Raw genomic sequence first — 57,427 nt, forward strand, 5'->3', positions numbered from 1 at the left:
GATCCGAGCACATCGACGAGGCTGCACTGGCGACCCGCTACGAGAGCCTCTGCGATCCTCGCCTCAACCACATGCAGTCGCTGGAACTGGCGTTCCTCGTGGCGGAAGAGCTCGAGAAGCGCTGACCGACGAGCCTCACAGAGAGACGGCACCCTCCGCACACGGAGAGGGCCGTCTCTCTGTCAGCGGTGAGCACGCACCACAGGGAAGCGGAAGAGTGGGGTTCGGACGGGTTTCGCCCTAGAACGCGCTGCTGCGGATCTGCAGGGTGATCTCCGTGCCCTTGGCGCGCTGAGAACCTGCGCCCGGATCCGACCCGGTGACCTCTGTGAAGTCGTTGGGGAACGCGTTCCAGATGCCGTTCCACGTCGGTTCGAAGCCGGCATCGCGGATCGTCCTGGCCGCCTCATCCCGGCTCATTCCCTCGACATCCGGCACCGGGAACAGCTCGGGTCCTTTGGAGACGATCAGCTGGACGGTGTCTCCCGGGCGCCGATTTCCCTCCTCAGCACGGTCGGTGACCCCGATGACGATGTCCTTCGCGACAGAATCGCTGAAGACGAACTGCGAATCGGGGTTGACCTCGACGCCCTTGTCGCGGAGCGTGTTCGTCGCCTGGTCCACGCTCATCCCCGCGACATCCGGGAAGGCGCCGGCCGAGACGTAGAGTTCGACGGTGTCGTCCTCGAGCAGCTCGCAGCCCTCGGCGCACGCGTACACCTCGCCACCTGCGCGAGGCGTCACGAAGGCGTTGATCACCCGACCCGCTTCGGCATCGGAGAAGAGCAGCAGGGGAGTCTCGGTGACGTTGACCTTGATGTCCGCGAGGTAATCGCGGGCCTCCTGCTCGGTCTTGCCGTTGAGGGTCTCCGCCGTGTGAGCCGCGGGACCCGAGGAGACGAAGACGGTGACCTCCGTGCCCTTGTCGAGTCGCTCGCCCTCATCGGGGTCCGACCGGATGGTCTCGCCGGCTGGGACATCTATGGAGCTCTCCTCGCCGCGCACGGGCACGAAGCCCTCGGCGGTCAACGCCGAGGCGGCATCGTCGTACGACAGCCCGGCGACTCCGGGGACGGCGACGAGGGACCCTGGGCCGGATCCGAACCACCACCCGACACCGCCGGCCACCGTCGCGAGAAGCAGCACCAGCGTCAGCAGAAACGCGCCACGGGCGCGGCGTCGAGACGAACGACGCCGCAGGAGGGTCGCGTTGTCGACGGCGGCCTGCACCGGGGCGGTGGGGTCGGCGATGACCATCGTGCTCGGCATGACCTTGGTGAGGTCAGCGGAGTCCGCCTGCGAGCGCTGAGAGGCCGTTGCAGCGGCGACCGCGGGAGCGATGCCCAGACCACGCTCGATCTCACGCAGACGCTCCAGCATCTGACCGGCGTCGTCAGGACGCTCGTCCGGCGACTTCTCCGTCGCCCAGAGCACGAGCTCATCGAGCTGCTCGGGCACGCCGGGGTTTCGAACGCTCGGCCGAGGCACCGACTCGGTGGCGTGCTGGAACGCGATCTGCATGGGCTGCTCGCCCTTGTAGGGCTGTTCGCCGACGAGCATCTCGTAGAGCATGATGCCGAGCGCGTAGATGTCGCTCCTGGCGTCTGCCGTGCCGCGGGTGACGAGCTCGGGTGCCAGGTAGGCGATGGTGCCGAGCAGCTGCTGGCCGGTGGCCGTGTTCGCGGTCGTCGCACGGGCGAGACCGAAGTCGCCGATCTTGATGCGGCCGTCTTCGGCCAGCAGCACGTTCTCGGGCTTCACATCGCGGTGGACGATCCCGGCCCGATGCGCTGCCGAGAGTCCGGCGAGGACGGCATCCATGATCGTGATCGTCTGCGGGATCGTGAGCCGCTTCTGCTCGCGCAGCAGCTCGCGCAGCGTGATGCCCGGGAGGTACTCCATCACCAGGTAGGCGAGTTCGCCGTCCTGGCCCTGATCGAACACGTTGACGACATGCGGGTCGGCCAGCCGTGCCGCTGCGCGCGCCTCTTGGATGAACCTGCTCTGGAAGGCGGAATCGTCGCTGAGATGCGCATGCATGACCTTCAGAGCGATGCGTCGCTCGAGTCGGAGATCGGTGGCGACATAGACAGTGGCCATGCCTCCACGCGCGATCCGGGCCCGCACACGGTATCGACCGTCGACAAGCCGCCCGATGAGGGGGTCGGCCTGCTGATTGGTCGTCACGTCAAGATTCTATGGAGAACTGCCTGAAAGCCCGGGGAGCGGCTCGCCCCTTGCACCTGCGGGTTTGCTCGGAGGGCGGTCAGCCGTGGATGCCGAGCCACTGATATGCCTGGGTCTCCCACTGGCCGTATCGCTCGGGATATGCCGAGATCTGCACGGTCTGCGCGGCATCCGTGAAGCGCAGGGCTTCCCAGCCGGGGATGTCGAGAAGTCCGCGGGAGGCCTGTCCGTTCGGGTCTGCGGAGCCGCCGTAGAACACCCGCGTGCTGCGGTCGGGGTCGACCGCCTGCTCGGGGGTGCCCCAGCCCATGCTGGGGCGCTGCTGGAAGAGGCCGAGCGAGTCGCGGTCGCCCGACGGCAGATTGCGCATGCTCGACTCGACCATCGCAGTGGCGAGGGCGATCGCGATGGCACGGTCGGGCACGCCGAGCTCGCGCCCGACGCGGATGATGGTCGAGGCGTTGCCGGCCTGTTCGGCATCGAGGGTCGCGAACAGCTGCGCCGGGGGCGTGGTGGCGACCGCAGCAGGCGCAGGCGACGGAGCGGCGACCGGCGCGGCGGCGACGGTCAGGCTCTGACCGGGGTAGATGATCGCCCCAGAGCTCAAGCCGTTCAGTGCATAGAGCTGTGCAACGGTCGTGCCGTACTTCTTCGCGATCGCGAACAGCGTGTCGCCTGCCGCAACGGCGTGCGTCTGGCCGCCGGCCGCCACGGGAGCGGGAGCGGGTGCGGTCGTCGGGACCGGGGCCGGAGCGGGCGCCGGAGCGCCGGTGAGCGCGAGCTGCTGGCCGGGATAGATGACGGATTCCCTGGTGAGGCCGTTCGCGGCGAGCACGGCGTCGACGCTCGTGCCGTGCCGCTGCGCGATGCTGAACACGGTGTCGCCGGCAGCGACGGTGTGGGTCGCAGTCGAGCCCGTCTGGGCGGGCGCCGTGGGCGCCGCGGGGGTGGCTCCCGCGGTCAACGACAGGGTCTGCCCCGGGTAGATGACCGAGCGCCAGCCGAGTCCGTTCCAGCCGAGCACGTCGACTGTCCGCAGCCCGAAGCGGTTCGCGATGGAGGAGATCGTGTCACCCGGCTGCACGGTATACGAGGCGGGCGGCGCTTCGGCCGACGCGATGCGCGTCGGTGCGGACTGGAGCCGTTCGATCGGCGAGGAGACGGCATCCGCAGAGACGGGTGTGGCGGCGATCGCCGCCGACAGGGTGCCCAGCACGGCTGCAGGTACCCCGAGCTGGATATAGCGCGTCCGTCGCGCGACAGCATGCGTTGTCAAGGTGCTCTCCCTTGTTCGACGTCCGCCCACGGTGACACGTATGTATACGGAAGTCAACAGAAGTGACTGATGATGCTGGCGATGCGAATGTGACTCAAGGCCGCGATCCTGCCGGAAATGCGGTCGGCTCTCAGAGGTGAGATAGTTGCAAGGTGTCTGTGTCGTCTGAAAGCAACCCCTCCGAAACCCCGCAGTCCGGGGCCGCGTCCGAGAACGCTGTGAGCACCTCCGGCGTCACTGCCACCGAGTGGCTGACCATGCCGGACCTCGTCGATGTGCTCGATGAGACGCTGGGCCGCGTGCGTCGGCTGATCGATGAGCATTACCTCATCGGATCGCGTCGCTCCGGCGTGTTCGCGGTTCCGTCGGTGTTCATCGTCGACGACCACCCGCTGTCTTCGCTGCGCGGCACCATCATCGTCCTGCAGGACGCAGGCTTCACCGATGACGAGGTCATCGACTGGCTTCTCGCTCCCGACGACGAACTGGGTCGCTCGCCGATCGACGCGCTTCTCGCCGGGCACAAGAGCGCCGTCCGCAGGGTCGCCCGAACCCTCGCCTGAACCGAGCGGACGCCACCGCTCGCTGTCGGCCCCCGATCTCAGGCCGATCGCACCGTCGCCGCGCGTGCGAGATCCCGGAGGTCGCCGACAGCCGCATTGTCGAGTCGCGCTCCGGAGAGCGCCCGATCGGCTTCCCGTGCGTAATCCTCGATCATCCGCTCCACACGCTCGAGAGCGCCGGATGCCGTGATGGTCGCCTGCAGGAACGCGACCTGCTCTGCCGTGAGCTCGGGATCGCCGAGCATCTCATCGAACAGGTTGCGGGCCGACGTGTCGAGCGTCTGCCTCGTGAGGGCGACGAGCACCGTCCGCTTGCCCTCGCGCAGGTCGTCGCCCGCCGGCTTGCCTGTGACCGCGGCATCGCCGTAGACGCCGAGCAGGTCGTCGCGAAGCTGAAACGCCATCCCGACCGGATGACCGAACCGGCGGAGGGCCAGGAGCTGATCGTCGTCGGCATCTGCGATCGCCGCGCCGAGAACCAGCGGCTGCTCGATGCTGTACCGCGCGGACTTGAACGAGACCACCCGCAGGGCGCGCTCGACGTGCGAGTCGGTGGCGTGGACGCTCCAGGCGGACTCCTCGGCGATGTCGAGGAACTGGCCGACGGTGACATCTCGGCGCATGCGGCCGTACTCTCGTCGAACCGCCGCGGCATGGGGGAGCGGTTCGATCGCGTCCTCGAGAAGGTCGTCGCTCCAGGCCACCAGCAGGTCGCCGAGGAGGATCGCCGACGAGCGACCGAACGCCGCCGGGTCCCCGCGCCACCCTGCGCCGACATGGGCGCTCTCCAGGGCGCGGTGAGCGGCCGGCCGGCCGCGCCGAGTATCGGAGTTGTCGATCAGGTCGTCGTGCACGAGCGCCGCGGACTGGAAGATCTCCAGAGCTGCGCAGACATCCCAGAGGGCCGCGGACTCGTCGGCGTCGCGATCGCCGAAGCGTGCGACGGCCTGCCAGCCTGCATGACAGAAACGGGCGCGCAGTCGCTTGCCGCCCACGAGAGTGTCGGCGGCCGAATCGATCAGACCCTCGGCATCAGCGCCGTAGTCGGCGGACTCGCCCCGCATCCGGTCGAGGAACAGCCGCAGGCGTGCGGCGACGGCGTCGGAGACGAAGGAGGGGGTCGGCACGACTCCCAGCATACGTAAAGCCAACGGAGGCCCTTACTGCTAGCCCGCAGCGGCATACCGCGCGTAGAATGGACGGACGAATACCCGAGGGGGACGAAATGCCACTCTCCGAACAGGAGCAGCGTCTGCTCGATGAGATGGAACGCCATCTCCTCCACAACGACGCCGATGTCGTCAGTGCGCCGTCAGGCGATCGAGCTCTCAGCTACCGCAACCTCGTCTACGGAGCTCTTCTGCTCCTCGCCGGGGTAGGCGGACTGATCGTCGGAGTCGTGCTCGGAGACGTCTGGGGCGTCGTGGTTGGCGTCATCGGATTCGCCGCCATGCTCGGGGGCGTCATGATCGCCGTGACCCCCGTTCGCAAGCCCCTCTCTGCAGTACCTCGCGAGCGCGCACCCAAGCAGCGCAGTTCGGCATCCTTCATGGATCGCATGAACGATCGATGGGATCGCCGCCAAGACGGCAACTGACCCCACCACTTCCTCGAAGGCCCGGATGCTCTGAGCATCCGGGCCTTCGTCGTGTTCGGGCGCTGAATCCACGGTGAGCTGTGGGGTTGGACATCGGCGCACCGACCCTGGGCTGGTCCTCCACTGGCGCTCCACCTCCCTCCACTCTGAGAAGCCGCGTGATCTCGCGGTTTTTTTTCGCGCACTGACGCTCTCGCAGCGCTTGGTTGCGGATTGACCGTAGGTTTGTGGAGGAAAGTGGAGTAAAGTGGGGCGCACCTCGAGTTGGCCGGACGGAGAGGGGGTGATGGCTGATGTTGCTGGGAACGCATTCTCCGAAGTTGGACGACAAGGGACGGGTCATCCTTCCCGCGAAGTTCCGCGAAGACCTCGGTGGCGGCATCGTCGTCACCAGAGGGCAGGAGCGCTGCCTCTACGTCTTCAGCACGGCCGAGTTCGAGGCGATGCACGAACGGATCCGTCAGGCGCCGCTCGCGAACAAGCAGGCGCGTGACTTCATGCGCCTGTTCCTCTCCGGTGCGAGTGCGGAGATGCCAGACAGCCAGAACCGCATCACCATCCCCGTGCACCTCCGTCAGTACGCGGGCTTGCAGAAGGAACTCATCGTCACCGGAGTCGGCGCCCACGCCGAGATCTGGGATGCCGAGAGCTGGAACAACTACCTCGCAGCCGGCGAGGAGACCTACTCCGATCTCGAGCAGGAGGTGATTCCGGGACTCTTCTGACCACGGCTGTGATGCCCCGCCGCTCCTGCCCCGACACACTTCCCCGGTGCCGGGTCGTGAAGCGGAGGGGGATCAGGGCCCTGGTCACCGACATACAGAGGTCACCCGAGAGAGATCATGAACCTCCGCGACATCCACACCCCCGTTCTGCTCGACCGCTGCGTCGAGCTCCTCGCTCCCGCCCTTCAGGCCGACGGAGCAGTGCTCGTCGATGCCACCCTCGGCATGGGTGGTCACTCCGAGGCGCTGCTCGAGCGGTTCCCCCACATCCGTCTCGTCGGACTCGACCGTGACACCGACGCCCTGCGCATCGCGGGGGAGCGGCTCGCCCGCTTCAAGGACCGGATCACACTCGTGCACACCGTCTACGACGAGATCGGGCTGCACGCCCAGAGCGCGGCCGGCATCCTCTTCGATCTCGGCGTCTCGTCTCTGCAGCTCGACGAGGCGGAGCGCGGCTTCGCGTACTCCAAGGACGCCCCGCTCGACATGCGCATGGATCAGACGAAGGGCGTCACGGCCGCCGAGGTCATCGCGACCTACAACGAGGGCAACCTGCGTCGCATCTTCGAGCGCTACGGCGAGGAGAAGCTCGCCGGTCGGTACGCGCGGTTCATCATCGCCGCACGCGAGAAGCAGCCGATCACCCGATCCGGTGAACTCGTCGAGATCCTCCAAGCGGCCACGCCCGCGGCGGCTCAGCGTGCCGGGCACCCTGCCAAGCGCGTCTTCCAGGCCCTGCGCATCGAGGTGAACGCCGAGCTCAACGTGCTGGCGGACGCGATCCCGTCTGCCATGGACGCTCTCGCCGTCGGCGGGCGCATCGTGGTCATGTCGTACCAGTCTCTCGAGGATCGACTCGTGAAGCAGGCCTTCGCCGCCGGCGCCGCCTCCACAGCACCCCGGGGTCTGCCCGTCGAACTGCCGGAGCATGCGCCCCGCTTCCGCATCATCACCAAGGGAGCGGAGCTCGCCGACGACGACGAGCGCGCGCGCAACCCCCGCGCGATTCCGGTCAGACTGCGTGCCGCAGAGAAAGTGCGGGAGAGCTCATGAGCCTGAACGTCGCAGTACGGAAGCCCAGCGCACTGCCCGGAGCCCCCGAGCGCGCTCCTCGCCGACGCCTCGAGCCGGTGACCGACACCCCGGTCCGCCGCAAGCCGAAGCTCGCCTACGCGCTCGCGGCACTGGCCGGGGCCATGATCATCGGAGCCGTGCAGATCGGACTCTCACTGGCGATCACGCAGGACTCGTTCGTGCTGGCAGGTCTGTCGGCGCAGCAGCACGAGCTGGACCTGCACGCCAGCGCCCTGCAGGAGGACCTCACCGGGACGAGCTCGCCTCAGTCGCTCGCCACCAGCGCCGCATCCCTCGGCATGGTCGTGGCAGGGGCTCCGTCCTACCTGCGCCTGAGCGATGGCGCCGTGTTCGGTCAGGGAACCGGTGCGACCGGCTCATCGACGATCGATCCGAACGGCGCGGGCGCAGTGAGCAACTCCCTGCTGAACGACGTGCCGGTCAACGCCTCGACGGCAGACGACGCCGTCCCAGAAGGGACGACGGGTCACCCCGCGCAGGAGCTTCCGCCCGCGATCACCGATGGGCTTCCGAGCCCGAGCACCCGCTAGCCGAATCCGCCCACCACCGAGACCTGACGGAGAGAGTCCATGACGACACGAGCAACCCGCACGCCGCGGCGACGCACGGTCGTCGCGCTCGCGGTGATCCTGGCGATCCTGGCTGCGTTCGTCGTGCGCCTCGTCGACATCCAGGTGGTCAAGGCCGACGAGCACGTCGCCCAGTCGCTCGAGTTCATCGCCCACCGCACCTCGATCCCGGGCGAGCGGGGATCAGTGGTCGACAGCGACGGATCGGTGCTCGCCGAGAGCGTCCTGGTCTACGACGCGCAGCTCAGCCCTCAGGTCATCCGGCTGCTGGAGGAGGACGACAAGAACCCTCCGAAGCTGCCGTGGGCCGAGGCGTCGACCCGCATCGCCGAGATCATGGGCCTGGACGCAGACGAGCTGCGGGCAGAGGTCGCGGCGAAGCTCGCGGAGGACCCCGACTCGCAGTACCTGCCGCTGGTCAAGGGCCTCAGCACCGAGAAGTACATCGAGCTGCGGGAACTCAAGGTGTCGTCGTACCTCGTCATGAAGCCGCGCGAGGTCAGGGTCTACCCGAACGGAGCGGTCGCAGGAAACCTCCTCGGGTACCTCGACGGCACCGGCACCGCGCAGGCCGGCGTCGAGAAGATGGACGAGAAGTGCCTCGCTCCCACAGACGGCGAGGAGTCGTATCGCACCGGCAAGAACAACGTCGTCATCCCCGGCAGCGAGAGCAGGGTGGATGCCGTCGACGGCGGCACCGTGCAGCTGACGATCAACAGCGATCTGCAGTGGTACATGCAGCAGATGATCGCCGAGGAGGCGCAGGCCCAGGGCGCCAAGGGCGGCACGGTCACCGTGGTCGAGGTCGGCACCGGAAAGATCCGCGCCGCGGCCGAATGGCCGACCATGGACCCCAACGATCTCGACGCCTCGTCGCCGGAGACCTGGACCAGCAAGCTCTTCACCTACCCGTTCGAGCCGGGGTCGACCTTCAAGGCGGTGACCGCTGCAGCCGTCATGGAGAACGCCGGCGTGACCATGACGAGTCCGACCGTCTCGGCGTCCTCGCACGAGAAGTTCGAGAACGGTGCCGTGATCAACGACGCATTCGTCCACCCCACCTTCCAGTACACCCTCGCCGGCGCACTCATCGACTCCTCGAACGTCGCGCTGTCGAAGTTCGGCACGATGGTGAGCCCGGACATCCGGCACGACTACCTCGAGCGTTTCGGAGTGGGAGAGACCACGGTCGGCTTCCCCAGCGAGACGTCCGGTGAGATCCACCCCACGAGCGAGTGGGACAACCAGTCGCTGTACACGACCACCTTCGGTCAGTACTTCACGGTGACCGCTCCCCAGCTCGCCGGCGCCTACCAGGCGATCGCCAACGGCGGACAGAAGATCGGCCTCTCACTGGTCGAGTCCTGCACGGCACCCGACGGCACGGTGGTAACCCCCCAGGCGCCCGAGCCGGAGCAGATCGTCAAGCCCGAGACCGCCGCCGACCTGACGCGGATGCTCGAGAACGTCGCCGTACAGGGCGGCAACGCCGACCGGATCCAGGTCCCCGGCTACCGCGTGACGAGCAAGACCGGTACCGCACAGATCCCCGACGGCAAGGGCGGATACAAGTCCGGCGTGTACTACACGAGCATGGTGGGCTTCGCTCCGGTCGACGATCCGCAGTACGTCGTGGTGGTGACTCTCGATGAGCCGACTAGAGTTACATCGTCTGCTGCTACCGCCTCGGCCTTCCAGAAGGCGATGACCCAGACCATGAAGACCTACCGCGTGATGCCGTCCTCCAGCCCGATGGACGCACTGCTTCCGAAGTTCGAATAGACGGCGCCCTGCCGCGCCTGGAGACGTCATGATCGCCCTGTCGCTTGCCGAGATCGCCGCTGTCGTCGGGGGTGATCTCCGCCTCGCCGGTTCTTCGACCGCCGACACCGTCGTCGACGGTGTGGTCGACACCGACTCGCGAAACATGGTGCCCGGATCCGTCTTCGTCGCGAAGCCGGGAGCAGAGACCGACGGACATCGATTCGTCGGCTCGGCGCTGGCCGCCGGTGCTGCGCTCGCGATCGTCGAGCACGCAGTCGATGACGAGATCACGCAGATCATCGTTCCCGACGTCATCGTCGCCCTCGCCGACCTCGCACGGGAGGTCGTCGCGCGCGTGCGCGCAGCGGGCGACCTCAAGATCGTCGGGATCACCGGGTCGAACGGCAAGACGACGACCAAGAACTTCCTCGCCCGCATCCTCGCCGACGAGGGCGAGACCGTCGCGCCCATCAACTCGTACAACAACGAGGTCGGCGCGCCGGTCACCATGCTGCGCGTCACATACGACACACGCTTCCTCGTCAGCGAGTTCGGTGCGGATGCGCCGGGGAGCATCGCCCGCCTCGCCGGACTCGTCGAGCCCGACATCGCGGTGGTGCTGATGGTCGGCATGGCTCACGCCGGCGGTTTCGGCGGCATCGAGGCGACGGCCAAGGCCAAGTCCGAGCTCGTGGCCGCTGCGAGGCCCGAAGGCACCGCTGTGCTCAACATCGACGACTCCCGTGTGGCCGCCATGGGCGAGCTCGCGCGGTCGCGGGGAATGCAGGTCGTCAGCTTCGGGCAGAGCACCGCGGCGGACGTGCAGGCCCACGACCTCGAGGTCACCGCGTCCGGCACCTCGTGCATCATCGAAGCGGCGGGGCAGAGCCTGCCCCTTCGCCTGCGGGTGCTCGGCGCGCACCACATCGGCAACGCGCTTGCGGCCATCGCAGCAGCGGGGGTTCTGGGCGTGTCGGCATCTGACGCCATCGCGCGTCTCGAGACGGTCGAGATCGCGGAGCGGTGGCGGATGCAGCCCATGGGCAGCGACCGGGTGCGAATCATCAACGATGCCTACAACGCCAGCCCCGACTCCATGTCGGCGGCGCTGCGCACTCTCGCCCAGATCACCGGCCCGGGGGAGCGGACGGTCGCGGTGCTCGGCGCCATGAGCGAGCTCGGTGAGACCGCCGGCGAGGAGCACGACCGGATCGGACTGCTGGCCGTCCGGCTGAACATCCAGCGGATCGTCGTCGTGGGCCCCGAGGCCCGCAGGCTCTACATCTCGGCCATCGGCGAAGGCTCCTGGGACAGCGAGGCCATCTTCTTCCCCGACCAGGACGCAGCGTTCGACTACCTGCGCACCGAACTCCGAGACGGCGACCGCGTGCTCGTGAAGTCCTCCAATTCCGTGGGCCTCCGGCACCTCGGCGATCGTCTGGGAGAATTGTTCTCGTGAGATCTCTCATCATGGCGGCTGCCATCTCGCTCGCCTTCACACTCTTTCTGACTCCCGTCTTCCTCCGGCTCTTCCGGAAGTGGGGCTGGGGCCAGGTCATCCGCACGCCCGAGGCGATCGAGAACCCGAACCACGAGGCGAAGCGTGGAACGCCCACCATGGGCGGCGTCATCTTCATCGTCGGCACCATGGTCGGCTACTTCACCGGCACGTACGTCGGCGGGGGCACCCCCGCGCTGTCCGCGCTTCTCGTCATCTGGCTGATGGTGGGCTTCGGAGCCGTCGGCTTCATCGACGACTACATGAAGGTGCGCAGCCAGCGCAGCCTCGGACTCTCGGGCTGGCGCAAGATCATCGGTCAGCTCGTCGTGATCATCCCGTTCGGCATCGTCGCCCTGAACTTCCCGAACGCGTTCGATCAGACCCCGGCATCCGGTTCGATCTCGCTCTTCCGCGACATCCCCTGGTTGAACCTCTTCGCCTTCACCGCGATCCTCGGGTGGGCGCTGTATCTGCTGTGGATCTCCGTCATCGGCGTCGCGACGTCGAACAGCGTCAACCTCACGGATGGACTCGACGGTCTCGCCGCGGGCGCCGGGGTCATCGTCGTCGGTGCCTACAGCCTGATCGCGTTCTGGCAGTTCAAGCAGTCGTGCGTCGGCGAGGGAGTCGAGACCGCAGCGCTGGGCGGATGCTACGAGGTCCGCGATCCGTTCAGCCTGGCGATCATCGCCGCGTCGTTCGCAGCGAGCCTGATCGGCTTCCTCTGGTGGAACGCTCCCAAGGCGAAGGTGTTCATGGGCGATGTCGGCTCCATGGCGATCGGAGGCGTCATCACCGCGATGGCGATCCTCACCCGCACCGAGCTTCTGCTTCTCGTGATCGCCGGCGTCTTCGTCCTCGCCTCCGGGTCTGTGATCCTCCAGCGCGCGTACTTCAAGATCACCCGCGGAAAGCGACTGTTCCTGATGAGTCCGTTCCACCATCATCTCGAGATGCGTGGATGGTCAGAGGTGACGATCGTGGTCCGCATGTGGATCATCGCCGGACTCCTCGCCATCTCGGCGGTCGGTCTGTTCTACGTGGAGTGGCTGACGCGTGTCGACTGAGACGAGGCTCGCGACGCTCACGAGCTGGAACGCCGACTGGTCTGACCTGCGCGTCGCCGTGCTCGGGCTCTCGATGACCGGGTTCTCGGTGGCCGACACGCTCACCGAACTCGGCGCGGACGTGCTCGTGCTGGCCGAATCGGCCGAGGAGGAGTACGCCAAGCTCCTGCCGGTGATCGGTGCCCGACTCGAGCTCGGTCCTCTCGATCAGGTTCCCGAGGCGCTGACGGAATTCGCGCCGGAGGTCGTCATCGCGTCTCCCGGGTTCGCTCCGTCGCACCCCGTGATCCGCTGGGCACAGGAATCCGGCATCGCGCTCTGGGGCGACGTCGAGCTCGCCTGGCGCGTGCGTGACAAGGTGCCGCGCCCGGATGGCACTGCGGCCGACTGGGTGCTCATCACGGGCACCAACGGCAAGACCACCACGACGCAACTGACCGCCTCGCTGCTGGTCGAAGGGGGGCTGCGTGCAGCACCCTGCGGCAACATCGGAGTGCCGGTGCTCGATGCGGTGCGCGATCCGGCGGGCTTCGACGCTCTCGTCGTCGAACTCTCGAGTCATCAACTCTGGTACCTCGGGCTGTCCCAGGCCGAAGGCGAGCTGTATCCGCATGCCTCGGTGTGCCTGAACCTCGCGGACGACCATCTGGTGTGGCACGGGACCGCGCAGGCGTACCGGGACGCGAAAGCACTCGTCTACCGCAACACCCGCGTCGCCTGCGTCTACAACAAGGCCGACGAAGCGACCAGGATCATGGTCGAGGAGGCCGAGGTCGTCGATGGGGCGCGCGCGATCGGCTTCGATCTCGGCATCCCCGGTCCGAGCGACATCGGTGTGGTGGAGGGGCTGATCGTCGATCGCGCATTCCTGGACGACCGGGCACGAAGCGCGCTCGAGATCACGACCGTCGCGGACCTCCAGAAAGCGGGTCTCGCCGCGCCGCACATCGTGCAGAACATCCTGGCGGCGAGTGCGCTCGCCCGCTCGTTGGGAGTCGAGCCCGAGGCCATCCACTCCGCTCTGCAGTCCTTCCGACTCGACGAGCATCGGATTCAGATCATCGCCCGGCACCGCGGCGTCACCTGGGTGGACGACTCCAAGGCGACCAACCCCCATGCGGCCGCCTCGTCGCTCCGCGCCTACCCCGGTGCGGTCTGGGTCGTCGGTGGTGACCTCAAGGGCGTCGACATCGCCGACCTGGTCGCGACGGCCGGGGCGACCGCCCGTGCAGCCGTCGTCATCGGAGTGGAGCGCGCCGCCGTCGTCGCGGCATTCGAGCGACACGCGCCGCAGGTTCCGGTGTTCGAGGTGGATGCTGGCGAGACTGGTCAGGTCATGAGTCGCGTGGTGGAGATCGCCGCGGGGATCGTCGAAGACGAGGGCACAGTCCTGCTGGCCCCCGCAGCGGCGTCCTTCGATCAGTTCTCCAGCTATGCGGATCGAGGACACCGCTTCGCCGAAGCGGTGCAGGACTGGATAGACCGGGGGAGCGCCGATGACACAGGTCGAACGCCCCCACCGCTCTGACCCGAGCAGCACCGGCTCGGGCGGCCTCGCCGCCAGAGTGTCGCTCGGTCGTCGTTTCACTCCGGTCTCGACCGAATTCCTGATGATCGCATCGGCCGCGCTGATGCTGACCATCTTCGGTCTCGTGATGGTGCTCTCGGCTACGAGCGCAACCGCCGTGTCCAACGGGGAGAACCCGATGGACGGCGCTCTGCGTCAGGGGATCTTCGCCGTGCTCGGCGTGCCGCTGATGTTCCTGATCTCACGACTTCCGATCGCTTTCCTCAAGCGCATGGCGTGGCCGGCACTGTTCGGCGCCATCGCACTGCAGCTCCTCGTCTTCACGCCGCTCGGCATCGAAGACGGTGGAAACCGCAACTGGATCATGATCGCAGGGTTCACCCTGCAGCCCTCCGAGTTCCTCAAGCTCGCCCTCGCGCTGTGGATCGGCTACGTCCTGCTGCGCAAGCAGACCATGCTCGGCACCTGGCACCAGGTCTTCATCCCGGTGGTGCCCGTCGGTGCGCTGGCGATCGGAACGGTCATCGCGGGCAAGGACCTCGGCACCGCGATGGTGCTCGTCATCATCCTGCTCGGCTGCCTCTTCTTCTCCGGCGTGAAGCTCCGGCTGTTCATCCTGCCGGTGCTTCTCGGAGTCGTCGCCGTCGTCGCCCTCGCCGTCACCAGTCCCGACCGCATGCGGCGCATCACCGCGACGTGCTCCGACATGACGGCCTACACGGGCGACTGCTATCAGTCGATCCACGGGATCTGGGGTATGGCCTCGGGCGGCATCTTCGGGGTGGGCCTCGGCAACTCGCAGGAGAAGTACGGCTGGCTCCCCGCCGCCGGCAACGACTTCATCTTCGCGATCGTCGGTGAGGAACTGGGCCTGATCGGCTGCATCGTCGTGCTGGCCCTGTTCACACTCTTCACCGTCGGCGCCTTCCACATCATCCGCAAGACGGCAGACCCGTTCATCCGCGTCGCGGCCGGCGGCATCACCGTGTGGATCACCGGTCAGGCCGTCTTCAACATCGGTGTCGTGATCGGGCTGTTCCCCGTCATGGGCGTTCCGCTGCCCTTCATGTCGCAGGGCGGCACGGCGTTGCTGGCTGTTCTCATCGCCTGCGGAGTGCTGCTTTCCTTCGCGCGCACCATCCCCGTCGCCGAGGCACGTTCGGCTGGACGAGCCGCTTCAGCAGGGCGGGGTAAGGTCACACGGTGACCACGTACCTTCTCGCCGGCGGTGGAACCGCCGGTCATGTGAACCCCCTGCTCGCCGTCGCTGACGCGCTGCGCGCCCGCGACGCGGAGGCCGCCGTCCTGGTGCTGGGAACGGCCGAGGGGCTCGAGTCCCGTCTCGTCCCGGCCAGGGGCTATGAGCTGCTCGTCGTGGACAAGGTCCCGTTCCCTCGGCGTCCCGACAGGCAGGCCGCCATGTTCCCGGCCCGGTTCCGCCGAGCGATCGCTCAGGTGCGCGATCACATCCGCGCTCATGGCGTCGACGTCGTCGTCGGATTCGGGGGCTACGCCTCCGCCCCCGCCTACGTCGCGGCGCGCCGTGAGGGCGTGCCCTTCGTCGTGCATGAGGCCAACGCGAAGCCGGGCCTCGCGAACGTGCTCGGTGCGCGCCGGGCTGCTGCCACGGGAGTGGCCTTCGCGGGCACACCCCTGCGAGGCGGCGAGGTGGTGGGCATGCCGCTGCGACGAGAGGTCATCGAGCTCGACCGCGCGGCTCTTCGCGACGAAGCCGCCGCGAGCTTCGGGCTCGACCCTGCTCGCCCGGTTCTTCTCGTCTTCGGCGGCTCCCTCGGCGCTCAACGGCTGAACGATGCCATCGCCGACTCGTGGGGCGACATCCTGGCCGCCGGGTGGCAGCTGCTGCACGTCACGGGCGAGCGAAGCGATCTCGCAGACCCCGAGGTGCCCGGTTACGCGATGCGTCGCTATGTCGACCGGATGGATCTCGCGTTCGCCCTGGCCGACCTCATCGTCTCGAGATCCGGCGCCGCCACCGTGAGCGAGATCAGCGCGCTGGGGATTCCTGCGTTGTACGTGCCGTACTCGGTGGGCAACGGCGAGCAGCGACTGAACGCGGCATCGGCCGTGGCCGCCGGGGCTGCCCGTCTCCTCGACGACGCCACCTTCGACGGCGATGCGGTGCGTCGCCTCGTGCTGCCGGTCATGAAGGATCAGCAGCAACTCGCGGCCATGCAGGCGGCCGCGGGGCAGGTCGGCACCCGCAGCGGCACAGAGAATCTCATCGCCCTGGTTGATCGCGCGCTCAGGGCCTCCTGACATCGCCCTGGACACGCTTCCGCGACGCCGCAACGTCATCACCGAAAAGTAGACTGAACCCGACATGATCAGACCTGACCTCTCCCTCCCGATTCCCGAGTCGATCTCCTCTGCGCACTTCATCGGCATCGGCGGGTCCGGCATGAGCGGACTCGCCAAGATGTTCCTCGATGCCGGCATCCGCGTCTCAGGCAGCGACCGCGCCGACAGCAACAACCTCCGCGCACTCGAGGCAGCAGGAGCCGTCGTGCACGTCGGGCACGACGCCGCCCACCTCGGCGACGCGGACACCGTGGTCCACACCGGGGCGATCTGGCCCGAGAACCCCGAGTTCGTCACCGCCAAGGAGCGCGGGCTGCACGTCATCCACCGCTCGCAGGCGCTGCATTGGCTGATCGGCTCGCGGCGGCTCGTCTCCGTCGCCGGCGCCCATGGCAAGACGACGTCGACCGGCATGATCGTGACCGCGCTGCAGGGGCTCGGCGCCGACCCGAACTTCGTCAACGGCGGCGTGATCGAACAGCTCGGCGTGTCCAGCGCGACGGGGTCGGGTGAGCTCTTCGTGATCGAGGCCGACGAGTCCGACGGCACCTTCCTGCTCTACGACACCGCCGTCGCTCTCATCACGAACGTCGACCCCGATCACCTGGACCACTACGGGTCGGACGAGGCGTTCCACGATGCATTCGTGCGCTTCGCCGACGCAGCGACAGAGGCCGTCGTCATCTCGAGTGACGACCCCGGTGCGCTGCGCGTGGGAGCGGGCCTCTCGCACCCGAACGTCATGACCTTCGGGCAGGCGGAGGGTGCGGATGTCCGCGTGACCGACATCGTGACGGACGGGCCCGTCGCGGCCACGGTGAGTCGGGGATCGGAGAGCGTGCGCCTGCAGCTCGCCGTGCCGGGCGTGCACAACGCGATCAACGCGGCAGGCGCCATCGCCGTCCTCCTCTCGGTGGGCTTCGGTCTGGCTGAGTCCGCGCGCGCCGTCGAGGGGTTCGCCGGCACGGTCCGTCGCCTCGAGCAGCACGGCGTCGAGCGCGGTGTCACGGTCTACGACGACTACTCGCACCACCCGACGGAGGTGCGCGCGGCACTCGAGGCGATGCGATCGATCGCCGGCTCAGGCAGGATCATCGCCATCCAGCAGCCGCACACCTACTCGCGCACGCAGCACATGTTCCGCGAGTTCGCAGACGTGCTCGAGACGTTCGCCGACCACACGGTCGTGCTCGACGTCTACGGCGCCCGGGAGGATCCTGTCCCCGGTGTCACCGGCGAGCTGGTGAGCGGCGCGTTCCGCGACCCCTCGCACGTGCACTTCGTGGCCGACTGGCAGCAGGCGGCTGACTACACGGCGACGGTGGCCCGCGAGGGCGATTTCGTCGTCACGCTCGGCTGCGGCAATGTCTACCAGATCATCCCGCAGGTGCTCGAGTCGCTGCGGACCACCGAGGTCTGACAGGTGCGTCGTCCGCCTCCGCTTCCGACGCCTCCCGCGGGTCTCGCGGAGGGCGCGCCTCGGCGACGGGCGCAGGCAGGAACCAAGGGGCGTGCGAGAGACGTCGACCATGACGAACGGGCCGACGGACGAATCGCACCCCTGAGGCCGGCACCCGGGGCCGGGGCGGAGGCGCCTGAGGAGGTCGGGGAGCGGCCGACGTCCACGCGTGACGTATGGCGAGCTGCGAGAGCGCGGCGCAGGGCGCTGCGGGCGGAGATCCGGCGGTTCACGCAGCGGTCGCGTCGGCGACGCATCATCTGGCTGAGCGCCCTCGGCGCCGTCGTGCTCCTGATCGGCGGAACGACCGCGGCCGCGTACAGTCCGCTCTTCGCCGTCGAGAAGATCACGGTGCTGGGCGCGACGACGCTGGACGCCGCCGCAGTCGAGGCGGCGCTGGGGGAGCAGGTCGGCACTCCGCTGGCCCTGGTCGACTCGAGCGAGGTCAAGGCCGCTCTGCTGGCGTTCCCCCTGATCGAGACCTATGCGCTCGAGGCGAAGCCGCCTCACGACCTCACAGTGCGGATCGTCGAGCGCACGCCGGTCGGCGTCATCCGCTCGGACGCCGGCTACACCCTCGTAGACGCCGCGGGCGTCGCTCTCGCCACGACCTCCGATCAGCCGGCAGGGCAGCCTCTGCTCGAGATCGACGGGGGCACGGACTCGGCGGCCTTCGAGAGCGCGGGTCTCGTGGTGCGTTCCGTCCCCGCCGACCTGCGCGCCCTGCTCACCGGGGTGAGCGCGACGACGGCCGATGACGTGACTTTGACGCTGAGCAGCGGCCTGACGGTCGTCTGGGGCAGCTCCGAGGACTCTCCGATGAAGAGCGAAGTGCTCACGAAGACCCTGCTCAGCAACCCTGAGGCGTCGACGATCGACGTCACTTCGCCGCATGCGGTGGTCGTCGGCTGAGGTTTCGACGGCAAACGGGCGACACGCCCGTGTCGCTGCGAGTGCAGGGGTGCGTGACGCTTACCTTCGAACAAGAGAAACCAATACCGGGAAATACTTTACACCTCTAGTTGAGGTTTAAGGTTCAACCCGGCGGAATCTCCCCTAAGACAGGTTCGACTATTCGGAGGCCGGCCATGAGCCAGAACCAGAACTACCTCGCCGTGATCAAGGTCGTCGGCGTCGGCGGTGGCGGCGTCAACGCCGTCAACCGCATGATCGATCTCGGTCTCCGCGGAGTCGAGTTCATCGCCGTGAACACCGACGCCCAGGCGCTGCTGATGAGCGACGCCGACGTCAAGCTCGACGTGGGCCGCGAGCTCACCCGCGGACTCGGCGCCGGTGCAGACCCCGAGGTGGGTCGTCGCGCAGCCGAGGACCACGCCGAAGAGATCGAGCAGGCGCTCACGGGCGCCGACATGGTCTTCGTGACGGCAGGCGAGGGAGGCGGAACCGGAACCGGTGGAGCCCCCGTGGTCGCTCGCATCGCGAAGTCGATCGGCGCGCTGACCATCGGTGTCGTCACCAAGCCGTTCTCGTTCGAGGGTCGTCGTCGTCAGAGCCAGGCCGAAGCCGGTGTGGTGAAGCTCAAGGAAGAGGTCGACACCCTCATCGTGGTGCCGAACGACCGCCTTCTCGAGATCAGCGATCGCGGCATCTCGATGATCGAGGCATTCGCGACCGCAGACCAGGTGCTCCTCGCGGGTGTCCAGGGCATCACCGACCTCATCACCACCCCGGGTCTCATCAACCTCGACTTCGCCGACGTGAAGTCGGTGATGCAGGGCGCGGGTTCCGCTCTCATGGGAATCGGATCCGCCCGCGGCGCCGACCGCGCGATCAAGGCCGCCGAGCTGGCCGTCGAGTCGCCGCTCCTCGAAGCCAGCATCGAGGGCGCTCACGGAGTCCTGCTCTCGATCCAGGGTGGTTCGAACCTCGGGATCTTCGAGATCCACGATGCGGCTGATCTCGTCAAGGAGGCCGCGCACCCCGAGGCGAACATCATCTTCGGTACGGTCATCGACGACACGCTCGGCGACGAGGTGCGCGTCACCGTGATCGCCGCCGGCTTCGACAGCGGCGAGCCCTCGCTGCGTCTGGACCCGATGGTCGTCTCACGTCCGGCCGCGGCCAGCACGCTGCCTGAGGTGGCTCTCTCGAACGACGAGGAGAGCAAGCCCGCAGCCGAGACGCCCGCGCCCGAGAAGGCGCAGCAGCGCGTCGCGGCGACGAGCATCGAGCCGGCTTTCGCGGATGACGACATCGACATCCCCGAATTCCTGAAGTGACTCAGGCGCAGGGCCAGACCGAGTCCGGTCTGGCGGCGCGGCTGTCGGCGATCGATCATCGGATCGCCGACGCCGCGCGCCTGGCCGGCAGGGATCCGGGCGAGATCACCCGGATCGTCGTGACGAAGTTCCACCCCTCGTCGCTCGTCCGCGAACTGCATTCGCTCGGCGTCCGCGACGTGGGGGAGAACCGTCAGCAGGAGCTCTCCTCGAAGACAGCCGAGCTGGACGACCTCGATCTTCGCTGGCACTTCATCGGCCAGGCGCAGACCAATAAGGCGTCCGCGATCCGCCGTAGCGCGGACGCCGTCCACTCGGTCGACCGCGACCGGCTGGCGGATGCCCTGCACAGGGCTGCAGAGGACGACGACATCCTCGACGTCCTCGTCCAGGTGAACCTCACCGATGACGCGGGCAGGGGCGGAGTCGAGCCCGACGACGCCCGGTCGCTCGCCGAGCACATCCTCGCGCTTCCCTCGCTGCGCCTGCGTGGCGTCATGGCGGTCGCTCCACTCGACGAGGAGCCAGCCTCGGCATTCGCGCGCCTGCGCACGATCGCCGAGAGAGTGCGCGAGGTCGAGCCGACCGCCGACTGGATATCCGCAGGAATGACCGGGGACTTCGTCGCGGCCATCGATGCGGGCGCGACACACCTGCGGATCGGGTCCGCAATCACGGGACCCCGCCCCGACCGGGGTTAACCTCTAAAAAGACCACCCGACACGTTCGAACCGGAGGACACGATGGGTAACCCGCTGAAGAAGACCATGGTGTATCTCGGCCTCGCTGACGAGGAAGAGGTCTACGAGGAGGAGCCGGCCCCGGCCCGCTCCCACCGAGAGCGTGATCGCGACCGCGAACGCGAGGAGCCCGCTCCGGCGCCCGTGACCCCGCTACGGCGCCCCGTCGCCGTGCGCCAGCCCGCAGGAGGGGCAGTGAACGAGATCCTCACCGTGCACCCGAAGCAGTACCGCGATGCTCAGCTCATCGCGGAGAGCTTCCGTGAAGGTGTCCCGGTCATCATCAACCTGTCGCAGATGAGCGATGCAGACGCTCGCCGTCTGATCGACTTCGCCTCCGGGCTCTCGCTCGGCCTCTACGGCCGCATCGAGCGGGTCACCTCGAAGGTCTTCCTGCTGTCGCCGGAGAACATCGCGGTCTCTGGACACGGGGGAATCGCGCACGCGGACGCAGAGTCCGCGGGCTTCGACCAGTCGTAGACCGTGGGGTTCGTCGTCTCCATCGTCGCCAGCATCGTGCATCTGGCACTTCTGCTGTACCTGCTGGTGCTGTTCGCTCGTCTCATTCTGAGCTACATCCCGCTGTTCAATCGGGAATGGCGACCCAAGGGCGCCGGACTCGTCGCTGCCGAGCTCGTCTACACGGTGACCGATCCGCCCGTCCGGTTCTTCCGGCGGATCATCCCGCCTCTGCGAATCGGCTCGCTGTCCCTGGATTTCGGGTTCTCGATCACCATCCTGATCGTCCTGATCCTGATGAGCATCGTCCGAAGCTTCATCTGAGTCCTGTGCGACTTCGACACCCTGGGGTGTCGTGGCGTCGCGACTGACAGGCTCGGGGACTATGCTTGGCTCCCAGGTGCGCGCCCCGGGTTCGCGCCGAATCTCGACCACGCCATTCTCCAAAACTGGCAACCGAACTCATCGAAGGAGCCACCATGGCACTTACCCCGGATGACGTCGTCACCAAGCAGTTCCAGCACGTCCGCTTCAAGGACGGCTTCGACCCGGACGAGGTCGACGACTTCCTCGACGAGATCGTCATCGAGTGGCGCAAGGCCCTCGAAGAGAACGTCGAACTCAAGGCCAAGCTGGCCGCGTACGAGTCCGGCGACGCGCCGGCCGCTCCCGCAGCCGCTGCGGAGGCGCCCGCTGCGGCCGTCGAAGAGGCTCCGGCTCCGGCCCAGGCGCCGGCTGAGCCCGCTCCGTCGGGTTCCGCCACCGCGACTGCCGGCATCATCGAGCTCGCGCAGCGTCTGCACGACGAGCACGTCGCCGAGGGTGAGGCCAAGCGCGCTCAGCTCATCGCCGAAGCCGAGGGCGAAGTCAACCGCATCCGCACCGAGGCCGAGGCCAAGCAGCGCGAAGAGTCGGCCCGTCTCGAGCGCGAGCGCAATGCACTCGAGGCCCGGATCACCGAGCTCCGCAACTTCGAGCGCGACTACCGCTCGCAGCTGCGCGGCTACATCGAGGGTCAGCTCCGCGATCTCGACGAGAAGTCGGCATCGACGGACTCGACTCCGGTCTCCGCGATCGGACTGTAGGTCGTCCTTTTGCCAGGACGCCGTCCCCTTCGTCGGTCGGCGGCCGGCGCGATCGTCGCGATTCTCGCGGCGATCGTGCTGGCCGCCGATCAGTTTGTGAAGTACCTCACCACGGAGAACCTGCCACTGCAGGAGCCGGTCCCGGTGCTCGGTGAGTTCCTTCAGCTGTACTACGTGCGCAACCCCGGTGCGGCGTTCTCGCTCGGATCCGACGTCACGTGGATCTTCACCATCGCTCTGGCGGTCGTCGCCGGGGTTATCGTGTGGAAGGCCTTCGGACTCCACTCGCGGCTCTGGGCCGTGGTCCTCGGCTGCCTGCTCGGCGGAGTCCTCGGCAATCTCACCGATCGTCTCTTCCGCGACCCTGGCTTCCCCATGGGGCATGTGGTCGACATGATCTCGATGCCGTGGATGATGCCCGCGATCTTCAACGTCGCCGACATCTTCATCGTCACCGGAATGATCTCGGTCGCACTGCTCGTCGTGCTCGGGCTTCGTTTCGACGGCACCCGCGAACGCGACCATGTGCTCGTCGAGACCGACGAGGAAGCCGAGGCTGCAGCGTTGGCCGAAGAGGCCGGCACGGATCCGCACCCCGACGTGGCCCGCCCGGACGGGGCATCTCCCGATGCGCCGGCTCCGGCGTCGGACGGACGCTGAGCGTGGAGTCCCGCTCCCTGCCGGTTCCTGACGGATTGGAGGGCGCACGCGTCGACGCGGCGCTCGCGAAGCTCATGGGCTTCTCGCGCACCTTCGCCGCCGATGTCGCCTCCGCCGGCGGCGTGCGCCTCGACGGAGTCACTCTCGACAAGTCCGATCGCCTGCGTGGTGGAGGATGGCTCGAGGTGGAGTGGCAGCCGAAGGAGGAGCCGCGGATCATCCCGATCGCGGTTCCCGAACTCGGAATCGTCTACGACGATGACGACATCATCGTGGTCGACAAGCCCACGGGCGTCGCTGCCCACCCTTCGCTCGGGTGGGAGGGGCCGACCGTCGTCGGCGCTCTCGCCGCGGCGGGGTTCCGGGTGGCCACCAGTGGCGCTCCGGAGCGTCAGGGCGTCGTGCATCGTCTGGATGTCGGCACCAGCGGACTCATGGTGGTGGCCAAGAGCGAGACGGCCTACTCGACCTTGAAGCACGCGTTCAAGGAGCGCACGGTCGAGAAGATCTACCACGCGGTCGTTCAAGGGCATCCTGACCCGCTGACGGGAACGATCGATGCCCCGATCGGCCGGCATCCGAACCACTCCTGGAAGTTCGCAGTGGTACCGGACGGCAAGCCGTCGGTGACTCACTACGAGACTCTCGAGGCCTTTCCGGGGGCGTCGCTGCTCGAGATCCACCTCGAGACCGGGCGCACGCATCAGATCCGCGTGCACATGGCGGCTCTCCGGCATCCGTGTGCAGGCGATCCGCTCTACGGCGCGGATCCGACGATGTCGGCGCGACTCGGCCTGACGCGTCAATGGCTGCACGCGCACAAGCTGGCGTTCGCGCACCCGGCGACAGGGGACTGGGTGCAGTTCGAATCGCCCTACCCCGCGGATTTCGAGCACGCCCTGGAGATCCTGCGCGGCGAGTGAATCGCCTGCGGCGGATGTCGGCGGACTGAGCCAGACTGAGCGCATGAGCATCGAGGTGCGACCAGCGACCGACTTCGACGATGTGGCGACTCTCGTCGGCCCGAAGAAGCCGACATCGAACGTGTGCTTCTGCCTGAGCTACCGCATAGGCAGCAAGGAGAACAACGCGCTTCGGGGCGCACAGCGTGCCGACCGCGTGCGCGAGCTCTGCCATCAGGACCCGCCGCCCGGAGTCATCGCCTATCTCGACGACGAGCCGGTGGGCTGGGCAGCGGTGCACCCCCGCAGCGCGACGAGTTTCGCGCGCAATCGGTTGATCCCGCACGTCGATGACCTCGAGGTGTGGTCGTTGTGGTGCATCCGGGTCCGCCCCGGCTATCGGAAGCAGGGAATCTCGCACGCACTGATCGAGGGTGCCGTCGCGCATGCGAAGCGGCAAGGTGCGCCGGCGATCGAGGGCTATCCGGTCGACAATCACGGCGAGAAGGTGAATCCGACCATGGCCTACGTCGGGACCAGACGACTGTTCGAGGACGCGGGGTTCGAGAGGGCCGCTGAGACCGGATCCACTCTCGACGGGTTTCCTCGGGTGCTGATGCGCCTCGATCTGCGGGGATCGCACAGACGGTCGAAGAAAGCCGTGAGCGTGGTGGATTCGCTTCCCTGATGTGGACGACGGGCGGGCGCGGGAGGTCGCGCCGACCTTCGATGTCGCACGCCGAAAGTAGACTCGAACCATGGCATCCGACTCCTTCGTCCACCTGCACGTGCACAGCGAGTACTCGATGCTCGACGGGGCGGCGAAGATCGCGGCGATGACCCAGGCGGCGGCCGACTACGAGATGCCGGCCATCGCGGTGACCGACCACGGGAACACCTTCGCGGCGTTCGAGTTCTACAAGGCGGCCAACGCGGCAGGGGTCAAGCCGATCATCGGACTCGAGGCATACGTCACGCCCGGCACGCATCGCAGTGACAAGACCCGGGTGCAGTGGGGATCCCCGGATCAGAAGAGCGACGACGTCTCGGGGTCCGGTGCTTACACGCACATGACGATGTGGAGCGAGACCACGCAGGGCATGCACAACCTGTTCCGCCTCAGCTCGCTGTCGAGCATGGAGGGCTACTACTTCAAACCCCGCATGGACCGCGAACTTCTGCAGACCTACGGCAAGGGTCTGATCGCCACCACAGGCTGCCCCTCGGGCGAGATCCAGACACGGCTGCGCCTCGGTCAGTACGACGCCGCCCGCGCCGCGGCCGCAGAGTTCCAAGACCTGTTCGGCAAGGAGAACTACTTCGCCGAGATCATGGATCACGGTCTCTCCATCGAGCGCAGGGTCATGACCGATCTGATCCGGCTCGCGAAGGATCTCAGCATCCCGCTCGTCGGCACGAACGATTCGCACTACACGCACCAGCACGAGGCCGACGCGCACGAGGCCCTGCTGTGCGTGCAGTCGGGCTCGACACTCGACGACCCCAACCGCTTCAAGTTCGACGGCGACGGCTACTACATCAAGACCGCCGCCGAGATGCGCCAGCTCTTCCGCGATCACCCCGAGGCGTGCGACAACACGCTGCTCATCGCCGAACGCTGCGAAGTCGAGTTCAACACGGCGGCCAACTACATGCCGCGCTTCCCGGTGCCGGACGGAGAGACCGAAGACAGCTGGCTCGTCAAGGAGGTCGAGGCCGGCCTCCACTACCGGTATCCGAACGGGATCCCCGACAAGGTGCGCAAGCAGGCCGAGTACGAGACCGGCATCATCCTGCAGATGGGGTTCCCCGGCTACTTCCTCGTCGTCGCCGACTTCATCAACTGGGCCAAGGACAACGGCATCCGTGTGGGGCCGGGCCGTGGGTCCGGAGCCGGTTCCATGGTCGCCTACGCCATGAAGATCACCGATCTCGATCCGCTCGAGCACGGCCTCATCTTCGAGCGGTTCCTGAACCCCGACCGCGTCTCGATGCCCGACTTCGACGTCGACTTCGATGACCGGCGCCGCGGCGAGGTCATCGACTACGTGACCAGGAAGTACGGATCCGAGCGGGTCGCCCAGATCGTCACGTACGGCACGATCAAGTCCAAGCAGGCGCTGAAGGATGCCGGCCGCGTGCTCGGCTTCCCGTTCAGCATGGGGGAGCGGCTGACCAAGGCGATGCCGCCGCCCGTGATGGGCAAGGACATGCCCCTCGACGGAATGTTCGACTCGGCGCACCCCCGCTACAAAGAGGCGAGCGAGTTCCGCGCTCTCATCGAGACGGACCCGGAGGCGAAGACGGTCTTCGACCGCGCCCTCGGCCTCGAGGGTCTGAAGCGCCAGTGGGGCGTGCACGCGGCGGGCGTGATCATGTCGTCCGAGCCGTTGATCGACATCATCCCGATCATGCGCCGCGAGCAGGACGGCCAGATCGTCACGCAGTTCGACTACCCGTCGTGCGAGTCGCTCGGCCTGATCAAGATGGACTTCCTCGGGCTCCGCAACCTGACGATCATCTCGGACGCGCTCGACAACATCCGCACCAACCGCGGTGAAGAGCTCGACCTCGAACACCTCGCGCTCGACGACCGCGGGGCCTACGACCTGCTCGGCCGCGGCGAATCGCTCGGAGTCTTCCAGCTCGACGGCGGTCCGATGCGATCGCTCATGCGACTGATGCGCCCGGACAACTTCGGTGACATCTCGGCACTCATCGCGCTCTACCGTCCAGGGCCCATGGGCGCGAACTCGCACACGAACTACGCGCTGCGAAAGAACGGTCAGCAGCCCATCACGCCGATCCATCCGGAGTTCACCGAGTCGCTCGCCGACATCCTCGACGAGTCCTACGGCCTGATCATCTACCAGGAGCAGGTGATGGCCATCGCACAGCGTGTGGCCGGGTTCTCGCTCGGACAGGCCGACATCCTCCGCCGAGCGATGGGCAAGAAGAAGAAGTCGGAGCTCGACAAGCAGTTCGCGGGCTTCCAGGCGGGTATGCACGCGAACGGGTACTCCGACGGAGCCGTCAACGCGATCTGGGAGATCCTGCTTCCGTTCTCGGACTACGCCTTCAACAAAGCGCACTCGGCGGCCTACGGCGTCGTCTCGTACTGGACCGCCTATCTCAAAGCCCACTATCCCGCCGAGTACATGGCCGCGCTGCTCACCAGCGTCGGCGACTCGAAAGACAAGATGGCGCTGTACCTCAACGAGTGCCGTCGAATGGGCATCAAGGTGCTCCCACCCGATGTTTCGGAGTCGATCAAGTACTTCGCCGCCGTCGGCGACGACATCCGCTTCGGGTTGGGTGCCGTCCGCAACGTCGGCAGCAACGTGGTCGAGGGCATCATCGCGGCGCGCAAGGATGAGCGATTCACCTCGTTCCATCACTTCCTCGAGAAGGTGCCGCTGCATGTCTCGAACAAGCGCACGGTCGAATCGCTGATCAAGGCCGGTGCATTCGACTCGATGGGGGACTCCCGCCGAGCCCTTCTCGAGATCCACGAGGATGCCGTCGAGGCGGCTGTGGATCGCAAGCGGAACGAGGCGCAGGGCGCGATCGGCTTCGACTTCGACAGCCTGTACGACGACATGGAAGAGGCGGCGCCTGCCAAGGTCCCGGCGCGACCGGAGTGGATCAAGAAGGACAAACTCGCGTTCGAGCGAGAGATGCTCGGGCTCTACGTCTCCGACCACCCCCTGGCGGGTCTCGAAGTGCCGCTCGCCAAGCACGCGTCGATCTCGATCCACAACCTCATCAACTCCGACGACATGCAGGACGGCGAGCAGGTCACGGTCGCCGGTCTCGTGACGAGCGTCCAGCACCGTGTCGCGAAGGCCAGCGGAAACCCGTACGGCATGATCACGGTCGAGGACTTCAACGGCGAGGTGACGGTCATGTTCATGGGCAAGACCTACACCGAGTTCCAGCACATCCTGCAGCAGGACTCCATCCTCGCGGTGCGCGGACGGGTGTCGAAGCGCGATGACGGACTCAATCTGCATGCGCAGTCGGCCTTTGCGCCGGATGTCGGCTCCTTCGACGCCGCGGGCCCCCTCTCGCTCGTCCTGGCGGAGCAGAGGGCGACCGAGCGGGTGATGACCGAGCTCGCAGAGGTGCTGCGGCGCCACAACGGCGACACCGAAGTGGTGTTGCGCGTGCATCGCGGCGGCACGGCGAAGGTCTTCGACGTGCCGATGCCGGTCAAGGTCTCCGCCGATCTGTTCGGTGATCTCAAATCTCTGCTCGGCCCGACCTGCCTGGGCTGAGCATCAGCGAAGCGCTGCTGCCCGAGGGGTCCTCACGGATGCACCGGGTAGTATCGGGACGCGTTCGGGTGCATGACGCAGAGGCTCTGCACCGTGGCGAAAGGACCCTCCCATGAGCACGGAATCACCCTTCCTGAACAACGACGAGTCGGATGCAGACCGTTCCTCGGCCGCACCCGAAGTGGCCTTCGAGGAGGACTTCTCCGACGATGACGGCGTTCTCTACGATGACGAGGTGACGCCGGAGTACGGCATCCTCGGTTTCACTCTGAGGGAGCTGCTCATCGTCGGCGTGTGGCTCATCGCCTTCATCGCCTCGTTCTTCCCCTACGTCGGCGACGCCTCGATCTGGGGCGCCGGAATCCAGTGGATCCTGCCCATCGGCGTGCCGACGGTCGCCGTGTTCCTGGTGATCCTCCGCCGCTTCTCGCCGGACGGCATCCGCCGCGTCGGATCACTGGGAATCGACCAGTTCGCATCGGTCGCGTTCTCCGTCTCGGCCGTCTTCTGGCTGGGAGCCCTCTGGAACGCGGTCGCCTTCGTGATCGAGTTCGGCGTCTTCGGGCTGCCCTGGAACGGCGTCGTCCAGCTTCTCGCGGCGCTCGCGCTCGTCGTCCTCACCGTGTTCGCTCCGCTGGTGCCCGGCCTCAAGGAGGACTTCCAGGGCCGCCTCGTCACGCTCGCGCACCGCAATGCCAATCCGGTCCGACCGGTCATCGCGCGCCCGCGCCCCGAGCCCGCCCCCGAGGCGAGCGACACGCCCGCCGGCCCAGAGGCAGCCGCTGCGCCGCACGCGGCGGCTGCTGCTCCCCACCTCGCGGCCGATCCGTCGTTCGACGCCGCTCCCGAGCCCCAGGTCGCCCCGGCGTACTCGACAGACCCTGCTCAGGCGTACTCGACAGACTCTGCTCCGACGCACACGACAGACGACACCCCTGCGCCGCACACGATCGAGACTGCCCCTCCGGCGTACACGACCGCGGCCGCTCCGGCTGCCGGTCTCGACGTGGAGCTGTCCGACGCCCAGGCGACCGACGAGGTCGCCCGTCTCGATCTCGCCGAGCAGGTGCCGCTCTCCTCGCACGCCTCCGGCGGGGGGACAGGTACCGAGGAGACGACTTCCGATGAGGACTACGTCCCCGCGTACTCGCGTCGATCGCGCGGTCAGGAGCCCGAGATCGTGTCCGACACCGGCAGCATCGAGTCTCTTCTGGGAACGACCGCTCGTGACGTCTCGTCGGCCGAGACGACCGCATTCCCCGCCGTCGACGACGAGACCGACTTCACCGCGACGAACCCGCAGCACGACTTCGCGGCGCCGCAGCCTTTCTGGATCCTCGCGCCGACCGAGCGTGACGTGCACGACGAGCGCGGCGAGAGCATCTTCCGAGTCGGTCCGAGCGCCTGGGCTCTCGTCATCGAGGACCGTGGTGGTGCATACGTCATCAGACACGACGACGGTCGCATCGGCTACCTGCACGACATCTCAGACATCACGAGAGGCTGACCTTGCGCACGATCGATCTGCGGGGGCGCACGCTCTCGCCGGCTGACATGCTCGCGGCTGTGCCGCGCGCCACCCAGGCACGAGCCGAGGCTCTCGACACCGCGGCTCGAATCGTCGACGATGTGCGCGAGCGGGGCGAAGAGGCTCTGCGCGAGCAGGCCGAGCGTTTCGATCGTGTCTCCGGACACGAGATCCGTGTGCCCGCGCAGCACATCGCCGAGGCCCTCGAGAGCCTCGCGCCCGACGTCCGCCTCGCTCTCGAGGAGGCGATCCGCCGAGTGCGCATCGCCTCGGCGGCGCAGGTCCCCGAGCGTCAGATCACGCGGATCGGGGCCGGCGCGACGATCACCCAGCGCTGGCAGCCCGTCCACCGCGCAGGGGTGTACATCCCCGGAGGCAAAGCGGTCTATCCCTCCAGTGTCATCATGAACGTCGTCCCGGCGCAGGTCGCGGGCGTGCAGCAGATCGCACTCGCCTCACCGCCGCAGGAGGACCAGGGTGGCCGCGTGCACCCCACGATCCTCGCCGCGGCGGGCCTGCTCGGCATCACGGAGGTGTACGCGATCGGCGGAGCAGGCGCGATCGGATCCTTCGCGCACGGCGTCGAGGGAATCGGGCTCGACCCGGTCGACGTCCTGTCGGGGCCGGGGAACAACTACGTCGCCTCCGCCAAGCGGGCTGTGGCGGGCGTCGTCGGCACCGACTCCGAGGCGGGGGCAACCGAGATCCTCGTCGTGGCAGATGCGGCAGCCGACCCACGACTCATCGCGGCCGACCTCGTCAGCCAGGCGGAGCACGATGAGCAGGCATCGGCCGTGCTCGTCACAGACTCCCCGGAGCTGGCCGATCGCGTCGCCGCGGAGGTCGAGCGGCACGCGGGCGCCACGCGTCACGCGACGCGAGTGGCGGCAGCGCTGGACGGGCCGCAGTCGGCCATCGTCCTGGTCGACGACCGTGCGATGGCGACGGCGTTCAGCAACGCGTATGCTCCCGAGCACCTCGAGCTGCACCTCGAAGACGCCGAGGCCGCGGCCGACACCTTCACCAGCGCGGGTGCCGTGTTCGTCGGAGACCACACGCCCGTGAGCCTCGGCGACTACATGGCCGGCAGCAACCACGTCCTGCCGACCGGGGGACAGGCGCGCTACGCGCCCGGACTCGGTGCATACACGTTCCTGCGTCCGCAGCAGGTCATCTCCTACGATCGCGCCGCACTCGCGGACGTGCGCGCGGGAGTCGTCGCCCTCGCCGAAACCGAGGCGCTTCCCGCACACGGTGAGGCGATCGAGGCGCGTTTCACCGCGTAGGATCGGTCAGATGCACTGCCCCTTCTGCCGTCACTCGGACTCTCGGGTCATCGATTCGCGCACCAGTGATGACGGTCTCTCAATCCGTCGTCGACGTCAGTGCCCCGAGTGCGGAGGTCGTTTCACGACGACGGAGACGGCGAGCCTCAACGTGATCAAGAGATCCGGTGTCATGGAGCCGTTCAGCCGAGAGAAGGTGATCTCGGGCGTGCGCAAGGCCTGTCAGGGCCGGCCCGTCACCGAAGCCGATCTGGCGATCCTCGCTCAGCGGGTGGAGGAGGCCGTTCGACAGACGGGTGTCTCCCAGCTCGACACGAACGAGATCGGCTTGGCGATCCTCGGACCTCTCCGCGACCTCGATGAGGTCGCATACCTGCGCTTCGCGAGCGTGTATCAGGCCTTCGACTCGCTCGAGGACTTCGAGAGCGCGATCACCGATCTTCGCGCCGACCACGTCGAGCCGGAGTCCGTCGACCGGTAATCTGGCAGGGATGTATCCGCTGCTCTTTCGCGCTGTCCTGTCGCGCTTCGACCCTGAGTTCGCCCACCACGCCGGGATGGCGGTGATTCGCGTGCTCGGGGCGCCGCCCTTCTCCTGGGCGACCCGTGCTCTGACGAAGCCCGACCCGTCGCTGCAGGTGCAGGCCCTCGGATTGACGTTCTCCTCGCCCTTCGGGATCGCGGCCGGTTTCGACAAGAACGCCGTCGGCGTGCGCGGTCTCGCTGCGCTCGGCTTCGGGCATGTCGAGGTCGGCACCGTCACTGCGATCCCTCAGGACGGAAACCCGAAGCCCCGGCTGTTCCGCCTCATCGCCGATCGAGCGGTCATCAACCGCATGGGGTTCAACAACGAGGGTGCAGATGCCGCAGCCCGGCGTCTCGCGCGACTGCGGCGCGGAGCACCCGACACGGTCATCGGAGTGAACATCGGCAAGAGCCGGGTCGTCGATGTCGAGAACGCCACCGCCGACTATGTGGCGTCGGCGACGAGGCTCGCGCCACTCGCGGACTATCTGGCCGTCAACGTCTCCTCTCCGAACACCCCCGGTCTTCGGGGGCTTCAGGCCGTCGAGACACTGGCTCCGCTGCTCAGAGCGGTGCGCGCAGCATCCGGTGAGACTCCGCTGCTCGTCAAGATCGCCCCCGATCTCTCCGACGAGGAGATCGTCGCCATCGCGAACCTCGCAGTCGACGAAGGGCTGGCCGGCATCATCGCTCACAACACCACCGTGAGCCGCGACGGCCTCACGACGGATGCGGCCACGGTCGCGCAGATCGGAGCGGGCGGACTCTCCGGCGCGCCGCTCAAGGAGCGTTCCCTGCAGGTGCTGCGCCTCGTGCGCTCGGCCGTGCCCGAGGACTTCTGCGTGATCGCCGTCGGGGGAGTGGAGACGCCGTCCGACGTGCAGGAGCGGCTCGAAGCCGGAGCGACGCTCGTGCAGGGCTATACGGCCTTCCTGTACCGCGGTCCCTTCTGGGGGCGCGAGATCAACCGGGGCCTCGTCGCGCGCTGAGTCGCCGCTTGCACGAAAGCGAGAGGCGCCTCGTGCTCTGGGAGCAGGAGACGCCTCTCGGGGAGATCTGAGGATCAGGCGGGGTAGTCGCCGCGCTTCACCTGGGGCTTGGGCAGACGCATGAACCGCATCTGCAGCGACCGCATCGCGGCGTACCAGCCGAGGCCACGCTCCATGCGCTCCTTGCCGAACTTCGCGGCGATCTTGCGCTTGACGCGCATCCCCAGCAGCACCATGCCGCCGATCGCGAGGATCAGGTACGCCATCATGACCAGGTATGCCCAGCCGGCGATGGCGAATCCGCCGATGGCGAGGTTCGCGGGCAGAAGCGAGATCAGGATGACGAGCACCATGACACCCATGACGAATTCGGCCGGGTGCCAGCCGGCGTCGACGTAGTCGCGGACCCACCGGCGCTGTGGCCCCTTGTCGCGAGCCGGGAGGTACTTCTCCTCGCCGGCAGCCAGGCCGGCCTGTGCGCGGTTGCGTCGTTCGTTGAGCTCTGCGCGTGCGGCGGCCTTCGCCTCTTTGGTGTTCGCGACCAGAGGCCGACGGCGCGCCGCCTCCTGCTCGGCCCGGGTCGGCGTCGCGCGTCCCTTGCCCGACGCAGTCGTCTCGGGGGCGTCGTCATTCGTCGAAGGGGGGACAGGGGTAGTGGCCACGAGGTTCCTCGGTTCAGTGAAGGCGGATCACCTTAAGATTACTCGCATGACATCTCCTGCCCAGCCCGGCGACCAGAATCTGTCCAGCGAACGCGAGCCCGCCGTCCTCGAGGCGGTCTCGACGGGGTTTCCCGCGGCGTTGAGCGACCTGGGCGCGCTCGTCCGCATCCCCGGCATGGCATGGCCTGCGTTCGATCAGACGCAGCTCGAACGCAGCTCCGAAGCCGTCGCGGCACTGGCCACGGCCACCGGGGTCTTCGACGACGTGCGCGTTCTCCGTGCCGCGATCCCCGGCACTGACGAGCACGGGCAGCCGGCGGTGCTCGCGACGCGCGCAGCACGCAACGGCAAGCCGACGATCCTGCTCTACGCGCACCACGACGTACAGCCTCCGGGTGACGACGCGCTGTGGGAGACGCCTCCGTTCGAGCCCACCGTCCGCGGCGGACGTCTCTACGGTCGAGGCGCTGCGGACGACAAGGCGGGCATCATGGCGCACATCGCTTCGATCCGTGCGGTCGCCGAGGTCGTCGGCGACGATCTGGAACTGGGCATCGCGATGTTCATCGAGGGCGAAGAGGAGTACGGTTCCCGTTCCTTCGCGCAGTTCCTCTCCGACAATAAGGAGGCGCTCCGCGCGGATGCCATCGTGGTCGCGGACTCGGGAAACTGGGACTCGGTGACTCCCGGCCTCACGGTCTCGCTCCGCGGCAACGCACGATTCACCGTGCGCGTGCGCACGCTCGACCACGCATCGCATTCGGGGATGTTCGGGGGAGCCGTCCCCGACGCGATGATGGCCACGGTCAAGATGCTCTCCACGCTCTGGAACGAAGACGGCTCTGTCGCGGTCGAGGGGATGACCGAGCGCGATGCGCCCACTCCCGAATACACCGAGGAGACGCTTCGGGACGAAGCGGGCCTTCTGCCCGGCACCTCGCCGATCGGCGGCGGCAGCATCCTCAGCCGGATCTGGAACAAGCCCGCGGTGACCGTCATCGGAATCGATGCGACCAGTGTCGCGGCGGCGTCGAACACCCTTCTTCCCGAGGTGACGGTCGTCGTGAGCGCGCGCGTCGCGCCTGGTCAGACCGGTGAGGACGCGTATGCCGCTCTCGAGGCGCATCTGCGAGCGAACGCGCCGTACGGCGCGGAGCTGACGTTCTCGGACGTCGATCTCGGCAACGGCTTTCTCGTCGACACCAGTGGCTGGGCCGTCGCGCTCACCCGCGACGCCATGCGAGACGGCTACGGCGTCGCCCCTGTCGATCTCGGTGTCGGCGGGTCGATCCCGTTCATCGCCGACCTCGTGCGGGAGTTCCCCGATGCGCAGATCCTCGTGACCGGCGTCGAGGACCCGCACTCGCGGGCCCACAGCCCCAACGAATCCCTGCATCTCGACACGTTCCGCCACGCCGTGGCGACCGAGGCTCTGCTGCTCTCGCGGATGAACGACATCATCATCTGAGCCCGATCGTCGAGGCTGAGGGTAAAATCGAGTTACCAGCCGTGCGAGCACGGCCCGTCCGAAGGAGCGACATGAGCGACACCACACTGACCTCAGCAGAGACCACCCAGGCGCACGGCGTGAAGCTGACCGACGCCGCGGCGATCAAGGTGAAGAACCTCCTCGAGCAGGAAGGCCGTGACGACCTGCGTCTGCGCGTCGCCGTCCAGCCCGGCGGATGCTCCGGCCTGATCTACCAGCTGTACTTCGACGAGCGGTTCCTCGAGGGGGACGAGACCGTCGACTTCGACGGCGTCGAGGTCATCATCGACAACATGAGCGTCCCGTACCTCGATGGCGCATCCATCGATTTCAAGGACACGATCTCCGAGCAGGGCTTCACGATCGACAACCCCAACGCCGCGGGCAGCTGCGCCTGCGGAGACAGCTTCCACTGACCCGGACCCCTCCGCCAACCTGCGTGGTTGGCATGAATCAGGTGTGAGGTTGCCCTAGACTTGGGTGTGCCCTGTCCGCAATCTGAAAGGTGCATCGTGCCCTCGAAACGCCGCCTTCGTTGGGCCGCTCTCCCCCTGGGAGTAGCGGCAGCCGTGGCCCTGGCGGGATGTACTGCCACTGAGCTGAACGGTTACCTCCCGGGCTTCGTGGAGGGTGAGCCTGCGGCCACCAACCAGACCGAGCGCGTGTCGTCGCTCTGGGTCAACTCGTGGATCGTCCTGCTCGCCGTCGGCGTGATCACCTGGGGCCTGATGGCCTGGGCCGCGATCGCCTACCGCCGCCGCAAGGGCCAGACGGGTCTGCCCGTGCAGATGCGCTACAACATGCCGATCGAGATCTTCTACACGGTCGTGCCGCTGATCCTCGTGCTGGGAATGTTCTTCTTCACGGCCCGTGACCAGTCGGCGATCGAGGCGAAGTGGGACGAGCCCGACGTCGAGATCACGGCGATCGCCAAGCAGTGGGCGTGGGACTTCCAGTACGACGGCGAAGAGGAAGACAACTCCGACGCCGTCTGGACCATGGGAATCCAGGCTCAGCCCGATGCGGACGGCAACATCGACCAGGCGCAGCTGCCCACCCTGGTGCTGCCGGTCGACCAGAAGGTCACGATCAACCTCCAGTCTCGCGACGTCATCCACTCCTTCTGGATCATCGACTTCCTCTACAAGAAGGACATGTACATCGGGAAGGACAACTCCTGGTCCTTCATCCCGACCCGTGTCGGCGAGTACGCCGGCAAGTGCGCCGAACTGTGCGGCGAGTACCACTCGATGATGCTCTTCAACGTCAAGGTCGTCGAGCAGGACGAGTACGACGCCTACCTCCAGACTCTCGAGGAGGAAGGCAACACCGGAGACATCACGGACGCCTACGACCGTCTGTCGAACTACCCCGGGACCACCGCCCCGACCTCCGAGGAAGGAGAGGAGTAAGCCATGTCGACCACTGAAGCCCCCCGCACCGACGAGGCCCCTCGCTCTCGACCCACCACTCTGCCCGCACGCCAGGCTGCTCTCATGAGCACGTCGCGCGTCGAGCAGAAGGGCAACATCGTCGTCAAGTGGATCACCTCCACCGACCACAAGACGATCGGGTACATGTACCTCATCGCCTCGGTGCTGTTCTTCCTCCTCGGCGGCGTGATGGCCCTCGTCATCCGCGCAGAGCTGTTCGCTCCCGGGATGCAGATCATCCCGACCAAGGAGCAGTACAACCAGCTCTTCACGATGCACGGCACGATCATGCTCCTCATGTTCGCGACGCCGCTCTTCGCCGGCTTCGCGAACGCGATCCTGCCGCTTCAGCTCGGTGCACCGGATGTGGCGTTCCCGCGTCTGAACGCCTTCGCCTTCTGGCTCTTCCTGTTCGGCTCGACCATCGCGGTCGCCGGCTTCCTCACCCCGCAGGGCGCAGCGTCGTTCGGCTGGTTCGCCTACCAGCCGCTCGCCAGCGCGTCGTTCTCGCCGGGTGCAGGTGGAAACCTCTGGATGGTCGGACTCGGAATCTCCGGTTTCGGAACGATCCTCGGCGCGGTGAACTTCATCACCACCGTGATCACGATGCGTGCTCCCGGAATGACGATGTGGCGTATGCCGATCTTCTCGTGGAACACGCTCATCACGAGCCTTCTGATCCTCATGGCGTTCCCCGTCCTCGCAGCGGCGATCTTCGCTGCAGCCGCGGACCGCATCCTCGGCGCTCACATCTACGACCCGGCGAACGGCGGTGTTCTGCTCTGGCAGCACCTCTTCTGGTTCTTCGGTCACCCTGAGGTGTACATCATCGCCCTGCCGTTCTTCGGAATCGTGTCGGAGATCTTCCCGGTCTTCAGCCGCAAGCCGATCTTCGGGTACAAGACGCTCGTCTACGCGACGATCGCCATCGCCGCGCTGTCCGTCGCCGTGTGGGCGCACCACATGTACGTGACCGGCTCGGTCCTGCTGCCGTTCTTCGCCCTGATGACCATGCTCATCGCGGTGCCGACGGGTGTGAAGATCTTCAACTGGATCGGCACCCTCTGGCGTGGGTCCGTGACGTTCGAGACGCCGATGGTGTTCGCGCTCGGCTTCCTGGTGTCGTTCGTCTTCGGTGGTCTGACCGGCGTGATCCTCGCGGCTCCGCCCCTCGACTTCGCACTCTCCGACTCGTACTTCGTCGTCGCGCACTTCCACTACGTCGTCTTCGGCACCGTGGTGTTCGCGATGTTCGCCGGCTTCTACTTCTGGTGGCCGAAGTGGACAGGACGCATGCTCAACGAGCGTCTCGGCTACGTGCACTTCTGGATGCTGTTCATCGGCTTCCACATGACGTTCCTCATCCAGCACTGGCTGGGTGTCGACGGCATGGTGCGTCGCTACGCCGACTACTCGGCGGCTGACGGCTGGACCTGGCAGAACCAGGTCTCGACGATCGGTGCGATCATCCTCGGCGCGTCCATGCTGCCGTTCTTCCTGAACGTCTGGATCACGGCTCGCAAGGCGCCCAAGGTCACGGTCAACGACCCGTGGGGCTATGGAGCTTCGCTCGAGTGGGCGACCTCCTGCCCGCCGCCGCGCCACAACTTCACGTCGATCCCGCGCATCCGCAGCGAGCGTCCTGCATTCGACCTGAACCACCCGGAGGCGGCGGAGTTCACACCGGCCGCACCCGGCGAGCGAGAGGGCCACTGAGCCATGCGCGACAACGTCATCCTCTGGTGGGTCCTGACCGCCTTCTTCGCACTGGTCGGAGTCGTCTACACCGGCTGGCACATCCTTGCCACGCCGTCGGACAACTTCGCCGAGCGCATCGAGTGGGTCGGCACCGTGGCACTGTTCTTCGCCGCGTTCATGGGCGCGATGATCGCCTTCTACCTCGACCGCACGCACAAGGCTCAGAACGGCGAGCTGCCTGAGGACATCCTCACGAGCGACATCGACGACGGCGACCCCGAACTGGGTGAGTTCAGCCCCTGGTCCTGGTGGCCGATCGTGCTCGCCGGATCCGCCGGCGTCTTCGTGGTGGGTCTCGCCGTCGGGCACTTCCTGCTCCCGATCGGCCTGGCGATCTTCGTGGTCGCGATCGTCGGCTGGGTCTACGAGTACTACCGCGGGAACTTCGCCCGCTGACATACAGCGAGAAGGCCCCTGGGATTCCCTCCCGGGGGCCTTCTGCATGTCGGGCTATGCTCGCGAGCGGATCCGGGCGATGCCGGTCAGGGGGTCGACAGGGCGGCGGTGAACGCCGTCGGCATCCTCCACGGGATAGCCCTCCCTGACCCAGTACTCGAACCCGCCGATCATCTCCCGAACGGCATATCCGAGCTTCGCGAACTCGAGAGCGCCCTTCGCGCCCGCGTTGCACCCCGGACTCCAGCAGTAGACCACGACGGCGGAGCCGGCCGGTATCTCAGCCGGCGCGCGATCCGCGATCTCGCTGTAGTGCATATGCGTGGCCCCTGCGACGCGTCCCTGAGCCCAGGCCTCGTCGGAACGGACATCGATGATGACGATGCCGTCCTCGGCCCGGAGAGCGGCGTACACGTCACTCGCGTCGGTCTCGTAGGCGAGTTTGGCGGCGTAGTAGTCAGTGCGATCGATCATCTCCCCAGCCTAGGAAGACGCGCGGGCACCTGCCGTCGTCTTCCCGACGACGACAGACCGGATTCCGCCAATGTCGACGTTGCGTCTCAGAGCTCGACCGTCATCTGCACCCGGCGTCCGTATCGATCGAGACCGAGAGAGGTCTCGGTGTCCACGAGGCCGCGCTGGAACGGAGTCTCGGGGATGCTCTCGAGAAACCCGCACGACGAGTAGAACGGAGCGTTCCAGGGGATCTCCGCGTACGTCCGCAGAGTCATGCGGGTATAGCCATGCTCGCGTGCGGCCTCCAGAGCGGCGCTGACGAGTCGGCGCCCGAACCCCTGGCGTCCGGAGGTCGGAAGCACGGAGAGCTGCTCGAGGTGCGCGTGGCCGTCGGCATCGAGGACGTGCACGAAGCCGACGGGGGAGCCGCTCGAGTCTTCCAACACGAGCACGAAGCCCGGAGCTGCGAGTCGTTCAGCGCCATCGCCTGCGGGCGGCCACTCCGGCGCCCCCAGGCGGTCGATCAGGAGCGCGTCGGCCTGCATCTCGATGGCGTGCAGGATCTCCGCGTCCTCAACGACGGCCGGCCGGATGACATCGCTCACCGTGCATCCTCCGCGACTGCCGCGATCGCTTCGATCTCCACCAGCTGGTGGTCGTACCCGAGCACGGTGACGCCCAGAAGTGTGCTCGGTGCGTCATGGTCGCCGAAGGCCCCGTGGATGACATCCCAGGCCGTGACCAGATCAGCCTGGGACGACGATGCGACGAGTACGCGCGTGCTGATGATGTCCGAAAGCGTGGCGCCGCTGGCACGCAGGGCGATGTCGAGGGTCTCTACGCAGCGCGCAGCCTGTTCGGCATAATCGCCGGGGGCGGTCGTCGAGCCGTCGTCTTCGAGGGGGCATGCACCCGCGAGGAAGATGAGCCGGGAGCCGGCTGGGGCGGTCGCCGCATATGCATAGGGTGCTGCGGCGAGGTCGGCGGAACGGATGAGTTGGACTGCTGAGCTCATGTCACGATCCTGCCATGTGCACATGAACGGCGACCGGATGCGAAGAGGCCCTGTCCGAGATCGAACAGGGCCTCTTCGGGCGAGAACCGGCGGTCTTACTCGCTGTCCTCGGACTTCTTCTTGCGGGGCTTCTTCACCGGCTCGGTCGAGATGACCGTGCTGGGGGTGTTCGCCGTCTCATCGACGTGGGTCTCGCTGACGGTGATCGGGGCATCCGGGACGCCTGCGCGCTCGTGAGCGCCCTGGATCTCGGCCGCTTCGGTCTCGTCGTTCTGGGCGGTCACGTGATGCTGGTGCGCATCTGCAGCCTCGATCTCGGCCTGCGTCAGCGGAGCGAGACGATCTTCGAAGAACCAACGCGAGATGGAGGAGCGCAGGTTCTCAGTCCACGAGATGCGTCCCTTCGCATTCGGACGCACGACCAGCGGCTCGTAGCCGTCGACATCGATGAGCTTCCAGCGGTCGTACTTGTCGACGGGCTGGTGGACCTCGATGAACTCGCCGCCGGGAAGGCGGACGATACGGCCGGACTCGAAGCCGTGCAGGACGATCTCACGGTCCTTCTTCTGCAGAGCGATCGCGATGCGCTTGGCGATGAAGTAGCCGAGAACCGGTCCGACGAACAGCAGCGCCTGAAGCGCGTGGATCACGCCCTCCATCGTGAGCATGAAGTGCGTCGCGATGAGGTCGGACGATGCTGCAGCCCACAGGACGGCGTAGAAGACGACTCCGGCCACGCCGATGGCGGTGCGGGTCGCCGCGTTGCGCGGGCGCTGAGCGATGTGGTGCTCGCGCTTGTCGCCCGTGACCCAGGCCTCGATGAACGGGTAGATCGCTACGAGCACGATGAACAGACCGAGGACGACCAGCGGCAGCAGGATGCCGAACGACCAGGTGTGATCGAGGAAGACCACATCGAGGTTCGACGGAGCGAGTCGCAGAGCGCCGTCGGCGAATCCGATGTACCAGTCAGGCTGCGTGCCGGCCGAGACGGGGGAGGGGTCGTACGGGCCGTAGTTCCAGATCGGGTTGATCTGGAAGAACGTCGCGATCAGCACGATCGTGCCGAAGACGATGAACAGGTAGCCGCCCATCTTCGACATGTACACGGGCATCATCGGGTAGCCGACGACGTTGTCGTTCGTGCGGCCGGGGCCGGCGAACTGCGTGTGCTTGTTGACGATCATCAGCATCAGGTGCACGGCGATGAGGCCGATCACCAGCAGCGGAAGCAGCAGGATGTGCAGCGTGTACAGGCGTCCGACGATGTCGGTGCCGGGGAACTCGCCGCCGAAGAGGAGGAACGAGGTCCAGGTGCCGATCAGCGGGATGCCCTTGATCATTCCGTCGATGATGCGCAGACCGTTGCCCGAGAGCAGGTCGTCGGGAAGGGAGTATCCCGTGAAGCCCTCGGCCATGGCGAGGACGAACAGCACGAAGCCGATCACCCAGTTGAGCTCGCGGGGCTTGCGGAACGCACCGGTGAAGAAGACGCGCAGCATGTGCACGCCGATGCCGGCCACGAAGACGAGTGCGGCCCAGTGGTGGATCTGGCGCACCAGGAGGCCACCACGGAGGTCGAACGAGATGTGCAGCGACGACTCGAGCGCCGCCGACATCTCGATTCCGCGCATCGGGGCGTAGGCGCCCGTGTAGTGCGTCTCGACCATGGAGGCCTGGAAGAAGAAGGTCAGGAAGGTTCCGGAGAGGAACACGACGACGAAGCTCCACAGCGCGATCTCACCCAGCATGAACGACCAGTGGTCGGGGAAGATCTTGCGGCCGAGCTCCTTGACGAAGCCGGAGATGCTGGTGCGCTCATCGATGTAGTTCGACGCGGCGCCGACGAATCGACCGCCGAGAGGCGCCTTGTTGTCCTTGTCCTCTTTGGACAGCGTTGCGGTGCTCAATGGCGCTCCCAGAAGCTCGGGCCGACGGGCTCGGTGAAGTCACTGCGTGCGACGAGGTAGCCCTCGTCGTCGACGGTGATGGGCAGCTGCGGCAGCGGACGTGCGGCCGGTCCGAAGATGACCTTGGCGTGATCCGTGACGTCGAACTGCGACTGGTGACAGGGGCAGAGGAGGTGGTGGGTCTGCTGCTCGTACAGTGCCACGGGGCATCCGACGTGCGTGCAGACCTTCGAGTACGCGACGATGCCGTCGTACGACCAGTCCTTGCGGTCCTCGGCCTCGATGAGCTGCTCGGGGCGCAGGCGCATCATCAGCACGATGGCCTTCGCCTTCTCCTCGAGGTAGCCGTCGTGGTGGCTGAGCTCGGCGAGGTCCTCCGGGATCACGTGGAACGCGGATCCGAGGGTGACATCGGCCGCGCGGATCGGCGTGCCGTCGGGGTCGCGGACGAGGCGCTGACCCTTCTCCCACATCGTGTGCTTCAGCAGCGTCACCGGGTCGCCCGCGGTGGGGTCGTCCGGCGTGCTGTGCGGAGCGAGACCGCGGAAGAGCGTGACCCCGGGGATGATCGAGGCCACGATCGCCGCGAACAGCGAGTTGCGGATCATCGTGCGTCGTCCGAATCCGGACTCCTCGTTCGCCGTGGCGAAGGCCTCGACGACCGCCTCTCGCGTCGAGTCCTTGCCCCGGGTGGGGTGGCGGTGCTCGATGTGCTCCTTGTCGCTCATCAGCGCCTTGGACCAGTGGATCGCGCCGATGCCGATCGAGAGCAGCGCCAGTGCGATGCCCAGACCGATGAAGAGATTGTTCTGACGGATGTCGATGAGCGCGCCGCTCTCGATGGGGAAGAGCATGTAGGCGGCGACCGCCCAGATGCTTCCTGCCAGCGAGAGATAGAACAGCGTGTAGACCGTGCGCTCTGCAGCCTTCTCAGCGCGCGGGTCCTTGTCGGTCATCCGCGCGCGGTGCGGCGGCAGCCCCGGGTTCTGCACGGGATCGCTGACTGCGACACCCAGCCCTGGAGAGGGCTGGTAGGCCCTGTCAAGAGCCTGCGAGTCGTCGTCGTGTGCCATGGTGCTCCTCGTACGTTCCTCTTCGATGAATAAGCGTCAGTTGGACTTCGCCGTGATCCACACGGTGATGGCGACGAGCGCGCCGATTCCGAAGATCCAGACGAACAGGCCCTCGGAGACGGGACCGAGCGAACCGAGCGAGAAACCGCCGATCTGCACGGACTGCTGCTGGTAGAGCAGAGCCGAGATGATATCGCGCTTGTCTTCGTCCGACAGGTTCATGTCGCCGAAGACGGGCATGTTCTGGGGGCCCGTGACCATGGCGGCGTACATGTGCAGCGCGCTGGTCTCGGTCAGTGCCGGGGCGTACTTGCCCTCGGTGAGTGCTCCACCGGCTGCCGCCACGTTGTGGCACATCGCGCAGTTCACGCGGAACAGCTCTGCGCCGTTGGCGACATCTCCGCCGCCGTCGAGGATGTGGTCCTCGGGGAAGGTCGGACCAGGAGCAGATGCCTGCACGAAGGACGAGATCGCGAGGATCTGCTCCTCGGTGAACTGCGGCTCCTTCTGGGGTGCCTGCGGTCCCTGCATCTGCAGGGGCATGCGACCCGTCGACATCTGGAACTCGACTGCGAGCTCGCCGACGCCGTAGAGGCTCGGTCCGTTCGCCGTGCCCTGCATGTCGAGACCGTGGCAGGTGGCGCAGTTCGCCGTGAACAGCTTCTCGCCGTCCTCGACCGTGAGCGTGGTCGCAGCAGTGGTCTGGGTGTCGGTCGCAGCGAAGGCTGCGGATGTGCCGGCGTATACCGCGCCGGTGATCATGAGGCCTGCTCCGATGAGGGCTGCCGCAGCCAGTGGGCTGCGACGGCCATTCGAACGGCGCTTCTTCTCTCGTGCCATCTCGGGGATCAGCTCCGCTCTTATTTCAGGAAGTAGATAACGACGAACAGCACGATCCAGACGACGTCGACGAAGTGCCAGTAGTAGGACACCACGATCGAGGACGTCGCCTCTTTGTGCCGGAAATTCTTGACGGCGTATGCACGCCCGATGACGAGGAGGAACGCGATCAGACCGCCGGTGACGTGCAGGGCGTGGAAGCCGGTGGTGATGTAGAACGCGGACGCGTACGAGTCGGCGCTGATCGGCAGGCCCTCTGCGACGAGCTGTGCGTACTCCCACACCTGCCCGGAGACGAAGATCGCGCCGAGTGCGAAGGTGAGGAAGAACCACTCGACCATGCCCCACCCGAACAGGCGGCGACGGCCTGCGCCGTTCTTCTGCCCCTTGGCGATGCGGTACGGCTGCAGGTCCTCCGCCGCGAACACGCCCATCTGGCAGGTGAACGAGGAGAGCACGAGGATCGCCGTGTTCACGAACGCGAACGGCACGTTCAGCAGTTCGGTGCGGTCGGCCCAGAGCTCGGGGGAGGTGCTGCGGAGCGTGAAGTAGATCGCGAAGAGTCCCGCGAAGAACATCACCTCACTGCCGAGCCACACAATGGTGCCGACAGCTACCGGGTTGGGGCGCTTGATCGTTCTTGCCGCCGGGGCATACGTCGCTGAGGTCGTCACCCTTCCATTATGGCCGATCCGCGGGGATGATTCTCGCACCGGAGGCCCCGGTTTCGCCCTCAGGCGACTTAGGCAACCCTAAGAAAACGCTGCGAATCCTCGGTGAATACGCGGGAAACGAGGGATGGTCGAACTTCGAGTCGTGGTTCGGAAGAGTCTGCACGTTTTCCCGGCGCCGATAGGATCGCACACATGGCTGATTCCCTGACCTGGTCCGACGTGCTCACCACTCTTCTGGAGCGTCGTGATCTCAGCGTCTGGGAGTCCACCTGGGCCATGCGCCAGATCATGCGCGGCGACGTGACCCAGGCTCAGCTCGCCGGCTTCCTCGTCGCTCTCCGGGCCAAGGGGGAGACGATCGACGAGATCGTCGGCTTCCGCGACGCCATCCTCGAGGCGGCCGTCCCGCTGCCCGTGTCGCCCGACGTCCTCGACATCGTCGGCACCGGCGGCGACCGTGTCGGCACGGTCAACGTCTCGACGACCGCCGCGGTCATCATCGGCGCCACCGGCATCCCGGTCGTCAAGCACGGGAACCGTGCTGCCAGCTCGGCCTCGGGGTCGTCCGACGTGCTGAGCGCACTCGGGCTGGAACTCACCCTCGATCCCGCAGCCGTCTCGTCGATCCTCGACCGCACAGGCATCACGTTCGCGTGGGCCGGTGCCTTCCACCCGGGGTTCAAGCACGCGGGGGCTGTCCGGGCCGAACTCGGCGTCCCCACGGTCTTCAACATGCTCGGCCCGCTGTGCAACCCGGCTCGCGCGGAGGCGAACGCCGTCGGCGTGGCTCAGCTCGAGCGTGTCCCCCTCATCACGGGTGTGTTCCGCACGCGAGGCGCGACGGCGCTGGTGTTCCGCGGAGACGACGGGCTCGACGAGTTGACCACCACGGGGCACAGTCGCATCTGGGAGGTCACGCGCGGTGACATCCACGAGCACGACCTCGACCCGCGCGACCTCGGCATCCCGATCGCGGACCTCGCGGATCTGATCGGCGGGACCCCCGACCACAACGCCGCCGTGCTGCGCAGGACGCTCGACGGCGAGACGGGAGCCGTGCGAGACATCGTCCTGCTCAACGCCGCTGCGGGGATCGTCGCGTTCGAGCTCTCGCAGGATGCGACGCAGGTGCAGCGCCCTATCCTCGAGCGTCTGCGCGAGGGATACGAGCGAGCGGCTGCCGCGGTCGACGACGGCCGCGCGATCGCCAAGCTCGATGAGTGGATCGGCGTGAGCCGCGAGCTCGCGTCGGCGTAGACACCACGATGGATCCCGTCGCCGCTCTGCTCGAGATCGCCTCGCTGCTCGAGCGCGAACGGGCATCTCGATATCGGGCGAAGGCCTTCCGCCAGGCCGCGGCGACCTTGCAGCAGCTGCCGGAGGACGTGCGCGCAGATCCTACGAGGCTGCGCGCGGCGAAGGGGATCGGCGAGTCGACGTTCGCGGTCATCCGGCAGGCACAGAGCGGAGAAGTGCCCGGCTATCTCGTCGAGCTGCGCGGCGATGTCGAGCCGGAGCGGGTCTCGGAGCTGAGAGTGAAGCTGCGGGGCGATCTGCACGCGCATACGGATTGGTCGGACGGGACGACGCCCATCCCCGTCATGGCGGCGGCTGCGCGAGCGCTCGGACACGAGTACCAGGCGATCACCGACCACTCACCGCGCCTCAGGGTCGCCCGAGGGCTCTCACCCGAACGGCTGCGCGAGCAGATCCCGCTGGTGCGTGCCGAGACGGGAGACGGATTCACGCTCCTCGCCGGCATCGAGGTCGACATCCTCGAAGACGGCGCCCTCGACCAGGACGACGCGCTGCTGGGCGAGCTCGACATCGTCGTCGCGTCCGTGCATTCCAAACTGCGCATGGACGCGAGGCCGATGACGGCTCGCATGATCGCGGCCGTCTCGAACCCGCGGGTCAACGTCCTCGGCCATTGCACGGGCCGCCTCGTGCAGGGCGAACGCGGCACTCGCCCTGAATCGCAGTTCGATGCAGCAGCGGTCTTCGCGGCGTGCGCGGAGAACGGAGTGGCTGTCGAGATCAACTCCCGGCCCGAACGTCAGGATCCGCCCGACGAGCTGATCGCGATCGCGTTGCAGGCGGGCTGCCTGTTCTCGATCGATTCGGACGCGCACGCACCGGGTCAGCTCTCGCTGCTCGATCACGGTGCGGAACGGGCGGAGCGAGCCGGCGTCCCCGCATCGAGGATCGTCACCACCTGGGGACTAGACCGGCTGCTCGCCTGGGCGAGCTGAGTCAGCCCTCGATCGTCGCGATCGCGGCCACGGCGCGGGTCATCGAGCCTCCGAGGTTCCACTTCTCCGCGAGCGCGGTCGCAGCATCGACCTCGGACGGGTCGAGCGGACGGAGTGCGTCGCTCGGCGCCGCGATGTCAAGGTCGGGCGCCACGGCTACCACGGTCGGGGCGACATCGAGGTAGTCCGCCGCGGCGAGGATCTTCGCGCGGACGCCAGCGCTCATGCCCTCGCCGGCTGCGGCCGCCTCTCGGATGCCCACCAGATCGCCATGGGCCTGGAGGAGGGTGGCTGCTGTCTTCTCTCCGACGCCTGCGACGCCGGGCAGTCCGTCGGAGGCGTCGCCGCGCATCGTCGCGAAGTCGGCGTACTGGCTGGGCAGCACGCCGTACTTCGCCACCACGACGGCATCCGTGACGATCTCGAGGTTGCTCATGCCCCGAGCCGTGTAGATGACGCGGATGTTCCTCGAGTCGTCGACGAGCTGGAACAGATCCCGATCGCCTGTGACGATGTCGACAGGCATGGTCGCGTGCGTCGCGAGGGTGCCGATGACGTCATCGGCCTCGTGCTCGGCGACCCCGATGATCGGGATGCCGAGCGCTCCGAGCGTCTGACGGATCAGAGGGATCTGCGCCTCGAGGGGATCAGGGACCTCTTCGACGTCGGGACCGGCGGTGACGACCTCGACGACTCGATGCTCCTTGTAGCTGGGGATCAGGTCGACGCGCCACTGGGGCCGCCAGTCGTCGTCCCAGCATGCGACCACGTGGGTCGGCTCGTACAGGGTGACCAGCTTCGCGATGATGTCGAGCAGCCCTCGCGCGGCGTTGATGGGAGACCCGTCTGGTGCCGTGACTTTGTCAGGCACTCCGTAGAAGGCGCGGAAGTAGAGGCTTGCGGTGTCGAGCAGGAGAAGCTTGTCGGCGCGGGGCATGGAGACAGTCTGTCAGCGCGCCGAGCGAGGATGTTATCGAGTCCGTCATATCGCCCGGTGATCTGATAGCCTTGATTGTCACTAGTGGCGTGTCTATGCATGCCCTGGTGTCGAAAACCAAATCAATCGCTGCAGAGCTCATCGTCGGCCGTGCGCGGCCGGAGCGCTCAGCCCGAGTCTCCATTCACAAGGACAACCCACTACATGACTACCGCAACGACCGCCCCGGCCACCAAGCAGGTCGCGATCAATGACATCGGATCTGCTGAAGACTTCCTGGCCGCGGTCGAGAAGACCCTGAAGTTCTTCAACGACGGCGACATCATCGAGGGAACGATCGTCAAGATCGACCGCGATGAGGTCCTCCTCGACGTCGGATACAAGACCGAGGGTGTCATCCCCTCGCGCGAGCTCTCGATCAAGCACGACGTCGACCCCAACGAGGTCGTCAAGGTCGGCGACGAGGTCGAGGCCCTGGTTCTCCAGAAGGAGGACAAGGAAGGCCGTCTGATCCTCTCCAAGAAGCGTGCGCAGTACGAGCGCGCCTGGGGAGACGTCGAGAAGATCAAGGAGAACGACGGCGTCGTCACCGGAACGGTCATCGAGGTCGTCAAGGGTGGACTCATCGTCGACATCGGTCTCCGTGGCTTCCTGCCGGCCTCGCTCATCGAGCTGCGCCGCGTCCGCGACCTCACGCCGTACCTCGGCCAGGAGATCGAGGCCAAGATCCTCGAGCTCGACAAGAACCGCAACAACGTCGTGCTCAGCCGCCGTGCGCTGCTCGAGCAGACGCAGTCGGAGTCGCGCACCACGTTCCTGAACAACCTCCACAAGGGTCAGGTCCGCAAGGGTGTCGTGTCGTCGATCGTCAACTTCGGTGCGTTCGTCGACCTGGGCGGCGTGGACGGCCTCGTGCACGTCTCCGAGCTGTCCTGGAAGCACATCGAGCACGCCTCCGAGGTCGTCGAGGTCGGCCAGGAGGTCACCGTCGAGATCCTCGAGGTCGACCTCGACCGCGAGCGCGTCTCCCTGTCGCTGAAGGCGACGCAGGAGGACCCGTGGCAGGTCTTCGCCCGCACCCACGCGATCGGTCAGGTCACGCCGGGTAAGGTCACCAAGCTCGTTCCGTTCGGTGCGTTCGTTCGCGTCGCAGACGGCATCGAGGGCCTCGTCCACATCTCCGAGCTCTCCAGCAAGCACGTCGAGCTGGCCGAGCAGGTCGTGTCGGTCGGCGAAGAGGTCTTCGTCAAGGTCATCGACATCGACCTCGAGCGTCGCCGCATCTCGCTCTCGCTGAAGCAGGCGAACGAGGCCGTCGACGTCAACGGCACCGAGTTCGACCCGGCGCTCTACGGCATGCTCGCCGAGTACGACGAGGCCGGCGAGTACAAGTACCCGGAGGGCTTCGACCCCGAGACCGGTGCGTGGAAGGAAGGCTTCGACACCCAGCGCGAGGCATGGGAGCAGGAGTACGCTGCAGCCCAGGCTCGCTGGGAGGCCCACAAGGCTCAGGTTGCCAAGGCAGCCGAGGCCGAGGCGGCCGCTGGCGACGACTTCGGCGGCCAGGTCTTCTCGAGCGAGGTCGCAGGCGCGGGCACGCTCGCTGACGACGAGGCTCTCGCCGCTCTGCGCGAGAAGCTCTCGGGCGGCAACGCTTAAGCATCTCGCTCTGAACGGGCCGTCATCCTTCGGGATGGCGGCCCGTTCTGCGTTGTCGTCGCCTGTGGCGGCTACGTGACCGAAAATTACGGCGGCATTCGTAACATTGCGCGGGCCCCGCCAGCATGGGGATATGACATCCCTGCTCGCACACCCGCGCGTCGACGCGTCGGTCGACGACCGCACGGCGCAGTCCGTGCGGTTGCGAGAGGTCGGGCGGAGCTTTCCGATCGGGCGAGGACGCCGCGATGTTCTCCGCGGAGTCGACATCGAGGTGGCGGCCGGCGAGATCATCGCCGTCGTCGGACCCTCGGGATGCGGCAAGTCGACTCTCCTGCGCCTCATCGGCGGACTGGACGCGCCCTCCAGCGGCAGCATCCTGCTCGATGACTCGGGTATCGCGGACGTCGATGAGCGCACCGCTGTCGCTTTCCAGGAGCCACGGCTTCTGCCCTGGAGGACGATCTCGCAGAACGTCGAGCTCGGCCTTCCGCGGGGCACGGCACGCCGAGACGGTCGCGAACGCGTGCGCGAGCTGCTCGAACTGGTCGGCCTCGAACAGGCAGCTGATCAGCGCCCGCGCGAAGTGTCAGGCGGTATGGCGCAGCGTGCCTCGCTCGCACGCGCCCTCGCTCGGAACCCCGGAGTGCTGCTGCTGGATGAGCCGTTCGGCGCGCTCGACGCCCTCACCCGCCTGCGGATGCACGATCTGCTGCTGAAGATCCACGCGGCAGAACCCACCACCGTCCTCCTCGTCACGCACGATGTCGAAGAGGCCCTCTACTTGGCTGACCGCGTGCTGCTGCTGCGCACACTCGACGCCGACGCCGCCACGGATGCGCGCTCGATCGTGCGCACGATCACCGTGCCGGGCATCCGCCCCCGCGACCGCGCCGATCGCGGTCTCGCGGACCTCCGCGCCGAGCTCCTCGAAGGACTCGGCGTCGACACCCACCACCGCACCGCCACCGAGGAGACCCGATGAGCACCATCACCCGCCGAATCATCCCTGCGATCGCTGTCGCCGGAACGATGATGCTCGTCGCCACCGGGTGCGTCGCCGGTGAGAACGCCACGGCCTCCGACGCGTCGAAGGATGACGCCGCCGCGGCCGGCGAGTGGTCTTCCGACACCCTGTCGATCGACTTCGCCACCTACAACCCCCTGAGCCTGGTGATCCGCGACCAGGGCATCCTCGAGGAGATCCTGGGTGACGACGTCGACGTCGAGTGGGTGCAGTCCGCCGGCTCCAACAAGGCCAACGAGCTGCTGCGCTCCGGCTCGATCGATGTGGGATCGACCGCGGGTTCCGCCGCGCTCCTCGCCCGTGCCAACGGATCGCCCATTCAGGTCATCGACATCTTCTCGCAGCCGGAGTGGTCGGCGATCGTCGTCGGACCCGACAGCGACATCACCGCGGTCGAGGATCTCGCGGGCAAGTCGGTCGCTGCGACGAAGGGCACGGACCCCTACTTCTTCCTGCTGCAGTCCCTCGAGGAAGCAGGGCTCTCGGTCGACGACGTCGAGGTGCAGAACCTCCAGCACGCCGACGGACGTGCAGCGCTCGACGGTGGATCGGTCGACGCCTGGGCCGGACTCGACCCGATCATGGCCGCGGCCGAGGTGGAGTCCGGCGACCAGCTCATCTATCGCAACGTCGACTTCAACACCTACGGATTCCTGAACGCCACCGAGGACTTCATCGAGAACCACGCCGACCTCGCCCAGGCCGTCGTCGACGCGTACGAGCAGGCACGCGAGTGGGCGCTCGAGAACCCCGACGAGACCGCCGCGCTGCTGGCCGAGGTCGCGGGCATCGACATCGAGGTCGCGAAGACCGTCATCACCGAGCGCTCGAACCTCGATGTGAGCGGCATCCCAGGAGACGACCAGGTCGCGGTGCTCGAGAAGATCGCTCCCGTGCTCGTCGACTCCGGTGATGTCCAGGGCGGCGAGGACTCGGTCGACAAGGCGCTGGACTCGATCGTGAACGCCACCTTCGCAGAGAAGGCGGTCGGAGGCGAGTGACCGACCAGACGGTGGTGGTCCCCGCCGACGCACGTGAGGCGCTCGACGCCGCTCGAGGTGTCCGTCGGCGGCCCGAGGTGGGCGCGCGGCATGCGTGGGACCGTCCGGCGGTGCGGATCGCCGGCGGGTTCCTGCTGCCTGTCCTCATCCTCATCGCGTGGCAGGTCGTGACGACCACCGGAGTCGTCGCGCCCTACCTGCTGCCGTCTCCGGATTCCGTCTTCGCTGCCGGTGTCGAGCTGGCCGAGCGGGGGCTGCTCTGGACGCACATCGCGATCTCGGTGCAGCGCGTGCTGCTCGGCTTCGCGATCGGATCAGTGATCGGCCTCGCGATCGCGGGGATCGTCGGGCTCTCGAGGATAGGCGACGTGCTGCTCAGCCCGACGCTCTCGGCAGTCCGTGCGGTCCCGTCCCTGGCCTGGGTGCCGCTGCTCATCCTCTGGATGCAGATCGGTGAGGAGTCGAAGGTGACGCTGATCGCGATCGGCGCCTTCTTCCCCGTCTACACCACGGTCGCGTCGGCGCTCCGCCATGTCGATCCACTCCTGGTCGAGGCCGGGCGCTCGTTCAGCCTCCGCGGATGGTCGCTGTTCCGCACCGTGCAGCTGCCCGCTGTCGTGCCGTCGGTCGTCGCAGGTCTCCGACTCGCTCTCGCGCAGGCCTGGCTGTTCCTCGTCGCTGCGGAGCTCATCGCCTCGTCGATGGGGCTCGGGTTCCTGCTCACGGACTCGCAGAACAGCGGACGCGTCGACAGGATCATCCTGTCGATCGTCCTGCTCGCGCTTCTCGGCACGATCACGAACGCTCTTCTCGTGCTGGTCGAGAAGTATCTGCTCAGACGGTGGGTGTGACCGTGACGGAAGCTCGTCTGCATGAGACCCGCACCTACTCGGCGCCTGCCGGGTTCGCTGCGACGGCGAACGTGACTGCTGAGGCGTACGCGCGGGCGGCGTCCGACCCGACACTGTTCTGGGAGCAGGCGGCCGAGCGGCTCGACTGGGCCGAGCCCTGGCACACGGCTCACGAATGGGATCCGCCCGTGGGGGATGCGGTTCCCGCCGCACGATGGTTCGTCGGTGGACAGCTCAACGTCGCGTACAACTGCGTCGACCGCCACGTCGAGGCCGGGCGCGGCGACAAGGTCGCGCTGCACTTCGAGGGCGAGCCCGGCGACCGCATCGCCGTGACATACTCCGACCTCCAGGACAGGGTCTCGCGTGCGGCCAACGCGCTCATCGCACTCGGCATCCGACCGGGCGACCGCGTCGTTATCTACCTCCCGGTGCTGATCGAGACGGTCGTGATCACCCTCGCCTGCGCGCGTGTCGGAGCCGTGCACTCACTGGTGTTCGGCGGGTTCTCCGCCGAGGCGGTGCGGTTCCGGCTCGCGGACACCGGCGCAAAGCTGCTCGTGACGAGCGACGGCCAGTTCCGCCGGGGCACCGCCACCGAGGTCAAGTCGACGGCCGACACCGCTGCCGATGATCTTCCCGACCTCGAGCACGTCCTCGTGCTCCGGCGTACCGGACAGGACGTCCCGTGGACGGAAGGGCGCGACGTGTGGTGGCACGACGTCGTCGACACCGCCTCCTCCCGGCATGAGCCCGACGCATTCGATGCCGAGCATCCGCTCTTCATCATCTACACGTCAGGCACCACGGGGAAGCCGAAGGGGCTCGTCCACACCTCGGGCGGGTACCTCACGCACGCGAGTTGGGCGCACTGGGCTCACTTCGACGCGAAACCCGACGACGTGCACTGGTGCACGGCGGATCTCGCGTGGGTGACGGCCCACACGTACGAGATCTACGGCCCGCTCTCGAACGGGCTGACGCAGGTCATCTACGAGGGGACGCCGGACACGCCGAACCGCGAACGCCATCTCGAGATCATCGAGCGCTACGGCGTGACCGTCTACTACACCGCCCCCACGCTCATCCGCACCTTCATGACGTGGTTCGGCGCAGAGCTGCCGCAGGGGCACGACCTCAGGACGCTGCGTCTGCTCGGAACGGTCGGGGAAGCGATCAACCCCGAAGCCTGGATCTGGTTCCGTCGCAATTTCGGGCGCGACGAGCTCCCGGTGGTCGACACCTGGTGGCAGTCCGAGACCGGAGCAGCGATGATTGCGCCTCTTCCGGGAGTGACGACGCTCAAGCCCGGCTCTGCATCCGTGCCGCTGCCCGGGATCGACGCGACCGTCGTCGACGCGAACGGCGATGAGGTCGCGCCCGGAAGATCCGGAACGCTCGTGGTGCGGCGCCCGTGGCCGGGAATGGCGCGGACCGTGTGGGGCAACCCGCAGCGCTACCGCGATGCGTACTGGTCGGCGTATGCCGGACACGGCGAGCACGGCGGATACTATGTCGCCGGCGATGGGGCGACGCGTGATGCCGACGGCTACATCTGGATCCTCGGTCGTCTCGACGACGTCGTGAACGTGTCCGGCCACAGGCTCTCGACGATCGAGATCGAATCCGCGCTCGTGGCCCACGACACGGTGGGGGAGGCCGGTACCGCAGGCGTCTCCGATCCGGTCACCGGGCAGGCCGTGGTCGCGTTCGTCACCGCATCAGGACGCGCGGAGGTCTCGACCTCGCAGCTGCGAGGACAGGTCGCCACGGCGATCGGCCCCGTCGCCAAGCCGAAGCACATCGTCGTGGTCCCCGACCTCCCCAAGACGCGCTCCGGCAAGATCATGCGGCGGCTGCTCGCACAGCTGTGGGAAGCCGAGCAGGATCGCCGCGCCGGACGAGCACCCGCCCCGCTCGGGGACACGACATCTCTCCAGAACCCGTGGGCCGTCGACGACATCGCCGCCGTGCTCGAGACCGCTGAACTGAGGACATGATGACGGAAGAACACCGCTTCGGCTTTCGCACGAGGGCTCTCCACGCCGGCGGCACTCCCGATGCCGCGACGGGTGCCCGCGCCGTGCCGATCTACCAGACGACCTCCTTCGTCTTCGAGGATGCGACGGATGCCGGCAACCTCTTCGCGCTGCAGAAGTACGGCAACATCTACTCGCGCATCGGCAACCCCACCGTCGCTGCGCTCGAAGAACGGCTGGCATCGCTCGAGGGCGGGATCGGCGCGGTCGCGACGGCATCCGGCATGAGCGCGGAGTTCATCACGTTCGCCGCGCTCGTCGGAGCCGGTGACCACGTGGTGGCCTCCGCCCAGCTGTACGGAGGCACGGTGACGCAGCTCGACGTGACGCTGCGCCGGTTCGGCGTGCAGACGACCTTCGTCGCATCCACCGACCCCGCCGACTACGCCGCCGCGATCCGCCCCGAGACCAAGGTCGTCTACGTGGAGATGATCGGCAACCCGTCGGGTGAGATCGCCGACATCGAAGGCCTCGCGGAGGTCGCGCATGCCGCCGGTGTGCCGCTCGTCGTCGACGCGACCCTCGCCACTCCGTACCTCGCACGGCCGCTCGAGCACGGCGCCGACATCGTCATCCACTCGGTGACGAAGTTCCTCGGTGGCCACGGCACCACACTCGGCGGCGTCGTGATCGAGAAGGGCACCTTCGACTGGGGCAACGGACGGTTCCCGCAGATGACAGAGCCCGTCGAGTCCTACGGCGGCATCAAATGGTGGGACAACTTCGGCGAGTACGGGTTCCTCACCAAGCTCCGCACCGAGCAGCTTCGTGACATCGGTCCGGCGCTCAGCCCGCAGTCGGCGTTCAACCTCCTGCAGGGAGTCGAGACGCTGCCGCAGCGCATCGACGCGCACCTCGCGAACGCGCGGGTCGTCGCCGAGTGGCTCGACTCGGACCCCCGGGTCGAGTACGTGACCTGGGCGGGCCTGGCTCATCACCCGCACCATGAGCGCGCTGCGAAGTACCTGCCGCTCGGCCCTGGGTCGGTGTTCGCCTTCGGAGTGAGGGCCGATGACGGCCGTGCCGCGGGGGAGACCCTGATCGAGAACCTCCAGCTCGCGTCCCATCTCGCGAACATCGGCGATGCGCGCACGCTCGTGATCCACCCGGCATCCACCACCCATCGTCAGCTCACGGAACAGCAGCTCGTCGCCGCGGGCGTGCGCCCTGACCTCATCCGCATCTCGGTGGGTCTCGAGGACGCCGAAGACATCATCTGGGATCTCGATCAGGCCCTCACGACAGCGACAGGAGCGACCCGATGAGCGGAATCGAGACCACGGGCGCTGAGGCTTGCGCGCTTCCGACTGCGCAGGACATCGCATCCTGCGCGCTCCCCGGGTCCTCGCCGGCGCAGCCCGACCGCACCTGGATCGGACCCGGTCAGCAGGAGCGCTTCAGCATCCTCCGGCGCGCGAGATCCGTCGCCATCGTCGGTGCGTCGAACAACCCTGCGCGGGCGTCGTACTTCGTGGCGACCTATCTGCTCTCCAGCACCGCGTATGACGTGTACCTCGTCAACCCGCGGGAGGCGGAGATCCTCGGACAGCCGGTCTACGCCTCACTTGCAGACCTGCCTGTGGTGCCCGACATCGTCGACGTGTTCCGCCGGCACGACGACCTGCCGGGGGTGGCCCAGGAGGCGATCGAGGCCGGCGCGCACACGCTCTGGCTGCAGCTGGGTTCATGGAACGAGGATGCCGCAGCGATCGCCGAGGGGGCGGGGCTCTCGGTGGTGATGGATCGGTGCATCAAGATCGAGCATGCCCGGTTCCATGGAGGGCTCCACCTCGCCGGATTCGACACCGGGGTCATCAGCTCGCGTCGGCAGCTGCTGGCGCGATGACCCGAGCTCGCGGTCGAGCCTAGACTGGCGAGATGCCTCTCATCGCTCTCACCGGCGGCATCGCCTCGGGCAAGTCGACCATCGCGCGACGACTCGCAGAACTCGGAGCGGTCGTCGTCGACGCCGATCAGATCGTGCGCGACGTGCAGGCGCCAGGCTCTGCGGTGCTGGCACGGATCGAGGACGTCTTCGGCGCCGATGTCATCGACGCGGACGGCGCACTCGACCGGGCTGCCCTGGGCGCCAAGGTGTTCGGCGATCCCGAGCAGCTGGCGCGGCTGAACGCGATCGTCCACCCCGCGGTGCGTGCCGAGTCGCAGCGTCGATTCGAGGAGGCCGCCTCCGCCGGTCCCGAGACCGTCGTCGTGTACGACGTCCCGCTCCTGGTCGAGGCGCGGGTCGATGACCCGTGGGATCTGATCGTCGTGGCCCATGCGCCGGCGGACGAGCGCAGGCGGCGGCTCGTCGAGCTGCGCGGCATGGCGGAGCAGGCGGCCCAGGAACGGATCGACGCGCAGGTGTCCGACGAGCGTCGGCTCGCGATCGCCGACGAGGTCATCGAAACCTCAGGTTCACTGGAGGAGACGATCCGGCAGACCGACGCCCTGTGGGAGCGGATCCGCTCGTCGTGACCTTCACCGGTCACACACCCGGGTCTCCCGCCTATCGGCGTCTCATCGTCGGGCTGTTCTTCGCCGGCATCGCGACGTTCGCGCAGCTGTACTCGCCGCAGGCCGTGCTGCCGCAACTCTCGTCGAACCTGGGGATCACGCCTGCCACCGCGGCGCTCGCGGTGTCGGCTGCGACGCTCGGTCTGGCGGCGGCCGTCGTTCCGTGGTCGATGGTCGCAGACCGCATGGGGCGGGTTCCCGCCATGGGGATCTCGGCATCCTCACAGCGACGGCGCTGGGGGTTCTCGCGCCCTTCAGCACCGGCATGGAGATGCTGCTGGCACTGCGGCTGCTCGAGGGCGTGGCGCTGGGCGCCGTGCCCGCGGTGGCGCTCGCATATCTCAGCGAGGAGGTGAGCGCACGCGATGCCGCGACTGCAGCGGGGAGCTACATAGCCGGGACGACCGTGGGCGGCCTGCTCGGTCGTGTCCTGTCGGGATTGGCCGGCGAGCCATGGGGATGGCGCGCGGGCATCTGGACCGTCGCCGGTGTGTGCGCGGTGGCAGCGGTCCTGTTCCTCTGGCTCACTCCGAAGGCTCAGGGGTTCGTGCCCGGTCGATTTCGACACGACGCGTCGCCACGGATGCTTGCGCGCCTGGCGATGCCGCTGCGCTCCGCGACGCAGCTCGCGCTCTACATGCAGGGCTTTCTTCTGATGGGCGCCTTCGTCGCGGTGTACAACTACCTCGGGTTCCACCTGATCGACGCGCCGTTCGCCCTTCCGGGGTGGGTGGTCACGCTGCTGTTCCTGGCCTATCTCGCAGGTACCGTCTCGTCGCCGACAGCAGGTGCGCTCGCATCCCGCTTCGGCCGGTATCCGGTGCTGCTCGCCTCGATCGCCGTGATGGCCGTCGGCGCCCTCGCCATGTTGAGCCAGGTGCTCTTCGCGGTGATCGTCGGGCTGCTGCTCTTCACCACCGGCTTCTTCGGCGCGCATGCCGTCGCCTCGGGGTGGGCTCCCGCCGCAGCCGCCTCCGACAGCAGGGCGCAGGCATCGTCGCTCTACTATTTCGGCTACTACGCGGGGTCGAGCCTCTTCGGCTGGGCGCTGGGGATCGTGTTCGGCACGGCTGACTGGGCGTGGTTCGTGG

Annotated in this window: 56 protein-coding genes (2 of these 56 only partly in view); 44 read left to right on the forward strand and 12 right to left on the reverse strand. The window is 67.3% G+C overall.

Going from position 1 to position 57,427, the window contains the following annotated elements:
- Positions 1-125: the end of a class II 3-deoxy-7-phosphoheptulonate synthase gene (locus OB895_RS00275; RefSeq protein WP_042538465.1), read on the forward strand. It extends 1,216 nt beyond the left edge of the window; only the last 125 of its 1,341 coding nucleotides appear in the window; its start codon lies beyond the left edge, outside the window; the stop codon is at positions 123-125.
- Between the two features lie 115 nt (positions 126-240).
- On the opposite strand, the gene pknB is transcribed toward OB895_RS00275, so the two are convergent.
- Both pknB and OB895_RS00285 read right to left on the reverse strand, forming a co-directional pair.
- Complete coding sequence (gene pknB / locus OB895_RS00280; protein WP_079113093.1) at positions 241-2,187, reverse strand: Stk1 family PASTA domain-containing Ser/Thr kinase; 1,947 nt, start codon at positions 2,185-2,187, stop codon at positions 241-243.
- A gap of 79 nt (positions 2,188-2,266) precedes the next feature.
- Complete coding sequence (locus OB895_RS00285) at positions 2,267-3,463, reverse strand: LysM peptidoglycan-binding domain-containing protein (RefSeq protein WP_228385530.1); 1,197 nt, start codon at positions 3,461-3,463, stop codon at positions 2,267-2,269.
- 218 nt (positions 3,464-3,681) lie between these two features.
- Here OB895_RS00285 and OB895_RS00290 point away from each other — a divergent pair, with 218 nt between their 5' ends.
- Positions 3,682-4,026 carry an Rv2175c family DNA-binding protein gene (locus OB895_RS00290; RefSeq protein ID WP_327037350.1) on the forward strand — a complete coding sequence of 115 codons (345 nt, stop codon included), beginning with the start codon at positions 3,682-3,684 and terminating at the stop codon, positions 4,024-4,026.
- 38 nt (positions 4,027-4,064) lie between these two features.
- Here OB895_RS00290 and OB895_RS00295 read toward each other — a convergent pair whose 3' ends face one another.
- Entirely contained in the window at positions 4,065-5,090 is a 1,026-nt protein-coding gene (locus OB895_RS00295; protein ID WP_376708831.1) for a polyprenyl synthetase family protein, read from the reverse strand.
- A 161-nt stretch (positions 5,091-5,251) separates the two neighbouring features.
- Here OB895_RS00295 and OB895_RS00300 point away from each other — a divergent pair, with 161 nt between their 5' ends.
- From OB895_RS00300 to OB895_RS00420, 25 genes are all read left to right on the forward strand, one after another.
- Entirely contained in the window at positions 5,252-5,623 is a 372-nt protein-coding gene (locus OB895_RS00300) for a DUF3040 domain-containing protein (protein ID WP_042538457.1), read from the forward strand.
- Positions 5,624-5,916: 293 nt separating this feature from the next.
- Entirely contained in the window at positions 5,917-6,348 is a 432-nt protein-coding gene (mraZ, locus tag OB895_RS00305; protein WP_042538455.1) for a division/cell wall cluster transcriptional repressor MraZ, read from the forward strand.
- Positions 6,349-6,465: 117 nt separating this feature from the next.
- Positions 6,466-7,404, forward strand: coding sequence for a 16S rRNA (cytosine(1402)-N(4))-methyltransferase RsmH (rsmH, locus tag OB895_RS00310; protein ID WP_079113090.1), 939 nt, complete (start codon positions 6,466-6,468; stop codon positions 7,402-7,404).
- Entirely contained in the window at positions 7,401-7,976 is a 576-nt protein-coding gene (gene ftsL, locus OB895_RS00315; RefSeq protein ID WP_079113089.1) for a cell division protein FtsL, read from the forward strand. The genes rsmH and ftsL overlap by 4 nt, the downstream gene beginning before the upstream one ends.
- Positions 7,977-8,015: 39 nt before the next feature.
- On the forward strand, positions 8,016-9,797 hold the full coding sequence (locus OB895_RS00320) for a peptidoglycan D,D-transpeptidase FtsI family protein (RefSeq protein WP_079113088.1): 1,782 nt from the start codon (positions 8,016-8,018) through the stop codon (positions 9,795-9,797).
- A gap of 28 nt (positions 9,798-9,825) precedes the next feature.
- Positions 9,826-11,238 carry a UDP-N-acetylmuramoyl-tripeptide--D-alanyl-D-alanine ligase gene (locus OB895_RS00325; RefSeq protein ID WP_042538446.1) on the forward strand — a complete coding sequence of 471 codons (1,413 nt, stop codon included), beginning with the start codon at positions 9,826-9,828 and terminating at the stop codon, positions 11,236-11,238.
- Positions 11,235-12,347 carry a phospho-N-acetylmuramoyl-pentapeptide-transferase gene (gene mraY / locus OB895_RS00330; protein ID WP_056377159.1) on the forward strand — a complete coding sequence of 371 codons (1,113 nt, stop codon included), beginning with the start codon at positions 11,235-11,237 and terminating at the stop codon, positions 12,345-12,347. The genes OB895_RS00325 and mraY overlap by 4 nt, the downstream gene beginning before the upstream one ends.
- The gene (gene murD / locus OB895_RS00335) at positions 12,337-13,875 is read left to right on the forward strand and encodes a UDP-N-acetylmuramoyl-L-alanine--D-glutamate ligase (protein WP_079113087.1); all 1,539 of its coding nucleotides are present in this window, start codon (positions 12,337-12,339) and stop codon (positions 13,873-13,875) included. Before mraY ends, murD begins: the two co-directional genes overlap by 11 nt.
- A complete protein-coding gene (ftsW, locus tag OB895_RS00340) occupies positions 13,844-15,082 on the forward strand; it encodes a putative lipid II flippase FtsW (RefSeq protein WP_042538439.1) in 1,239 nt (412 codons plus the stop codon). The genes murD and ftsW overlap by 32 nt, the downstream gene beginning before the upstream one ends.
- Positions 15,079-16,155 (forward strand): UDP-N-acetylglucosamine--N-acetylmuramyl-(pentapeptide) pyrophosphoryl-undecaprenol N-acetylglucosamine transferase, encoded by a 1,077-nt coding sequence (locus OB895_RS00345; RefSeq protein ID WP_311878584.1) that lies wholly within the window; start codon positions 15,079-15,081, stop codon positions 16,153-16,155. Before ftsW ends, OB895_RS00345 begins: the two co-directional genes overlap by 4 nt.
- Before the next feature lie 64 nt (positions 16,156-16,219).
- The gene (gene murC / locus OB895_RS00350; protein WP_079113086.1) at positions 16,220-17,617 is read left to right on the forward strand and encodes a UDP-N-acetylmuramate--L-alanine ligase; all 1,398 of its coding nucleotides are present in this window, start codon (positions 16,220-16,222) and stop codon (positions 17,615-17,617) included.
- Positions 17,618-17,620: 3 nt separating this feature from the next.
- Positions 17,621-18,568: a cell division protein FtsQ/DivIB gene (locus OB895_RS00355; RefSeq protein WP_079113085.1), complete on the forward strand. Its 948-nt coding sequence runs from the start codon at positions 17,621-17,623 to the stop codon at positions 18,566-18,568.
- 176 nt (positions 18,569-18,744) lie between these two features.
- On the forward strand, positions 18,745-19,896 hold the full coding sequence (gene ftsZ / locus OB895_RS00360) for a cell division protein FtsZ (protein WP_042538433.1): 1,152 nt from the start codon (positions 18,745-18,747) through the stop codon (positions 19,894-19,896).
- On the forward strand, positions 19,893-20,597 hold the full coding sequence (locus OB895_RS00365; RefSeq protein ID WP_042538432.1) for a YggS family pyridoxal phosphate-dependent enzyme: 705 nt from the start codon (positions 19,893-19,895) through the stop codon (positions 20,595-20,597). The genes ftsZ and OB895_RS00365 overlap by 4 nt, the downstream gene beginning before the upstream one ends.
- A 42-nt stretch (positions 20,598-20,639) precedes the next feature.
- A complete protein-coding gene (locus OB895_RS00370) occupies positions 20,640-21,116 on the forward strand; it encodes a cell division protein SepF (protein WP_042538430.1) in 477 nt (158 codons plus the stop codon).
- 3 nt (positions 21,117-21,119) lie between these two features.
- Positions 21,120-21,419, forward strand: coding sequence for a YggT family protein (locus tag OB895_RS00375; protein WP_042538428.1), 300 nt, complete (start codon positions 21,120-21,122; stop codon positions 21,417-21,419).
- Between the two features lie 155 nt (positions 21,420-21,574).
- A complete protein-coding gene (locus OB895_RS00380; protein ID WP_079113084.1) occupies positions 21,575-22,180 on the forward strand; it encodes a DivIVA domain-containing protein in 606 nt (201 codons plus the stop codon).
- 9 nt (positions 22,181-22,189) lie between these two features.
- Positions 22,190-22,840 (forward strand): signal peptidase II, encoded by a 651-nt coding sequence (gene lspA / locus OB895_RS00385; protein WP_042538425.1) that lies wholly within the window; start codon positions 22,190-22,192, stop codon positions 22,838-22,840.
- 2 nt (positions 22,841-22,842) lie between these two features.
- Complete coding sequence (locus OB895_RS00390) at positions 22,843-23,763, forward strand: RluA family pseudouridine synthase (RefSeq protein ID WP_079113083.1); 921 nt, start codon at positions 22,843-22,845, stop codon at positions 23,761-23,763.
- Positions 23,764-23,806: 43 nt separating this feature from the next.
- Positions 23,807-24,430, forward strand: coding sequence for a GNAT family N-acetyltransferase (locus OB895_RS00395; protein WP_079113082.1), 624 nt, complete (start codon positions 23,807-23,809; stop codon positions 24,428-24,430).
- 70 nt (positions 24,431-24,500) lie between these two features.
- A complete protein-coding gene (gene dnaE, locus OB895_RS00400) occupies positions 24,501-28,019 on the forward strand; it encodes a DNA polymerase III subunit alpha (RefSeq protein WP_042538419.1) in 3,519 nt (1,172 codons plus the stop codon).
- A gap of 112 nt (positions 28,020-28,131) precedes the next feature.
- On the forward strand, positions 28,132-29,526 hold the full coding sequence (locus OB895_RS00405) for a hypothetical protein (RefSeq protein WP_079113080.1): 1,395 nt from the start codon (positions 28,132-28,134) through the stop codon (positions 29,524-29,526).
- A gap of 2 nt (positions 29,527-29,528) precedes the next feature.
- Complete coding sequence (gene hisD / locus OB895_RS00410; RefSeq protein ID WP_079113079.1) at positions 29,529-30,833, forward strand: histidinol dehydrogenase; 1,305 nt, start codon at positions 29,529-29,531, stop codon at positions 30,831-30,833.
- A 10-nt stretch (positions 30,834-30,843) separates the two neighbouring features.
- The gene (nrdR, locus tag OB895_RS00415; RefSeq protein ID WP_042538415.1) at positions 30,844-31,314 is read left to right on the forward strand and encodes a transcriptional regulator NrdR; all 471 of its coding nucleotides are present in this window, start codon (positions 30,844-30,846) and stop codon (positions 31,312-31,314) included.
- 10 nt (positions 31,315-31,324) lie between these two features.
- Complete coding sequence (locus OB895_RS00420) at positions 31,325-32,347, forward strand: quinone-dependent dihydroorotate dehydrogenase (RefSeq protein ID WP_079113078.1); 1,023 nt, start codon at positions 31,325-31,327, stop codon at positions 32,345-32,347.
- A gap of 74 nt (positions 32,348-32,421) precedes the next feature.
- On the opposite strand, the gene OB895_RS00425 is transcribed toward OB895_RS00420, so the two are convergent.
- Positions 32,422-33,009 (reverse strand): DUF3043 domain-containing protein, encoded by a 588-nt coding sequence (locus OB895_RS00425; RefSeq protein ID WP_042538410.1) that lies wholly within the window; start codon positions 33,007-33,009, stop codon positions 32,422-32,424.
- 46 nt (positions 33,010-33,055) lie between these two features.
- On the opposite strand from OB895_RS00425, the gene OB895_RS00430 reads away from it, so the two are divergent.
- From OB895_RS00430 to OB895_RS00450, 5 genes are all read left to right on the forward strand, one after another.
- Positions 33,056-34,477, forward strand: a complete 1,422-nt coding sequence (locus OB895_RS00430) for a dipeptidase (protein WP_056377190.1) — start codon at positions 33,056-33,058, stop codon at positions 34,475-34,477.
- A 71-nt stretch (positions 34,478-34,548) separates the two neighbouring features.
- On the forward strand, positions 34,549-34,914 hold the full coding sequence (erpA, locus tag OB895_RS00435; protein ID WP_042538408.1) for an iron-sulfur cluster insertion protein ErpA: 366 nt from the start codon (positions 34,549-34,551) through the stop codon (positions 34,912-34,914).
- Positions 34,915-35,010: 96 nt separating this feature from the next.
- Positions 35,011-35,910, forward strand: a complete 900-nt coding sequence (gene ctaC, locus OB895_RS00440; RefSeq protein ID WP_056377194.1) for an aa3-type cytochrome oxidase subunit II — start codon at positions 35,011-35,013, stop codon at positions 35,908-35,910.
- A gap of 3 nt (positions 35,911-35,913) precedes the next feature.
- Positions 35,914-37,647: an aa3-type cytochrome oxidase subunit I gene (gene ctaD / locus OB895_RS00445; RefSeq protein ID WP_042538403.1), complete on the forward strand. Its 1,734-nt coding sequence runs from the start codon at positions 35,914-35,916 to the stop codon at positions 37,645-37,647.
- A gap of 3 nt (positions 37,648-37,650) precedes the next feature.
- Entirely contained in the window at positions 37,651-38,085 is a 435-nt protein-coding gene (locus OB895_RS00450; protein ID WP_042538402.1) for a cytochrome c oxidase subunit 4, read from the forward strand.
- A 54-nt stretch (positions 38,086-38,139) separates the two neighbouring features.
- Here the strand turns inward: OB895_RS00450 and OB895_RS00455 are convergent, their stop codons facing one another.
- From OB895_RS00455 to ctaE, 7 genes are all read right to left on the reverse strand, one after another.
- The gene (locus OB895_RS00455) at positions 38,140-38,559 is read right to left on the reverse strand and encodes a rhodanese-like domain-containing protein (protein WP_079113077.1); all 420 of its coding nucleotides are present in this window, start codon (positions 38,557-38,559) and stop codon (positions 38,140-38,142) included.
- 86 nt (positions 38,560-38,645) lie between these two features.
- Positions 38,646-39,146: a GNAT family N-acetyltransferase gene (locus OB895_RS00460; RefSeq protein ID WP_228385528.1), complete on the reverse strand. Its 501-nt coding sequence runs from the start codon at positions 39,144-39,146 to the stop codon at positions 38,646-38,648.
- Positions 39,143-39,556: a RidA family protein gene (locus OB895_RS00465; protein ID WP_079113076.1), complete on the reverse strand. Its 414-nt coding sequence runs from the start codon at positions 39,554-39,556 to the stop codon at positions 39,143-39,145. Before OB895_RS00465 ends, OB895_RS00460 begins: the two co-directional genes overlap by 4 nt.
- Positions 39,557-39,651: 95 nt before the next feature.
- A complete protein-coding gene (qcrB, locus tag OB895_RS00470) occupies positions 39,652-41,466 on the reverse strand; it encodes a cytochrome bc1 complex cytochrome b subunit (protein ID WP_056377203.1) in 1,815 nt (604 codons plus the stop codon).
- A complete protein-coding gene (qcrA, locus tag OB895_RS00475) occupies positions 41,463-42,539 on the reverse strand; it encodes a cytochrome bc1 complex Rieske iron-sulfur subunit (protein WP_042538395.1) in 1,077 nt (358 codons plus the stop codon). The genes qcrB and qcrA overlap by 4 nt, the downstream gene beginning before the upstream one ends.
- Positions 42,540-42,575: 36 nt before the next feature.
- Entirely contained in the window at positions 42,576-43,379 is an 804-nt protein-coding gene (gene qcrC, locus OB895_RS00480; RefSeq protein WP_079113075.1) for a cytochrome bc1 complex diheme cytochrome c subunit, read from the reverse strand.
- A gap of 20 nt (positions 43,380-43,399) precedes the next feature.
- Positions 43,400-44,053, reverse strand: coding sequence for an aa3-type cytochrome oxidase subunit III (ctaE, locus tag OB895_RS00485; protein ID WP_153302215.1), 654 nt, complete (start codon positions 44,051-44,053; stop codon positions 43,400-43,402).
- A gap of 192 nt (positions 44,054-44,245) precedes the next feature.
- Between ctaE and trpD the strand changes: the two genes are divergently transcribed.
- Positions 44,246-45,310 (forward strand): anthranilate phosphoribosyltransferase, encoded by a 1,065-nt coding sequence (gene trpD, locus OB895_RS00490; protein ID WP_042538391.1) that lies wholly within the window; start codon positions 44,246-44,248, stop codon positions 45,308-45,310.
- A gap of 8 nt (positions 45,311-45,318) precedes the next feature.
- The gene (locus OB895_RS00495) at positions 45,319-46,305 is read left to right on the forward strand and encodes a PHP domain-containing protein (RefSeq protein ID WP_079114000.1); all 987 of its coding nucleotides are present in this window, start codon (positions 45,319-45,321) and stop codon (positions 46,303-46,305) included.
- A 1-nt stretch (position 46,306) separates the two neighbouring features.
- On the opposite strand, the gene OB895_RS00500 is transcribed toward OB895_RS00495, so the two are convergent.
- The gene (locus OB895_RS00500; protein WP_079113074.1) at positions 46,307-47,242 is read right to left on the reverse strand and encodes a 5'-3' exonuclease; all 936 of its coding nucleotides are present in this window, start codon (positions 47,240-47,242) and stop codon (positions 46,307-46,309) included.
- 204 nt (positions 47,243-47,446) lie between these two features.
- Between OB895_RS00500 and rpsA the strand changes: the two genes are divergently transcribed.
- The 10 genes from rpsA to OB895_RS00550 all read left to right on the forward strand — a co-directional run.
- Entirely contained in the window at positions 47,447-48,901 is a 1,455-nt protein-coding gene (gene rpsA / locus OB895_RS00505; protein ID WP_056377208.1) for a 30S ribosomal protein S1, read from the forward strand.
- A gap of 133 nt (positions 48,902-49,034) precedes the next feature.
- Positions 49,035-49,886 (forward strand): ABC transporter ATP-binding protein, encoded by an 852-nt coding sequence (locus tag OB895_RS00510; RefSeq protein ID WP_079113073.1) that lies wholly within the window; start codon positions 49,035-49,037, stop codon positions 49,884-49,886.
- Entirely contained in the window at positions 49,883-50,929 is a 1,047-nt protein-coding gene (locus OB895_RS00515) for an aliphatic sulfonate ABC transporter substrate-binding protein (RefSeq protein ID WP_079113072.1), read from the forward strand. The genes OB895_RS00510 and OB895_RS00515 overlap by 4 nt, the downstream gene beginning before the upstream one ends.
- Positions 50,926-51,780: an ABC transporter permease gene (locus OB895_RS00520; protein WP_079113071.1), complete on the forward strand. Its 855-nt coding sequence runs from the start codon at positions 50,926-50,928 to the stop codon at positions 51,778-51,780. Before OB895_RS00515 ends, OB895_RS00520 begins: the two co-directional genes overlap by 4 nt.
- Entirely contained in the window at positions 51,771-53,780 is a 2,010-nt protein-coding gene (acs, locus tag OB895_RS00525; protein ID WP_079113070.1) for an acetate--CoA ligase, read from the forward strand. Before OB895_RS00520 ends, acs begins: the two co-directional genes overlap by 10 nt.
- On the forward strand, positions 53,780-55,084 hold the full coding sequence (locus tag OB895_RS00530; RefSeq protein WP_042541613.1) for an O-acetylhomoserine aminocarboxypropyltransferase/cysteine synthase family protein: 1,305 nt from the start codon (positions 53,780-53,782) through the stop codon (positions 55,082-55,084). Before acs ends, OB895_RS00530 begins: the two co-directional genes overlap by 1 nt.
- On the forward strand, positions 55,081-55,665 hold the full coding sequence (locus OB895_RS00535) for a CoA-binding protein (RefSeq protein ID WP_079113069.1): 585 nt from the start codon (positions 55,081-55,083) through the stop codon (positions 55,663-55,665). The genes OB895_RS00530 and OB895_RS00535 overlap by 4 nt, the downstream gene beginning before the upstream one ends.
- A 32-nt stretch (positions 55,666-55,697) precedes the next feature.
- The gene (gene coaE / locus OB895_RS00540; protein WP_042541612.1) at positions 55,698-56,297 is read left to right on the forward strand and encodes a dephospho-CoA kinase; all 600 of its coding nucleotides are present in this window, start codon (positions 55,698-55,700) and stop codon (positions 56,295-56,297) included.
- The gene (locus tag OB895_RS00545; RefSeq protein WP_311878594.1) at positions 56,294-56,692 is read left to right on the forward strand and encodes an MFS transporter; all 399 of its coding nucleotides are present in this window, start codon (positions 56,294-56,296) and stop codon (positions 56,690-56,692) included. Before coaE ends, OB895_RS00545 begins: the two co-directional genes overlap by 4 nt.
- A protein-coding gene (locus OB895_RS00550) for an MFS transporter (protein ID WP_311878595.1) crosses the window boundary here: on the forward strand, positions 56,602-57,427 show its 5' portion. It continues 80 nt past the right edge of the window; only the first 826 of its 906 coding nucleotides appear in the window; its start codon is at positions 56,602-56,604; its stop codon lies off the right edge, out of view. The genes OB895_RS00545 and OB895_RS00550 overlap by 91 nt, the downstream gene beginning before the upstream one ends.

It is taken from the genome of Microbacterium forte (assembly GCF_031885415.1).
Taxonomy (GTDB): Bacteria; Actinomycetota; Actinomycetes; order Actinomycetales; family Microbacteriaceae; genus Microbacterium; species Microbacterium forte.

What these genes read in the sequence shown, in the direction of transcription:
- OB895_RS00495 (WP_079114000.1), top strand. Translation starts at nt 45,319, where the DNA reads ATGGATCCCGTCGCCGCTCTGCTCGAGATCGCCTCGCTGCTCGAGCGC.
- OB895_RS00465 (WP_079113076.1), bottom strand. Translation starts at nt 39,556, where the DNA reads ATGAGCTCAGCAGTCCAACTCATCCGTTCCGCCGACCTCGCCGCAGCA.
- OB895_RS00535 (WP_079113069.1), top strand. Translation starts at nt 55,081, where the DNA reads ATGAGCGGAATCGAGACCACGGGCGCTGAGGCTTGCGCGCTTCCGACT.
- dnaE (WP_042538419.1), top strand. Translation starts at nt 24,501, where the DNA reads ATGGCATCCGACTCCTTCGTCCACCTGCACGTGCACAGCGAGTACTCG.
- coaE (WP_042541612.1), top strand. Translation starts at nt 55,698, where the DNA reads ATGCCTCTCATCGCTCTCACCGGCGGCATCGCCTCGGGCAAGTCGACC.
- OB895_RS00395 (WP_079113082.1), top strand. Translation starts at nt 23,807, where the DNA reads ATGAGCATCGAGGTGCGACCAGCGACCGACTTCGACGATGTGGCGACT.
- OB895_RS00530 (WP_042541613.1), top strand. Translation starts at nt 53,780, where the DNA reads ATGACGGAAGAACACCGCTTCGGCTTTCGCACGAGGGCTCTCCACGCC.
- OB895_RS00370 (WP_042538430.1), top strand. Translation starts at nt 20,640, where the DNA reads ATGGGTAACCCGCTGAAGAAGACCATGGTGTATCTCGGCCTCGCTGAC.
- erpA (WP_042538408.1), top strand. Translation starts at nt 34,549, where the DNA reads ATGAGCGACACCACACTGACCTCAGCAGAGACCACCCAGGCGCACGGC.
- OB895_RS00515 (WP_079113072.1), top strand. Translation starts at nt 49,883, where the DNA reads ATGAGCACCATCACCCGCCGAATCATCCCTGCGATCGCTGTCGCCGGA.
- qcrA (WP_042538395.1), bottom strand. Translation starts at nt 42,539, where the DNA reads ATGGCACACGACGACGACTCGCAGGCTCTTGACAGGGCCTACCAGCCC.
- OB895_RS00300 (WP_042538457.1), top strand. Translation starts at nt 5,252, where the DNA reads ATGCCACTCTCCGAACAGGAGCAGCGTCTGCTCGATGAGATGGAACGC.
- mraZ (WP_042538455.1), top strand. Translation starts at nt 5,917, where the DNA reads ATGTTGCTGGGAACGCATTCTCCGAAGTTGGACGACAAGGGACGGGTC.
- OB895_RS00320 (WP_079113088.1), top strand. Translation starts at nt 8,016, where the DNA reads ATGACGACACGAGCAACCCGCACGCCGCGGCGACGCACGGTCGTCGCG.
- OB895_RS00295 (WP_376708831.1), bottom strand. Translation starts at nt 5,090, where the DNA reads ATGCGGGGCGAGTCCGCCGACTACGGCGCTGATGCCGAGGGTCTGATC.
- ftsZ (WP_042538433.1), top strand. Translation starts at nt 18,745, where the DNA reads ATGAGCCAGAACCAGAACTACCTCGCCGTGATCAAGGTCGTCGGCGTC.
- OB895_RS00500 (WP_079113074.1), bottom strand. Translation starts at nt 47,242, where the DNA reads ATGCCCCGCGCCGACAAGCTTCTCCTGCTCGACACCGCAAGCCTCTAC.
- murC (WP_079113086.1), top strand. Translation starts at nt 16,220, where the DNA reads ATGATCAGACCTGACCTCTCCCTCCCGATTCCCGAGTCGATCTCCTCT.
- qcrC (WP_079113075.1), bottom strand. Translation starts at nt 43,379, where the DNA reads ATGGCACGAGAGAAGAAGCGCCGTTCGAATGGCCGTCGCAGCCCACTG.
- OB895_RS00455 (WP_079113077.1), bottom strand. Translation starts at nt 38,559, where the DNA reads ATGATCGATCGCACTGACTACTACGCCGCCAAACTCGCCTACGAGACC.
- OB895_RS00325 (WP_042538446.1), top strand. Translation starts at nt 9,826, where the DNA reads ATGATCGCCCTGTCGCTTGCCGAGATCGCCGCTGTCGTCGGGGGTGAT.
- OB895_RS00510 (WP_079113073.1), top strand. Translation starts at nt 49,035, where the DNA reads ATGACATCCCTGCTCGCACACCCGCGCGTCGACGCGTCGGTCGACGAC.
- OB895_RS00420 (WP_079113078.1), top strand. Translation starts at nt 31,325, where the DNA reads ATGTATCCGCTGCTCTTTCGCGCTGTCCTGTCGCGCTTCGACCCTGAG.
- rpsA (WP_056377208.1), top strand. Translation starts at nt 47,447, where the DNA reads ATGACTACCGCAACGACCGCCCCGGCCACCAAGCAGGTCGCGATCAAT.
- OB895_RS00380 (WP_079113084.1), top strand. Translation starts at nt 21,575, where the DNA reads ATGGCACTTACCCCGGATGACGTCGTCACCAAGCAGTTCCAGCACGTC.
- nrdR (WP_042538415.1), top strand. Translation starts at nt 30,844, where the DNA reads ATGCACTGCCCCTTCTGCCGTCACTCGGACTCTCGGGTCATCGATTCG.
- OB895_RS00430 (WP_056377190.1), top strand. Translation starts at nt 33,056, where the DNA reads ATGACATCTCCTGCCCAGCCCGGCGACCAGAATCTGTCCAGCGAACGC.
- trpD (WP_042538391.1), top strand. Translation starts at nt 44,246, where the DNA reads ATGGCTGATTCCCTGACCTGGTCCGACGTGCTCACCACTCTTCTGGAG.
- ftsW (WP_042538439.1), top strand. Translation starts at nt 13,844, where the DNA reads ATGACACAGGTCGAACGCCCCCACCGCTCTGACCCGAGCAGCACCGGC.
- ftsL (WP_079113089.1), top strand. Translation starts at nt 7,401, where the DNA reads ATGAGCCTGAACGTCGCAGTACGGAAGCCCAGCGCACTGCCCGGAGCC.
- OB895_RS00405 (WP_079113080.1), top strand. Translation starts at nt 28,132, where the DNA reads ATGAGCACGGAATCACCCTTCCTGAACAACGACGAGTCGGATGCAGAC.
- ctaD (WP_042538403.1), top strand. Translation starts at nt 35,914, where the DNA reads ATGTCGACCACTGAAGCCCCCCGCACCGACGAGGCCCCTCGCTCTCGA.
- OB895_RS00450 (WP_042538402.1), top strand. Translation starts at nt 37,651, where the DNA reads ATGCGCGACAACGTCATCCTCTGGTGGGTCCTGACCGCCTTCTTCGCA.
- rsmH (WP_079113090.1), top strand. Translation starts at nt 6,466, where the DNA reads ATGAACCTCCGCGACATCCACACCCCCGTTCTGCTCGACCGCTGCGTC.